Source organism: Pseudarthrobacter niigatensis, from assembly GCF_030812615.1.
GTDB classification, from domain to species: domain Bacteria; phylum Actinomycetota; class Actinomycetes; order Actinomycetales; family Micrococcaceae; genus Arthrobacter; species Arthrobacter niigatensis.
Genome location: NZ_JAUSTB010000011.1, coordinates 56,112 through 111,666, shown reverse-complemented (window position 1 = coordinate 111,666; position 55,555 = coordinate 56,112). Strand labels below are relative to the sequence as shown.

Below are 55,555 nucleotides of genomic sequence, written 5' to 3'. Positions count from 1 at the left end.
AGAACGCTCGGGGCTCTCCAACCGGAGGGCCCCGAGCCCGTTCACAGAAGAATGTTCGGCCTTAAGGGTGTCTCACTATTCGGGACGATTGGGACCGTCCAGTGGATGGACAGTACCGTTGATAGGTCTGTTTCCCTCACAAACCAGGATTGTGACCCCCTAATGAACCTTCTGCGGACAAAATCCATCGAGCAGTCGATCGCCGACGCCGATGAGCCCGGACGCAAGCTCAAGCGTTCCCTCAGCACCTGGGACCTCATGATCATGGGCGTCGCCGTTGCTGTCGGCGCCGGTATCTTCTCGGTCGGCGCCAAAGCCGCTGCCAACTTTGCAGGTCCCGCCGTGACGCTCTCCTTCGCGATCGCCGCGGTCACCTGCGCGCTGGCCATCATGTGCTACGCCGAGTTCGCCACCGCCATCCCCGTGGCCGGCTCCGCGTACGTCTTTACCTACGCCACCATGGGTGAACTCCTTGCCTGGATCATCGGCTGGAACCTGATCCTCGAGCTGTTCACGGCCGCCGCCGTGATCGCCAAATACTGGGGCATCTACCTCAGCAAGGTCTTCGCGCTCACTGGCCTGGACGTCCCGCCGGCCATCTCGCTGGGAGGCGTGGACCTCTACTGGGGCGCTTTCCTGATCGTGGCCATCTTCACGGTGCTGCTGGTGCTGGGCACCAAGCTTTCCGCCCGCGTGGGCAACATCTTCACCCTGATCAAGATCGCCGTGGTGCTGTTCGTGATCGTGGTGGGCTTCACCTACGTGAAGTTCGAGAACTACACGCCGTTCGTTCCTGCAGCTGAGCCCACGGCCGGCAATGGCGCCGCGGACGTCCTGAAGCAGTCCTTCTTCGGCTTCCTGACCGGTGCCGCTCCCGCCCAGTACGGCACCATGGGCATCTTCGCCGGTGCCGCCCTGGTGTTCTTCGCCTTCATCGGCTTCGACGTGGTGGCCACCTCCGCCGAGGAAGTGAAGAACCCGCAGAAGACCCTGCCCCGCGGCATCTTCGGCGGCCTGGCCCTGGTCACGCTGCTCTACATCCTCGTGTCCCTGGCCCTGACCGGCATGGTGTCCTACACCCAGCTGGCTGAAGCCAAGAGCCCCACCCTCACCACCGCCTTCGAAGCCGTGGGCGACACCTCGGCCGCCAAGGTCATCGCCTTCGGTTCCCTCGTGGGCCTGACCACCGTGATCATGGTGCTCCTCATGGGCCTGTCCCGCGTGGTGCTCGCCATGAGCCGCGACGGACTGCTGCCCCGGGCCCTCTCCAAGACCAGTGACAAGCGTTCCACGCCGGCCCGCCTCCAGATCATCTGCGGCGCGGCGGTTGCGCTGGTGGCGGGCCTGACCAACGTTGACCTGCTCGAGGAAATGATCAACATCGGCACCCTGTCGGCGTTCGTCGTGGTCAGCCTGGGCATCCTGGTGCTCCGCAAGAAGCGCCCGGACCTGAAGCCCGCGTTCCGCGTCCCGTTCGGCAAAGTGGTCCCCATCGTGTCTGCCGTGCTGTGCCTGTACCTGATGACCAACCTCGCCGTGGAGACCTGGATCTTCTTCGGTTTCTGGCTGGTGCTGGGCCTGGCCATCTACTTCGCGTACGGCCAGCGCCACTCACGGCTCAACGAGCGCTTCGCCGAGGCGAACGCGTCGGTCAACGGCACCCCGACGGCTACCGGAACGCCCGGTTCCTCGGTGCAGCCGGCGGACGAAGATGAGCTGAGCCGGACCTGACGGCCGGCCTCAACGGCTGATGCTGAACTGCCCGCCCGGCCTGCGCCGGGCGGGCAGTTGCGTTTCCGGCGCTTCCTGGTTTCCTGCCGGCCCCGCACCCCTGTTGCAGCGCTCCGGTCACGGCGCCGCGTACCGGCCTACCCATTCCACGAGCGGCCGCAGCTCCCGCCACCGTTCCGCGATCCGGTCCCTCGCGGCCGGTGTTGACACCCATTCCGGCTGGCCCACCTCGACGCCCGCGGACAGCGACTTGTGCTTGAGCAGTTCGGCGCGGGGATGGTCCTTGTCGAAACCGCGCGGGACGGTCTTAAGCTTCTCGCCTTCGATGGCAAAGCCGGCCCCTGCCACGGCATCCACAATTCCCTGCAGGGCGGCGCCGCTGGCGGAGGCGTCGGCGGCGGCGCGGAACCGTGCCAGTTGGGCGGGCGTGTGGGAGTGGTAGCCGCCGCCTATCAACAGTCCATCTGCGTTGATCTGGAGGTAGAAACCCACGCCTTCCTGGCGTGCGGCAAATGCTCCCTGGGCAGTCTTGTACGGCGACTTGTCCAACGAGAAACGGATGTCCCGGTTGGGTCGGAAGAGCTTGGCAGGTCCGAACTCGGGCTCCAGCTCGGAGAGCAGGAGGGTGAGCGGCTCCTTGACCGAGGCGTCATACGTTGCCTTGTGTTCCAGCCACCAGTCGCGGTTGTTGTTGTCCTCCAGCTGCGCGTAGAAGCGGAAGGCTTCCGGGGGAATACCTGCGAAAGTGTTCATTTACGGAGCCTACGGCTGCCGGCCGCCAGCGGCCAGATCCCCCGTTGCCGTATGTGCACAACCGGGACCGGACAGCAGAACACCCCGCCACGGATGACCGTGGCGGGGTGTTCTTCAGTTCAGCCGGCAGGCAGGTCAGCCGATCTTGTTGGCGGACTCTGCATCCGAGGTGGGCGCCGACGGGGCAGCCACGGTGCCGAGGTTGGCGCGCAGCTTGGCGCCGAGCTCTGCGTCAACGTTGGTCCAATACTGGATGGCGCGTTCCTTGATGCCGGGGCTCTGCACGCCGCCCACGGCTCCACTGATGGTCTCCAGGAAGCGGGCCTTGGCGGCCTCGTCGTAGACCTCGCGGTACAGCGCGCCGGCCTGGACAAAGTCGCCGTCCTCGGCGTGCAGGGTGTGCGCGGAGAGGGTGAGCTCGCCGTCGTTCTCCCAGCCGCCGGCCGGGTTCTGCGGCTCCACGGCAGCCGGGCCGCCCACGGAGTTCGGCGCGTAGACCGGAACCGAGGGGGCGTTGAACAGGAAGCGGCCCTGCCCGTCCTGGCTGTAGTTGTTGACCTGGTTCTTGGGCTGGTTCACCGGGATCTGGGCGTGGTTGGTGCCCACCCGGTAGCGGTGTGCGTCCGCGTAGGAGAAGATGCGGGCCTGCAGCATCTTGTCCGGGGAGGCGGCGATGCCGGGCACGAAGTTCGACGGCGCAAAGGTGGCCTGCTCGATCTGCGCGAAGTAGTTCTCCGGGTTCTTGTTCAGCTCCATGGTGCCCACCTTGATCAGCGGGTAGTCCGCGTGCGGCCACACCTTGGTGAGGTCGAACGGGTTGAAGCGGTAGGTCTTGGCGTCCTCGTACGGCATGACCTGCACGTGCAGGTCCCAGGACGGGAAGTTGCCCGCGGCGATGTTCTCGGACAGGTCACGGATGTAGAAGTCGGCGTCGGAGCCGGCGAGCTGTTCGGCCTGCTCGGAGCTCATGGAGTTCACGCCCTGGTTGGACTTGAAGTGGTACTTGACCCAGAAGCGCTCGCCCTCGGCGTTGATCCACTGGTACGTGTGCGAGCCGTAGCCCTGCATCTCGCGCCAGGAGGCGGGCAGGCCGCGGTCACCCATGAGCCAGGTGACCTGGTGGGCGGACTCGGGGGACAGGGTCCAGAAGTCCCACTGCATGTCGGCGTCGCGCAGGTGGGTGCCCGGCAGGCGCTTCTGGGAGTGGATGAAGTCCGGGAACTTGATGCCGTCGCGGATGAAGAAGACGGGGGTGTTGTTGCCCACGAGGTCGTAGTTGCCCTCGGTGGTGTAGAACTTTACGGCGAAACCGCGGGGGTCGCGCCAGGTGTCCGGGGAACCGTTCTCGCCCGCGACGGAGGAGAAGCGGATCAGCATCTCGGTCTCGACGCCGGGCTGCAGGAACGCGGCCTTGGTGTACTTGGAGATGTCCTCGGTGGTCTTGAACGTGCCGAATGCGCCGCCGCCCTTGGCGTGCACTACGCGCTCCGGAACCCGCTCGCGGTTGAACTGGGCGAGCTTTTCGACGAGGTAGTGGTCGGTCAGGATGATGGCACCATCGGCACCAACTGACTTCGAGTGAGCGTCGGACGTAACCGGCGCACCTGACTGGGTTGTGGAAACGGCAGTCATTGTTCTCCTATTTCTCTTTTTCTTGCGAGGGACTGTGGGGAGGAAGCTGTTGGGCCTGCTGGCATTCCTGGCAGATGCCCTGGTACATGACGTCCGCGATCTGGATGGTCATCGGCTTGGCGTCCGGGTTCCAGTGCGGCGTGAGGCAGGGGGCATGGCCGACGGCGCAGTCCACATCCTCCACGCGGCCGCAGCTGATGCAGATGGCGTGGTGGTGGTTGTCGCCCACGCGCGTCTCATACAGGGCGGGGGAGTGCGGCGGCTCGAACCGGCGCAGCATGTGCAGGTCCGTCAGGTCGCCGAGGACCACGTAGACGGACTGGGCCGTGAGTTCCGGCAGCTCGGCCCGGGCGGCGGCAAGGATGCTTTCGGCAGGGGAATGGGGGTGGCGTTCGACGGCGGCGAGTACAGCGAGCCGCTGCTTGGTCACCCTGCGGCCGTGGGCGCGCAGGGCTGCTGCCCATGCGTCCTGGCCGTCAAAGTGCTCCGTCATGGCTCCATTGAAACACTTATTATTAATAACTCACAATAAGGCTCGGCTTACCTTCCCGCGCTGACCGCTAGTGTTGCGGGGTGGGGAAAATACTTGCCGATGTCACGCCGCTCAAGGAAAGCCCCGCATTCCGCCGGCTGTGGCTGGGATCGGCGGTATCCGCCGTCGGCAGCCAGCTGACCCTGGTGGCGGTGAGCCTTGAGGTGTACCGGCTGACCCAGGACAGCTTCTATGTGGGCCTGCTGGGGATCTTCGCCCTGGTGCCCCTGGTGATTGGCGGCCTGATGGGCGGCTCGATCGCCGACGCGCACGACCGCCGCAGCATCGCCCTGCTGGCCTCCACTGTCCTCTGGCTGACCACGGGGCTGATAGCGCTGCAGGCCTGGACGCAACTGGGCAACGTCTGGGTGCTGTATCTCCTCGTGGCGCTGCAAAGCGGGGCCCAGGCCATTAATCAGCCCGCACGCAGCGCCATCATCCCCATGCTGATCCGGAAGGAGCTCCTGCCTGCGGCCAACGCCCTGAGCATGCTGTCGCTTGGCCTTGCCATGACCGCCGGGCCGCTGCTGGCCGGCGTCCTGGTGGCGTGGCTGGGGTTCGGCTGGACCTACACCATCGACTTCGCCAGCTTCGCGTTCGTCCTGTGGGCTGTCTACCGGCTGCCGCCGATGCCGCCGGCAGGTACCCGCAGCAAAGTAGGAATCCGTTCCGTGATTGAAGGATTCCGCTTCCTGGGAACGCGGCCCAACCTCCGGATGACCTTCATCATCGACCTCGTGGCCATGATCCTTGCCCAGCCGCGGGCCCTCCTGCCCGCCGTTGCCGCCCTTATGATCGGCGGCGGCGAGGCCACCGTGGGCATCCTGCTGGCCTGCACCGCCGTCGGGGCCTTCCTGGCGGGCCTGTTCTCCGGCCCGCTGGGCAGCGTGCGCCGCCAGGGGACCGCCGTCGTCATCTCCGTGATGGGGTGGGGCGCGTCCATCGGCGCGTTCGGGCTGGTGGTGCTCCTCGCGGGGCCGGCGCCGGACGGTGCGGTGACCCTGTGGCTGCTGCCCGCGGCCGCCTGCTGCGCCCTGGCCGGGATCGCCGACTCCATCAGCAGCGTCTTCCGCAACACCATCCTCCAGGCCGCGGCGCCCGACCACCTGCGCGGACGCCTTCAGGGCGTGTTCATTGTGGTGGTGGCCGGCGGGCCGCGGATCGGGGACCTGCTGGCCGGCGGCGCGACTAAGCTTTTGAATGAGGGCTGGGTCCTGCTGGTTGGCGGTGTGCTGTGCATCGCGGGGGCGTGGCTGGCGGCAAAACTGCAGCCCGGCATCCGGAAGTACGATGCCCGGAACCCGGTGCCCTAGCAAGCCGTTCCTTAAGCAAGGAGGAAACGTGCACAACCATCACAATGGCCTGAAGACCGCGGCACTGTTCGGCGTGCTGTGGGCGGTGCTGTTGGGCCTGGGCGGACTGATCGGTGTAGGGACCCGCAGTTCGGCGCCCATCTGGATCATGGCCCTGGTCGGCGTCGGCACCACGTTCTACGGGTACTGGAACAGCGACAAGATCGCCATCCGCTCCATGCAGGCCTTCCCGGTGACCGAAGCCCAGGCGCCGCAGCTGTACCAGATTGTCCGCGAGCTCTCCACGCGTGCCAACCAGCCCATGCCGCGGATCTACGTCTCGCCCACCATGAACCCCAACGCCTTCGCCACCGGACGCAACCCGCAGAATGCCGCCGTTTGCTGCACCGAGGGCATCCTTCAGCTCCTCAATGCCCGCGAACTCCGCGGCGTCCTGGGCCACGAGCTGATGCACGTGTATAACCGCGACATCCTCACCTCGTCCGTGGCCGCAGCCGTCGCCGGCGTCATCACGTCGGTGGGGCAGATGCTCCTGTTCTTCGGCGGCGGTGACCGGCGCAACGCCAACCCGCTGGCCATGATCGCCATGGCACTTCTGGCGCCCTTTGCTGCGTCGCTGATCCAGATGGCCATCTCGCGAACCAGGGAGTACGACGCCGATGAGGACGGTTCACAGCTCACGGGGGATCCGCTGGCGCTCGCCTCAGCCCTGGCCAAGATTGAGCGCGGCGTCGGCATTGCCCCGCTGCCGCAGGACCAGCGGCTGGTCAACGCCTCGCACCTGATGATCGCCAACCCCTTCCGTGGCGGCGCCATGAACAAGCTGTTCGCCACCCACCCGCCCATGCGGGACCGGATTGCCCGGCTGGAGCGGATGGCGGGCCGCCAGCTGTAGCCGGGAACCCGCCGTCGGACCCCGCGTGGCGACGCGCACCTGCTCTGCCGACGCGCCTGGTCACCTGTGACGCGCAAAAAGGCTGGCGCGCCCCGAATCCGGGGTGCGCCAGCCTTTTTGCGTGTCGTCCAACTGGTTGCGCGTCGGGAACGACGGCGGGAAGGGCTAGCTGCGGAAGTTCACAAACTGCAGGTCGGCTTCCTCGAAGTCCTTCAGCAGGGCCATGGTGGCCTGCAGGTCGTCGCGGGACTTGGAGGACACGCGCAGTTCGTCGCCCTGGATCTGCGACTTGACCGACTTGGGCCCTTCGTCGCGGATGAGCTTGTTGATCTTCTTGGCCAGGTCCTGGGCAATACCTTCCTTGATGGAGGCCTCCAGACGGTACTCCTTGCCCGAGGCGTAGGGTTCCCCCTCGTCCAGGGACTTCAGTGAGATGCCGCGCTTGATCAGCTTGGACTGGAAGACGTCCAGGACGGCCTTCACGCGCTCTTCCGAATTGGCCTTCATCAGGATCTTCTCGCCGCTGAAGTCGATCTCGGCGCCAACGCCCTTGAAGTCATAGCGCTGGGCGATTTCCTTCTGGGACTGGTTGAGCGCGTTGGCCACTTCCTGCTTGTCCACTTTGCTTACGACGTCGAACGTTGACTCGCCTGCCATGACTCTCCTTTGTTGATGGGAGCCCCGCGGATACAGGGCCTGGATCACTGGCATCCAGCCTAATACGGATGCCCGGGCCGGTGGGGGCGGCCCATTCACAGTTCCCTCTCAGCGGACGCACCGGGGGAACGAAGGCGGGCTGGCGAGAGTTGGAGCAGATGGACCGCAGTTGAAGGGAACACCATGCACCGCAAAGCCGCCCGATACGTTACCCGCACTACGACAGCAGCAGGGGCGGTGGCAGCGGCGGCGTCTTCGGTGGCGGCCGCTGCCGTGGCGGCTTCAATTGTCTTCAGCCCCGTGGCCGACGCCTCGTCCCGGATGGATGGCGTGCGGGCAGACCTGCAGCGGGCCGTGCAGCTGAACCAGATCACTGAGGAGCAGGCCCTGAGCTTCGAAGCCAAGCTGGCAGGACGGATCCTGGGGGAGGGCTGACGGCTGGAATTCCGCGCCGTTTTGCCGGTTTTGCGGCGGTGGCGCCCCCGATTCGATTCTTCGCCGGAAGTTCTGTAAAGTTGTCTTGCCCGCGGTTACTGAAGCGGAAAGGGCCGGAAACGTTCCTTCCGAACACTGCATCGGCGGGTACTTCTTTTGAAGTTCGGCAGATTACCCGAGCGGCCAAAGGGGGCTGACTGTAAATCAGCTGGCAACGCCTACGGGGGTTCGAATCCCTCATCTGCCACCCAAGGAAAAGCCTCCGGAACCATCAGGTTCCGGAGGCTTTTTCGTTGCCCTGGATCCACCGCGGAGCCTTCCGGCAGGGCGTCGCTGCGCCGTCGACACCATGGTGGTGCGGGCGTAATCTGGCAGCATCGGCGCATGTGCCCCCCCGATGCCCTGCGTCGATATTTCCCATCGATGAAGGAGGATTCAGTGAGTGCCGTACGTGAATTCATGACCACTGATGCGCGATGTATCAGGGAAAACGAGTCCCTTGTGGACGCGGCCCGCATGATGAAGGACCTCGACTGCGGGGCGCTTCCCATCTGCGGTGACGACGGCAAGTTGAAGGGCATGATCACCGACCGCGACATTGTGCTCAAATGCGTCGCCGCCGGCCGCGACCCCGGACAGATGATGGCCCGCGACCTGGCCTCCGGCAAGCCATACTGCGTGGATGCCGATGCCAACATCGATGAAGCCATCGGCATGATGGAGGAGCACCGGATCCGCAGGCTCCCGGTGATCTCGGACCACAAACTGGTGGGCATCATCAGCCAGGGCGATATTGCCCGCAACTACTCCGAACAGCGCGTGGGCGAACTGGTGGAGCACATCTCAGAACGCCACACCGTGTAGCGCATGATGCCCTTGTCCGCGGATCCGGGCCTTCAAGGTTCGGATCCGCGGACAAGCTCATGAATTCCGGGGTTTCAGTTCAGCGCGATCAGGAGCATCGTGCTGGTTCCCGGAATGCAGGTCTGCAGGATGGCCCTGGGGAAGCCGCCGAAGACCGCGATGACGTCGTTGGTGGTTCCGGGATTCGGGACCGTGCCTCGCCCGGTCACCGTGTACGTTCCATAACCCGGGATGCTTACCGCCTCACCCACGCCGATGCCCGAGAACCGGGCCCACCCGCCGCAGAAATCGTGCTCGGTGATGAAGAGCGAGAAGCCATCATTGGGGGTGTAGTGGATCGGCCCGATGCACGCGTCCACCATGGACTGGTCACCCGAACCCGCTACATAGATGGTCCGGACGGCAGGAGCAGCCGGCACGACGACGGGAGCCGGGGCGGGTGCCGGTGCAGCCGCCGGTGCTGCGGCGGCGGCGGGGGCCGCGGGAGCCGGAGCAGGTGCGGGCTCGGCGACGGCAACAGGCGGCCCCGTCAACAGAAGCGTCTGGCCCGGGAAGATGATGCTGAAGGCACCCAATCCGTTGGCGGCCAGCATGGCATTCATGTCCACGCCATGGGCGGCCGCGATCGCGCCCACGGTGTCTCCCGGGACCACCGTGTACAGGTTGGGGTCACCCGCAGGTTCGGGTGCGGGGGCCGGCTCAGGCGCCGGGACCGGAGCGGCAACAGGTTCCACTGGCGGGGCAGGGGGCGCCTCTGCCGCGGGTGCTTCCGGCTGTGCCGCGGCTGCGGGCACTGCTGCGGCACCGGGCCCGGCCGCGTCACTTGGTTCGGCGCTGGGCGGTGGTGGGGCGGCCTCCGCCACCTGGGCCGCCGCCGTCGTGCTCCCGTCAAGGGACACCGGTGGTGCTGCAAGTGCGCCGACGCCCACTGCGGCCACCACCGCCGCGGTGGCCATGCCGGCCCATAGCTTGTTGCTGATGGCCGGGCGGCCGGTGGTGAGGTCGGTCCGCGGTTCGTCGGTGGCGAAGCTTCTGCTCGCGTTGTCGGGGGAGGGGATTGTTGGCTGTTTCATGGGTTGCCCATCAGGTTTCGGTCCAAGCCGTGGCGATGCGGTGCGCGCCAGGACATTGGACGGATCGAGATGCCAGTGCACCGCCGGCTCCGGCGGCTGCCGGAGCCAATGGCGGCGCAGTATGGAGTCATCCGCACACCCAGAAGATGCGGAGCTCCGCGTGAAGGCAGGAACGGCCGGAAGCCACCCGGCGGACCTGCCAGTGCATGTTTGGTCCTAGGAATCCCGAGTCTAGGAAGCATGCCAACGGCCGGGCACCAGTAGGGATTACCCGACTTTCAAGGCCCGCTACTCGCCCGGACCGGGACTGCTACTCGACGCCAGGAGCCTGGATACTTGCTGGCGGGGGCCCTGCCGGAAAATGTTACCCGCGGGTAACATGGGAACATGCACCTGCTCCTGAGAACCCTCCTCCTGCTCTTCCGCTCCGGCCGCCGTCCGCAGTTAGCGGTGTGGGACCCGGCGTCCCTGCCCCTGCGCGTCCTGCCGACGGACATCGACATCGCCATGCACGTCAACAACGGCATGTACCTGTCCCTGATGGACCTGGGCCGGTTCGACCTCATGGTGCGCAGCGGCGTCTGGAAGCGGATGCGCCGCCACGGCTGGAGCCCGGTGGTGTCCGCGGAAACCATCTCCTTCCGCAAGTCGCTGCAGCTGTGGCAGGAGTACGCCATCGAGACCCGCATCATCGGGCTGGACACCAAGGCGATCTTCTTCGAGCAGAGGATGGTGGCCGACGGCGAGATTTACGCCCGTGCCTACATCGCCACCCGGCTGGTCACCAAGGGCGGTCCGGTCAGCCAGGACGACATCCTCGCGGAGTTCGGCACCCCGCCGGAGGACCTGGTCCTCCCCGAATGGATCCACGAATGGCGCGCCTCCAGCGCCCTCCCCGGCAGCCGCACCCCCGCCCCGCACCTGTGGGATGCCACCGCCTGACCCGGCCGGCCGGCGTCGTCCGCCCGGTATTCCCGATGACGCGGGGAGCGAACATCCGCGACACGGGCAGTCCCCGGCGCGTAGCGTAGACACATGGCTACCCTTGACATCACAGGTGAACAGTTCGCATCGACGATCGAAGGAAACGACATTGTCCTGGTCGATTTCTGGGCAGAATGGTGCGGTCCCTGCAAGCAGTTCGGGCCCACCTACTCCACCGTTTCCGAGAAGCACCCGGACGTCCTCTTCACCAAGGTGGACACCGAAGCGGAGCAGCAGCTCGCGGCGGAGGCAGGCATTACCTCCATCCCCACACTGATGGCCTTCCGCGAAAAAGTGCTGGTGTTCTCCCAGCCGGGTGCGCTGAACGCCCAGCAGCTGGAACAGGTGGTTGACGCCGTGAAGGCGCTGGACATGGAAGAAGTCCACGCCCATGTGGCCAAGCAGCGCGAGGAAGCGGCAGCCGCGGCGGGCAAGCCTGCCGGCCAGGGCGGACCGCAGGACGGCACCCAGATCCCCGACTTCTAAGACCCGCTTAAACGCAGAATGCGGGACCTCCCTCCGGAGGTCCCGCATTCTGCGTTTAAACGGTTGCGCTAGACGCGTTCCACCTTGACCGGTTCGGCCAGCAGGGCGCTCAGCGATTCGTTCAGGTCCTGCACCGCGATGCCCTTGGAGTGCCTGTCCAGGTCCTCCTGGGAGGCCCACTGCTCGGTCAGGACCAGCTTCTCCTCGGTGGCTTCGGTCAGTTCGTACCGGATGCAGCCTGGCTCCTTCACCACCTCGTCGATGGCGATTTCCAGGGCCAGCTTGACGCGGTGGAACTCGCCGTCGTTGGGGATGAACGTTGCTATCAGGTCAATGGGTGCACTCATGGATTTCACAATACCGGGCGCCCGGGAACGAACCGGCAGTGTTGCGGTGCCGGCCTGCTTCTCCTGCCGGGATCCTGTTGGTAGCGTGCCATCATGCGTGCTTACACAGCCGGGGACACTGACGTCCCGCTCCTGGAGGAAACCATTGGCGCGAACTTTGAGCGCGTCGCCGCGCAGTTTCCCCTCCACGACGCCCTGATCGAGGCCGCGCCGGTGCCGGGCGGCGATGCCCGCCGCTGGAGCTATACCAAGATGAACGACGACGTCGACCGGCTGGCCCGCGCGCTCCTCGCCCTGGGCGTCGCCAAGGGGGAGAGGGTGGGCATCTGGAGCCCCAACTGCGCCGAATGGACGCTGCTGCAGTACGCCACCGCCAAGATCGGCGCCATCCTGGTCAACGTCAACCCGGCCTACCGCAGCCATGAACTCGAATTCGTGGTCAAGCAGAACGGCATGCGCACGCTGGTCACGGCGCCGTCGGACACCAACAGCGATTACGTGGCCATGGGCCGCCAGGCCCTCCTCACCTGCCCGGACCTGCAGGAGCTCGTCTTCCTTCCGGACCACGGCCTGGATGCGCTGACGGCCGGCAGTCCGGACGGCGATGCGGAGCTGACCTACGGCGAGCTGCTCAAGCGTGCCGACGCCGTCGGGCACTCGCGCCTGGTGGCCCGCATGGCCGAACTCAGCCCGCACGATCCCATCAACCTGCAGTACACCTCCGGCACCACGGGCTTCCCCAAGGGCGCCACGCTGACCCACCACAACATCCTGAACAACGGCTTTGCGATCGGTGAACTGCTGGGCTACACGGAGCGTGACCGCGTGGTCATCCCGGTGCCCTTCTACCACTGCTTCGGGATGGTGATCGGCAACCTGAATGCGCTCAGCCACGGTGCCGCGACCATCATTCCGGGCCGTGGCTTCTCGCCCGCCGCCGCACTCGAGGCCGTCCAGGACTTCGAGGGGACCTCCCTGTACGGCGTGCCCACCATGTTCATCGCCGAGCTCGCGCTCCCCGATTTCGGTTCGTACGATCTCTCCACGCTCCGCACCGGGGTCATGGCGGGCTCACTGTGTCCCATCGAGGTAATGAACCGGGTTATCGCGGAGATGAACATGGTGGACGTGGCCATCTGCTACGGCATGACGGAGACCTCGCCGGTGTCCACCATGACGCGCAAGGGCGACACGCTGCAGCAGCGCACCGAGACCGTGGGCCGCACCATGCCGCAACTGGAGAGCAAGATCGTGGATCCTGCCACCGGGGAAGACCTGGAACGCGGGCAGATCGGCGAACTCTGCACCCGCGGCTACGCCGTCATGGCCGGATACTGGAACCAGCCGGACAAGACCGCCGAGGCCATCGACGCAGAGGGCTGGATGCACACCGGGGACCTGGCCCGCATGGACGACGACGGCTATGTGGTGGTGGAAGGCCGCATCAAGGACATGGTGATCCGGGGCGGTGAGAACATCTACCCCCGCGAAATCGAGGAATTCCTCTACACCCACCCGGACATCCAGGACGTCCAGGTCATCGGGGTCCCGGACACCCGGTACGGTGAGGAGCTGATGGCCTGCATCATCCTCAAACCGGGTGCCGGGCCCCTTGACGCCGCCTCCCTGGCAGAGTTTTGCCGCGGGCGCCTGGCGCACTACAAGATACCCCGGTACGTGGAGGTCCGGGAGAGCTTCCCCATGACGGTCTCCGGGAAGATCCGCAAAGTCCAGATGCGCGAGGAAGCGGTGGCCCGGCTGGGGCTCTAGGCATCCCTGCGGCGGCGGCCGGTGCCTGCCCGGATAGCCGCGACTGCCGCGACGGCCACCGCTGCCAGCGCCGCCACGGCCAGGACCGCCCTGCCCTCCCACCCCGCCGGGGAGAGCTTGCGGGTGCTGGCCGCGCCGGTGACCTCGTTGGCCGGGATATCCCACTCCTCCTGGGAGGGAAAGATTCCGGGTGGGAGCTGCACCTCGCGCAGTTCCCGCCGGGCGGCGAGCCGCTCGCGGACCTCCGGGTTCGGGGCCGGTTCCAGGTTGTCCGCGGCAATGGCCGTAGGGTAGTCGATGATGTAGGGCTCACCGTAAAACGCCGACGACGCCACGGACTCCACCCAGGTGCCGGGAGGCGGGGCCACGCCGCGGGCGGCAAAGGCTGAAAGCAGCATGTCCCGGATCTCTTCCAGGCTTCTGCCTTCGGCGTCCCGCGACACGTCGAAGATGGCCAGCTGCAGCCTGAGCTTCTCCTCGGCGCCCGGATCCTGGGCGTCCGGATCCAGGACGGCGGGATCCTGGGACGTTCCGGGCACAGCCTCGGAGTTGGGATAAGTGCTGCCTGGTTCGGAGCTCATGGGATCCTTTCGGTCGACGGTGCCTGCCAGCCTGGTGCCGTCCAACCGGACGGGGATGGCAGCCGGCGGGGCGCCCCATACCGGCTCCGTACCCTCTGGCGCGGAGATCAAGCGGTTTCAACCGGCCGGAAGCGCCGCGTTGTTCAGTGCCCCCGGTGGTCCTGGATGGTCATCCGCGGGCCAAAGGTGGGCTTGCGGAAGCCGGTGCTCTGGATCATCCGGACCACGCGCTGCCGGTGTCCCCGCCAAGGCTCCAGCAGCTTGAGCATCCCGGCGTCGTCGGTCCTGCGTCCGGTCAGTGCCGCCCCCACATACGCCGCCAGATGGTAGTCACCCACCGAAATGGAGTCCGGGCAGCCGTGGGTGCGCTGGACCACCTCGGCGGCCGTCCAGGCTCCGATGCCCGGAATGACCTGCATCTTTTCCCCCGCCACCAGGGCAGGCAGCGCGGCCAGGCGTTCAAGCGCGACGGCGGAGCGCAGCGCACGCATGACAGTGGCCGAACGCTGGGGACCCACCCCTGCCTTGTGCCACTCCCAGCTGGGAACCTGCAGCCACTGTGCCGCCGTCGGCGCCACCACCAGCCCGGCCGGCGTGGACGTCCCGGCCCGCGGCGCCGGAGTCCCGTAGCGGTGCACCAGGTAGCGGTAGCCGCGCCGCGCCTCGATGACCGTCACCTTTTGTTCGAGGATGATCGGCACCAGCTGGTCCACCATCCGCCCGCTTGCCGGCAGCCGGACCGCCAGGGCGCGGCGGCGGCCCTCCTGCACCATGCGTGGCAGTGTCGAATGGAAGGCCGGTTCGTCGAAACCCTGCCAGTCGTCGTCGGCACCCAGCAGCCGGGGTGCCGCCTTCACGGCTGCTGCGGCGCCGGGCCCCCACGCCTGGATGTCCACCAGCGGGGTGCCTGCGGCGCCGCCGCCCGCGGAGGCGAGCCGCATGGTCGCCGGGCCGTCCGGCGTCGTAAACGCATTCCAGATTACGTCACCTTGGACGCAGAAGGAGGGATCGCTGTTGCCGCGCAGGAGCGGCCCCAGGGTCCGGGAAAGACTGTAGGGACCATCCGGATACCACCGCAGGGACACGTCCGCCGCGGCTGCCAGCCGGGGAGGTGCCTCTGCGATCGTCATGTCTTCCATCGTCCCACGGACCGCCGACAGTGGCGGGACCATCGGCCCTTCTGCGCTCCCTGGCCCCGGATTAGGATCACCGCGGGTGGCACCCGGGCGTCGGGCGCACCAGGCACCCAATCGACAGAGAACCAGAAGGACACGGAGGGCAACCATGGGCGGAGTAGTGCATTTCGAGATTCCCGCGGACGACCAGATGCGGGCAAGGAAGTTCTACCAGGAAGCCTTGGGCTGGCGGATCGAACCGGTGCCGGGCATGGATTACAGCATGGTCATCACCACGGACATGGACGACGCAGGCCAGTCAACAACGCCAGGGGCCATCAACGGCGGGATGATGGCCCGCGAAGGACAGATCACCAGCCCGGTCATCACCATCGATGTGCCGGACATCGACTCAACACTGAAGTCCGTCGAGGAATCCGGCGGTTCGGTCCTGATACCCAAGAACGAAGTTCCCGGCATGGGCTTCACGGCCTACTTCAAGGATCCCGAGGGCAACGTGTTGGGTCTCTGGGAGAACCTCCCCGGAAACGAGGGCGGCGCATAGCATGCGCCCGCGCCGGGGCAGCAGGACGCGCCCTTGAGTACGGTCATCCAGGTGCTTGCAGTCATCACCGGGATAACCCTTATCACTGTGGGCCTGCTGGAAGCTTTCCGGTACACGGACCAGCGCCTCCATCCCATCTTCCTGATCAGGCCGGAAGATACTTCCGCTGTGCGCCTTTGGACCATCAACGTGGGGTTCTACAACATCGTCTGGGGTTTGTTCGGGATATCCGGGGTGGTCCTCGCCAATGCCGGTCAGGTCACGGTGGGCCGGACCATCGTGGCCATGATGTCCGTTGCCCACGCCATCCTCGGCGTCGTGCTGATCATCAGTGAACCCCGGCTGTGGATCAGCGGCATCGGCCAGGCGTTCCTCCCTGCCGTAATCCTCTGGCTGATGTTCGTGGGATAAGCCGTGCCGTTGCTCAGGGCATCCCGGACACGGCCCACAGTGCCAGCACCGCGAGCGGCACAGTCAGGACCACCGCCACCAGTCCCGCCGCTGCGAACCCGCCCCACCTGATGGGCACGTTCAATACCCGGAGCCGCTCATGCCACAGCAGGGTGGCCAGCGACGCCCACGGCGTCACCAGCGGTCCCAGGTTGACCCCGATCAGCAGTGCAGCGAGCCTGGCGGGCGACCCCGCCACCGGTTCCAGGGCCAGGTAGGCGGGAAGGTTGTTGGCCGCGTTCGCCGCGCCGGCGCCCAGGCCGGCCAGCTGCAGGAGGGCAGGCAGGCTGTCCCCGGTCCCGGCCACACCCGCCAGCAGGGTGGTGAGGCCGTGCGCGTGCAGGGCCTCCATCAGCATGAACAGCCCAACCGTCAGCATCAGCGGCCGCCAGGGCACCATGGACCACCGCAGGGCCGAGGGCCGGCGCCGGAGGAAGACCGCCACCAGGACGGCGGCGGCGGCCAGTGCCGGGTACTGGACCGGCAGTCCGGACACCAGCGCGGGCAGCAGGACCACCAGCGTGATCCCCGCGGCTTTCAGCAGGGTCCGGTCGCGGACAGGACGGGCAGGCTGGGGACCGTAGGTTCCGCGCAGGTCCCGCCGGAACGCCAGCCACAGCAGGGCAAGGGGGACCAGCAGGCCAACCAGTGCCGGAGCCCACACCAGCCCGGCGAAGCGCCAAGGGCTCAGGCCCAGCCGGTCCTGCGCCAGGAGGTTGGTCAGATTGGACACGGGCAGCAGCAGGGAGGCGGTATTGGCCAGCCAGATGCTGGTCAACGCGAACGGCAGCGGCGGGATCCGGGCATGGACGGCCAGCAGGACCACCACGGGTGTGACCAGCACCGCGGTGGTGTCCAGGGACAGGAACACGGTGGCCACCGTGGCCACTGCCACCACCAGCAGCCACAGGGTGAAAACGCGGCCCCTGCCCAGGGCGGCCAAGCGGTCCGTCACCACTCGGAAAAGTCCTGCCTCATCCACCAGTTCGGTCACCATGGACATGGCCAGCACGAAGGCCAGGATGGGAATGGTGCGTCCGGCCAGTTCGCCGAAGGCCGTGAGGGGGAGGGCACCGACGGCGAGGGTGGCCAGGCCTGCCGCCAGGGTTGCGCCGGGCAGCAGGTAGCTGCGGGTGGCTTTCAGCCATGCGAACTGCATCACCGGGCTATCCTCGCATCCCGAGCGGGGAACGGCCTGCAGGAAGCGGTAGCTTTGTATCTATGAAGTACGCCCAGTCCATCCTGGACCTCATCGGCAATACGCCGCTCATCAAACTGAACCACGTGACCGACGGGATCAAAGCCACCGTCCTGGTCAAACTGGAGTACCTGAACCCCGGCGGTTCCATCAAGGACCGCATCGCGGCGCAGATGATCGAGGACGCCGAACGCGAGGGCAAGCTGAAGCCGGGCGGCACGATCGTGGAGCCAACGTCCGGCAACACCGGCGTAGGCCTGGCCCTGGTGGCGCAGCAAAAAGGCTACAAGTGCGTCTTCGTGGTCCCGGACAAGGTAGGCGAGGACAAGCGTGCCGTGCTGCAGGCCTACGGCGCCGAAGTGGTGGTCACGCCCACCTCCGTTCCACCGGACAGCCCGCAAAGCTACTACGGCGTCTCGGACCGGATCACCCGCGAGACCCCGGGCGCCTTCAAACCGGACCAGTTCTCCAACCCCGCCGCGCCCGGCAGCCACTACAAGACCACCGGCCCGGAGATCTGGCGGGACACCGAGGGCAAGGTCACGCACTGCGTCATCGGCGCCGGCACCGGCGGCACCATCACCGGGACCGGCCGGTACCTCAAGGAGGTCTCGGCTGACAGGCCGGACTCCGACGGCGGGGTGGTCCGGATCATCGGCGCGGACCCGGAAGGTTCTGTCTACTCAGGCGGCACCGGGCGTCCGTACTTCGTGGAGGGCGTCGGGGAGGACATGTGGCCGGCGAATTACGACAAGACCATCCCTGACGACGTCATCGCGGTCTCCGATGCTGACTCGTTTGCCATGACCCGGCGCCTGGCGCGGGAGGAGGGCCTGCTGGTGGGCGGTTCCTCCGGCATGGCCGTGGTAGCCGCACTGCAGGCGGCCAAGGACCTGCCGGAGAGCGCCGTCGTCGTGGTCATCCTGCCCGACTCCGGACGCGGCTACCTGGCCAAGATCTTCAACGACCAGTGGATGCGCTCCTACGGTTTCCTCTCCGGCGGCGAGGAAACCTCCGTGGGGGAGGTCATCAAATCCAAGAACGGCGAACTGCCGGACCTGGTGCACATCCACCCCAACGAGTCGGTGCGCGACGTCATCAACATCATGAACGAGTTCGGCGTCAGCCACATCCCGGTCCTCTCGCAGGAACCGCCCGTGGTCATGGGTGAGGTCCTGGGCGCCGTGGATGAGCGCACCCTGACCGCCAAGCTGTTCCGCGGCGAAGCGAAGCTGACGGACAAGATCTCCGAACACATGGGACCCAAGCTTCCCGTGATCGGCTCACTGGAAACCATCTCCGCGGCACGGGAACTGCTCTCGGACGCGGACACCCTGATGGTCACGTTCGTGGGCGCCCCCGTGGGCATCCTCACCCGGCACGACCTGCTGGCCTACCTCAGCAACTGATCTGCGCTACCCAAAAGGAGCATCATGACTGCCTCTGGAAACCAAGGTTTCAACACCCGCGCCGTCCACGCCGGCCAGGCCTTCGAGCCCCGCACCGGCGCGGTGGTTCCGCCGCTGCACTTCAGTTCCACCTACGCCCAGGACGGCATCGGCGGCCTGCGCAGCGGCTACGAATACGGGCGCGGCGGCAACCCCACGCGGGACGCGCTGCAGGAACAGCTCGCGGCGCTGGAACTGGGCACCCACGCCTACAGCTTCAGTTCCGGGCTCGCCGCGGAGGACGCCCTCATCCGCGCGCTCACCCGCCCCGGCGACCACATTGTGCTGGGCAACGACGCCTACGGCGGCACCTACCGGCTCATCAGCCGGGTGCTGGGGGACTGGGGGATCGGCAACACTCCGGTGGACATGGCCAACCTTGACCGGGTCCGCCATGCGGTGGCCGCGCACAAGACCCGGTTCGTGTGGGTGGAAACGCCGTCCAACCCGCTGATGAAGATCACCGACATTGTGGCGCTCGCCGACATCGCGCACGACGCCGGGGCCCTCCTGGTGGTCGACAACACCTTCGCGTCCCCCTACCTCCAAAACCCGCTCGCCCTCGGTGCCGACGTTGTGGTCCACTCCACCACCAAGTACATCGGCGGCCACTCGGACGTCGTGGGTGGGGCCGTCGTGGTCAAGGACGCGGAACTGGCGGAGAAGATCGGCTTCGTGCAGTTCGCCGTCGGTGCGGTGTCCGGCCCCATGGATGCGTTCCTCACCACCCGCGGCCTGAAGACCCTGGGCGTGCGGATGGACCGGCACAGCGAGAACGGGCAGGCCGTGGCCGAGTGGCTGCTGGAGCGCCCCGAGGTGGAGGCTGTCCTGTACCCGGGCCTGCCGGACCACCCCGGCCACGAGCTCGCCAAAAAGCAGATGCGCAAGTTCGGCGGCATGGTCTCCGTCCAGTTCAAGGGCGGTGAGGCAGCCGCCCGCAAGGTGGCCGAGTCCACCTCCGTCTTCACCCTGGCGGAGTCCCTCGGCGGCATCGAGTCGCTCATGAACTACCCGTCCGAAATGACTCACGCTTCGGTCAAGGGCACGGAACTGGCCGTTCCCGTGAACCTGCTGCGCCTGTCCTGCGGCATTGAGGACAAGGAAGACCTGATCGCGGACCTGGACCAGGCTTTCTCGAACATCCCGTAATCCACCCCCGCGGGATCTCGCGACAGGTATGGCTTTCTTGAAGAAAGTCAGCTAGCGTTCAAGGTATGCCTCTTCGATCCGACTGGTCCCGACGCAACTGCAGCATGGCCCGCGGGCTGGACATCCTGGGTGACCCCTGGTCCATCCTGGTCCTCCGCGAGGTCTTCTTCGGCAACGGGCGCTTCGACGCCATGAAGGGCCGGCTGGAGGTGGCGGACTCGGTGCTCACCAAACGGCTGGCAGGCCTGGTGGAGTCGGGGCTGCTCGAGAAGAAGGCCTACGACGACGGCGGCCGCACCCGCCAGGAGTACGTCCTCACCCCCAAGGGTGAAGACGCGCTGCCGGTCCTGAACGCGGTCACTCTTTGGGCGGAAAAGCACCTGCCCGCACCCTCCGACCAGGCGCACCTGTATGTCATCCATTCAGGCTGCGGCAAAGCCACCAGCTCGGCGGATACCTGCAGCGAATGCGGAGAACGGCTCACCGCGGCGAACACCAGCTGGCACAGCCGCTCCCGGTCCGAACAGCCCATCCGGCTGTCCACCGCCGCAGGGAACGGAACGGCCGCATGAGCGCCCTGCCCGGGGAAACAGCGGACACGGCCTCGCTGCACACCCCGCGGGGACCGCGCCGCCGCCTGCATCCCGCCTGGATCGTCGCCGCCGTCGCATTCATGGCGCTGGTGGGCGCGGCAGGCTTCCGGGCTGCACCCGGCGTCCTCATGGTCCCGCTCCAGCAGGAGTTTGGCTGGTCCACCACGGTCCTGTCCTCTGCGGTCAGCATCAACCTGGTCCTCTTCGGCCTGACCGCCCCGTTCGCGGCCGCCCTGATGGAACGCTTCGGCATCCGGGCGGTGACGGCAACCGCCCTGGTCCTGATCGGCATGGGCAGCGCCCTGACCGTCCTGGTAAACCAGTCCTGGCAGATCCTGCTGACCTGGGGCCTGCTGATCGGGCTCGGTACGGGCTCCATGGCCCTGGTCTTCGCCGCCACCATCGCCAACACGTGGTTCACCAAAAGCCGCGGGCTGGTGATTGGCATCCTCACTGCCGGCAGCGCCGCCGGACAGCTGGTCTTCCTGCCCTTCATCGCCATGCTCGCCCAGGACCCCGGCTGGCGGCAGGCCTCGCTGCTGATCGCCGCCGGCGCCCTGGCCGTGGTCCCGCTGGTGCTGAAGTTCCTCAAGAACTCGCCGGCCGACGTCGGGGTGCTGCGGTATGGAGCTGCGCCGGTGGACGTCGAGGCGAAAGAGGCCGCACCAGTGCCGGACAGCGGCCCCCGCACCAACGCTGCCGTCCGTGCGCTGCAGGTCCTCCGGCGCGCCAGCAAGGTCAGGACCTTCTGGGCCCTCGCGGCGGGGTTCGCCATCTGCGGCGCAACCACCAACGGCCTGATCGGCACCCACTTCATCCCCTCCGCGCACGACCACGGCATGCCCGAAACCACTGCCGCGGGCCTGCTGGCCGTGGTCGGGATTTTCGACATCATCGGGACCATCGCCTCGGGCTGGCTGACGGACCGGTTCAACCCCCGCGTCCTGCTGGCTGTCTACTACCAGTTCCGCGGGATCGGCCTGCTGGTGCTTCCGCTGCTGCTGAATGCCGAGGTCCAGCCCAGCATGATCGTGTTCGTGGTGATCTACGGGCTGGACTGGGTGGCCACCGTCCCACCCACTGCAGCCATCTGCCGCGAAACGTTCGGAGCTGACGGCAGCGTGGTCTTCGGATGGGTCTTTGCAGCGCACCAGCTTGGCGCGGCAGCCGCCGCCGTTGCCGCCGGAGCCCTCCGTGACGCGACCGGGCACTACACCTACGCCTGGTTCGGCGCGGCCGCGATGTGCACCATCGCGGCGGTCATCAGCGCGACCATCCGCCGGCACCACAGCCCGCGGGAAGCGGCGCCCGCCGCGGCCTGAATCGCGGCGCCGCTAGGCTGGTCGGATGGAACCCCTCGCACCGGCCCCTGCCCGCCCCGTTGCCCTGGTCACCGGTGTGGGCCGGCTGGCCGGCATCGGCGCGGGAATTGCCCGCCGGCTTGCGGCGGACGGCTGGGACCTGGTCCTTTCCTACTGGGCCGAGTACGACGCCCGAATGCCGTGGGGGAGCGAACCCGAAGACGTGGTCCGGCTGACCGCGGAGCTGGAAGCCATTGGCGCCAAGGTCCACGTCCTGTCCGCCGACCTCCAGGATCCCGGCGTCCCGGACCGGCTCATGGCCGAGGCCGTTCAGCTGTCCGGACCGCTGCAGGGCCTGGTGCTCAGCCACGCGGAGTCGGTTGACTCCGGCGTGCTGGACACCACCGTGGAGTCCTTCGACCGGCATTTCGCGGTCAACACCCGCGCCAGCTGGCAGCTCATTGCCGCGTTCGCTCGGCAGGCAACGGAGGACGGCGGCGCGATCGTTGCGCTGACCAGCGACCACACAGCGTTCAACCTTCCCTACGGGGCCTCGAAGGGGGCGCTGGACAGGATCGTGATTGCTGCCGCCCGCGAGCTGGGTCCGCAGGGGATTTCGGCGAACGTCATCAACCCTGGCCCGGTGGATACCGGCTGGATGACCCCGGAAGTTCGGAAAGAGCTCACGGCGCAGCAGCCGGGCGGCCGTTTGGGCACCCCCGCGGATGTTGCCGGAACCGTGGCTTTCCTGCTTTCGCCCGCCGGCCGCTGGGTGTCCGGGCAGCTGGTCAAGGCCGACGGCGGTTTCTCCGCTTGACCACCCCAGTTGGGGCAGGCGATCAGTGGAAGGCGCCCAGGCCCGTGATGTGCCGGCCCAGGACCAGGGTGTGCACCTCGTCGGTACCCTCATAAGTCCGGACCGATTCCAGGTTCGCGGCGTGCCGCAGCGGCGAGTAGTCCGTGGTGATGCCGTTGCCGCCCAGGATGGAGCGGGCGTCGCGGGCGATCCTGATGGCCTCGCGGACGTTGTTCAGCTTGCCCAGCGAGATTTGCTCGGGCCGGATGGTCCCCGCGTCTTTGAGCCGGCCCAGGTGCAGCGCCAGCAGGGTGCCCTTCTGGATCTCCACCAGCATGTCCACCAGCTTTTGCTGCGTGAGCTGGTAGCCTGCCAGCGGCTTGCCGAACTGCAGCCGCCCCAGCGAATATTCCAGCGCCGCCTCGTAGGAATCGCGTGCGGCGCCCATTGCACCCCAGGCGATCCCGTACCGGGCCTCGTTCAGGCACGTGAACGGGCCGCGCAGCCCCCGTGCACCCGGCAGCAGGGCTTCCGGACCCAGCCGGACGCCGTCGAACACCACATCGCACTGGATGGAGGCGCGCATGGACAGTTTCTGTTGGATGGGCGTGGCTGTGACGCCAGGGGTTCCGGCCGGCACCAGGAAGCCGTGCACGCCGTCGTCCGTCATGGCCCACACCACCATCACGCCGGCCACGGAGGCCAGCCCGATCCAGCGCTTGGTGCCGTTGAGCACCCAGCCGGCGTCGTCCCCGCTGCCATCCTTTGTGGCGTAGGTGGCCATGGAGGCGGGGTCCGAGCCGGCCGTTGGCTCGGTCAGGGCGAAGCAGCCGATCACCTCGCCGGCGGCCATCCGGGGCAGCCACTCCTGCTTCTGCTCCTCGGAGCCCCAGGTGTGGATGGCGGTCATGGCCAGCGAACCCTGGACGGACACGAAGGTGCGGATGCCGGAGTCGCCGGCCTCCAGTTCCATCGCCGCGAGGCCGTACTCGACGGCGGACCGGCCCGGGCAGCCATAGCCCTCCAGGTGCATGCCCAGGACGCCGAGCTCGCCCAGTTCCGTCGCCAGCTCCAGGGGAAAGACGCCTTCCTCATACCAGCGGGCTATATCCGGCTTGATCCGCTGCCGGGTGAAGTCACGGACCTTCTGCCGGAGTTCCAGTTCCTCCGCCGACAGCAGGGAATCGAGGTCCAGGATGTCCGATGATGCGGCGGTCATAACTTCTCCTCAAAGTAAGCGCGGGTGCCGGGCAGGAACCGGCAGGCGGCGGCCAGGACGACGCCGAGGGCCAGCAGGACCACACCGCTGACGAAAGCGCCGCCGACGCCGAAGATCCGGGTGTCGCCGTAGGCCGGGTCCCACATCTGGACTGCCGAGATGAAGAACGCGGCGGTCAGCAGCAGCGCCCCGGCCAGGGGAAGGATGCCGCGGAACCAGAGGTTCCGGGCCGAGTCCCGGAGCGTTCCGCGGAAGTACCAGAAGCAGGCGTACCCGGTGAGGGCGTAGTAGAACGCGATGAACAGGCTGATGGCGCTGATGGAGTCTGCCAGCAGGTTCTCGCTCAGGAAGCTCATGGCCACGTAGTAGGCAGCCGCCGCCCCGCCCATCACCTTGGTGGAAAAACCCGGGGTCTGGTTGCGCGGGTGCACCTCGGCGAATTTGGCCGGCAGCGCGCCGTGCACACCCATGGACAGGGTGCCGCGGGCGGTGGGCAGGATGGTGGTCTGCGTGGAGGACAGCACCGATGCCAGCACGGCAACGACGATCAGCCATCCCCACGGCCCCAGCACCACATCCTTCATGGCCAGGAACACGTCGTCCTGGTTGGCCTCGTTGCCCAGACCGATGCCCTCGGACCCCACGGTGGCGTACATCATCACCAGCAGCGCCACCGAAACGTAGATGGCCACCAGCACGAAAGCGGAGATGACCGCGCCACGGCCCGGCGTGGTGGACGGGTCCTCGGTTTCCTCGTTGACCGCCAGGCAGGTGTCCCAGCCCCAATAGATGAACAGGGCAAGGAGGGCGCCGTGCACCACGGCGCCGGGCTCGGCAAAAGCGCCCACCGGGTTGAACCATTCGAAGTCGAAGGCCTGGCCCTCCGGCGCCCCGCCCACGATCCGCATGACGATTGCCAGGGCAAAGATGCCCAGCGCAATGTACTGGACGTACGTCAGGACCCGCTGGACGTGCTCACCCAGCCGGATCCCGCGGTAGTTCACCAGGGTCATCAGCACGATGAAGAGCAGGCCGGTCCCGGTGACCAGCAGTTTGTTTTGTGCCAGGGATCCGTCACCCACCAACAGCCACAGGTACTGGCCTGCCACCTGCGCCAGGTTGGCCAGGACCACGACCCCGGCCAGCGCCACGCCCCAGCCGCCCAGCCAGCCGGCCCAGGGGCCGAAGGCCTGACGGGACCAGGTGAACGTGGTGCCACAGTCCGGGATGGCACTGTTCAGCTCCCTGAAGGCGTAGGCAATGAACAGGACCGGAACGAAGCCCAGCAGGAGGATCAGCGGTGTGTAGTTGCCGTTGACGGCAACGATCAGGCCCAGGGTGGCGGCCAGCGAGTACACCGGGGCGGTGGAGGCCAGCCCCAGCATCACGGAGTCGCCCAGGTCCAGGATCCCTGCCCGCAGCCCCTTGCCCGGGACGGGGGTGCCACCCCCGCCGCCGTGGCTTCCCGCCGTCGTCATGTCCGTGCTCATAGGATGATTCCTGCCTTGGTGGAGCCGGCCACCGCGGAAAGCGGAGCCGGCGCGTCAATGGTGTTGGGGACAAAGCGGCAGAAATAGTCCGTCACCGGCCCGTCCGATTCCCGGATGCCGCAGCCCACGGATTCACCGTCCACCACCCACAGGCCCAGGACGGGGCGGTTGCCGTCGAAGTCAGGGAGCGGGTGGTACTGCTGGTAGCACCAGCCCTCCCGGCCGTACCCGCCAGGCTGCTCCAGCGTGAGGCCCTCAGCGTGGATGCGGATGTTGTCGCCTTCCCGGCCGTGAAGGGGCTTGGCCACCCACTCCTTCAGCGGCCCCGGGTCAGTGAGGTAGGCCGGCAGCAGGTTGGGGTGGTTGGGGTAGAGGTGCCACAGAGCCGCGAGCAGGGCCTTGTTGGAGAGCAGCATCTTCCAGGCCGGTTCCACCCACCGCGGGTTGTGGGCGCGCTCCAGCAGCCGGGGGCCGAACTCCTCCTTCATCATCAGCTCCCAGGGGTACAGCTTGAAGATGGTGCTGATCATGAAGTTGTCCAGGTCCACGAACCGGTTCAGGTTGGGGTCCCATCCAATATCGGACATATTGATGCCGATGGTGGTCCACCCGGCCTGGCTGGCAACGTCGCGCATGTAGGCGGCGGTCATCCAGTCCTCGCCGGACTCCTCCACCTCGGAATGGGCAACGTGCAGGGTGCTCATCCCGGTGCGGTACTGGAATTTCTTCCACTGCCGGATCAGGGCTTCATGGATGCCGTTCCATTGATCCTTCTCCGGATGGACATCCTGCAGCCAGAACCATTGGGCCACGGCGGCTTCGATCAGGCCTGTGGGCGTGTCCGCGTTGTATTCGAGCATCTTGGCCGGGCCGCCCTGGCCGTCGTAGATAAAGTCGAACCGGCCGTAGACGTCCACGTCGCCGGCCTGCAGGGATTCGGCGGCCAGTTCCAGGGCCTGCGGGCCGATGCCTATGCTGCCCATGGCCCCGGTGGCAAGGAACTTGGCGGCCTCCAGGCACATCCGGTGCATTTCCTCGGCGGCGAGCTCCAGGGTTTCCACCTCGTCCATGGTGAACTCGTAGTAGGCCGACTCGTTCCAGTATTCAATCCGGCGCCCGTCATCCATGGTGGTGGAGGAAAAGACCAGGCCCTGCTCTTCGATCTTCTGCTTCCAGCCCTGCCGGGGCTCGCTTGCCAGCCTCTTCACATCAGCCCCCCGAGACCTTTCCACCGCCGCTTGTGCCGCTCTTCGCGCTTGAACCGAACCCGCCGCGGCTGACCGTGCCGCCCTTGCTGCTGTAGCCCGTGGACGCCTTGGCGCCGCTGGGGATGGTACGGGAGTAGCCGGGTGAGGTGGACCTGTTCTGGCCGATTGCCGGAACGCTGGCCCCACGGGAGTAGAAGTACCAGGCGTAAAGGCCGCCACCGCGGCCCGCGGAACTGTCACAGCTGTTGTCCGCCACGCGCTCGCCGGTTTCTTCGTTGAAGCAGACCTGGGCGTAGTCGGGGTCATCCTCGTTGCTGGCAACCACCGCCGTGATGGTGCCGGCCAGCAGAGCGGTCACGCCCAGGCCCACCACCACGGTGCGCCGCTGGGAGCGCTTCTTGCGCGCTGCCGCCTGGTTGAGCTGCTTTTCCCGCTCGCGCGCGAACGGATCCACGGGGGTGACGGGTTCGTTGAGGAGTTCGGGACGCAGGTCCGGCTTGGGTACCTGCCAGGGCGGTGGCTTGGCGGTGCTGCCGGTGTCACTGCTGCCGTTGCCCGCCGGCCCGTTTTCCGGTTCCTCTTTTGGGCCTTTCTGGTCCGAGTCCACGGCGTCCCCCCTCAATTGGTCGCACGGTTTGGGCGCAGCACTGCACCCCCAAATGCAAGTCTCGAATCAGCGTAGTCCCTGCAGGAACCGCCTGCGAGCGGAATTACCTGCGGCTGCGGGGGAGACCTGCCCATTGCCGGCGCGTGGGGCCCTGTGCTGGAAAACCCTAGACTGATCCCATGGAATCCGGTTCTGTCCTTGCCGTCTGCCGCGTCCACCAGCTCCTGCGGGATGGGGGCAGCGTGGGCGTCACGGCCATCGACAAGCGCCCGGTGAATGGTCCGGTCAAGGTACACAAGCTGGGGCTGCGCGGCGATATCCAGGCCAACAGGGCCCACCACGGCGGGGAGGACCAGGCCGTATACGCCTACTCACAGGCCGACGCCGACTACTGGGCCGACGCCCTGGGGCGGGAGCTGCCCGCGGGCTTCTTCGGCGAGAACCTGCGGATCTCCGGCATCGAGGCCACCCACGCGGTCATCGGGGAGCGCTGGACGGTGGGCGCCGGCGTCGAACTTGAGGTGACGTCTCCACGCACGCCCTGCGCCACTTTCCAGCGGCGGATGAAGGAACCCCAGTGGGTGAAGCGCTTCACCGACGAAGGACGGGTGGGAACATACCTGCGTGTCCTCCGCACCGGCAGCATCCAGGCCGGCGACACCATCGAGCGCACGTTCGTCCCGCGCCATGGGGTCACCATTGGCAAGTGGTTCAGTGAGCCGGACGCGGACCTCATTGCGGTCCTTCGCGGGGCAGAGGCCGACGGCGAGATCCGGCTCCAGGACGAATACCACACCAAGTTCGAGGTGCTGTTGCGGCGGCTGGGACGGTGACACCCGCCCGCCGTCGCGGCAGTGCGGCGGGCTGTGTGCGCAAGCTCACCCGCCGTCGTCGGCCGTTCGATTTCCGGTCCGCGGCGTCCGTGCCCTACACTTGAAACATCCCCCACTCCGGAAATCCCTTTTTCCTGCCCAATTCTTGAGGCAGGACTGGCAAGTGTTGGGGCCCGCGCAAGCGATGCGGGCATTTTCATAGGGAGAGCCGGCTAAAGAAAACGCTGTACAGACTGCTGGGATAGCAGCCAAGAGATGCAGCGCGAAGTCCTGCCATGGGATTGCGAAAGCGCCGGACTTCTGTGACCGGCCGGTCAACGTTTGCCCGGCACCATCGGCACGTGTACTGCGGCTCCGCTCACCTCGGGTAGTGCCGCCTGGCCCCCTATGGATGAGGAATAAATCCCTATGCCCGAAAACCAGAACGAAACCACCGCTGTTATCGAGGACGCCCCCGTGGCTGCCGCCGAGGCTCCCGTAACCGCTCCCGCCGCTGAGGCGCCTGCCGCGGCCGCCCCTGCCGCGGACGAAGACGAAAACACCGTCAAGTTCGCCGACCTCGGCATCGACGGCCGAGTCCTGGCCGCCCTGCAGGACGTCGGGTACGAGAAGCCGTCCCCCATCCAGGCAGCCACCATCCCGCTGCTGCTTGAAGGCCGCGACGTGGTGGGCCTGGCCCAGACCGGCACCGGTAAGACTGCAGCATTCGCAGTACCGGCGCTGTCCCGCCTGGCCGAACTCCACGACCTCAACGGCCCCTCCCGGAAGACGCAGGCCTTGGTCCTGGCCCCCACCCGCGAGCTGGCGCTGCAGGTTGCCGAGGCCTTCACCTCCTACGCCAAGCACATTGACGACTTCACCGTCCTGCCGGTCTACGGCGGCTCCGCTTACGGGCCCCAGCTGGCGGGCCTTCGCCGCGGCGCCCAGGTCGTTGTGGGTACCCCCGGCCGCGTGATCGACCACATCTCCAAGGGGTCCCTGGACCTGTCCGAACTCCAGTACCTGGTGCTGGACGAGGCTGACGAGATGCTGCGGATGGGCTTCGCCGAAGACGTGGAGCAGATCTTCCAGCAGACCCCGGAGGACCGCCAGGTGGCGCTGTTCTCGGCCACCATGCCGGGCCAGATCCGCCGGATGTCCAAGCAGTACCTCAACAATCCGGCTGAGGTCCAGGTCAAGTCCAAGACCACCACCGGCGCCAACACCCGGCAGCGGTACCTCCAGATCATGGGCCCGCAGAAGCTGGACGCGCTGACCCGCATCCTTGAGGTGGAAGACTTCGACGGCGTCATCGCTTTCGTGCGGACCAAGATGGCCACCGAGGACCTGGCTGACAAGCTGAAGTCCCGGGGATTCCAGGCTGCCGCCATCAACGGCGACATCCCGCAGCAGCAGCGCGAGCGCACCGTTGACGCGCTGAAGGAAGGCCGGATCGACATCCTGGTGGCCACCGACGTCGCCGCCCGTGGCCTTGACGTCGAGCGGATCAGCCACGTGATCAACTACGACATCCCGCATGACACCGAGTCCTATGTGCACCGCATCGGCCGCACGGGCCGTGCCGGCCGTTCCGGCGAGGCGATCCTGTTCATGACGCCACGGGAGAAGTACCTGCTGCGTTCCATCGAAAAGGCCACCCGCCAGCCGGTGGAACAGATGCACCTGCCCACGGCCGAGACCGTGAATACGCTGCGCCTGGGCAAGTTCGCCGAGCGCATCACCGAGACCCTCGCCTCCGAGGACGTCGCGGCGTTCCGCGACCTCATCGCCTCCTACGAGGAAGAGCACAACGTCCCGGCAGCGGAGATCGCTGCGGCCCTTGCCGTCATGGCGCAGGGCGGCCAGCCGCTGCTGGTCAAGGAACTGCCCGCCGCTCCCGAATTCCAGAAGCGCGAACGCTCCAAGGACGGCTTCGGCTCACGTGGGCCGACCCGTGCGCTGACCGAGGGCAACGCCACCTACCGCATCGCAGTGGGCCGCCGCCAGCGCGTCATGCCCGGCTCGATCGTGGGCGCCATCGCCAACGAGGGTGGCATCTCCTCCGCACAGATCGGCGGCATCGACATCCGCTCGGACCACTCCCTGGTGGAGCTGCCCGCGGACCTGAGCCAGGAACAGCTGCGCGCGCTGTCCCGCACCCGGATCGGCGGCGAGCTGATCCACCTCGAGCTGGACAACGGCCGCAAGCCCTCCGGCGACCGCGGCGCCTACCAGGGCAACCGCGGCGGCAATTTCAAGGGCAACGGCGGCTTCAAGAAGGAGTTCCGCAAAAACGACGGCGAGCGGTCCTCGGCTGACCGTGGCGGCCGTTCCTACAGCGAGCGTTCCTTCAGCGACCGCGGCCAGGCCGGGGACTCCCGCTTCGGCGGCCACGGCGACGGTTCCCGCAAGCCCCGCAGCGGCGGCGACAGCGGACACCGTGACTTCAACCGCAAGGGCAAGTGGTAAACACTTCCGCGCGTTGAGCAAATGACGACGACGATGGGCCGGCTTTCGAGCCGGCCCATCGGCATTTAACCCGAAGCCAGGATGTGGGGCTGGACACATTCCGGTCCCGGCATAGAGGGAAGGGGCCTCTCAAAGGTCCATCCCGGCGTCGGCAGCTGTGCTCTCACGGCCCCGCCAGCCCCGGAATTCCGCGGAAAGTGCCGCTTTGGAGGTCCCCGCAACGGGTGCCATTCCAGGCGCGCGGAGGGCCTGGATGCCGATTTGTTGGTGCGGAAATCTTCGGGTAGAGTATTTACTCGTTGCCCCCCTAGCTCAGTGGTAGAGCGCGTTCTTGGTAAGAACGAGGTCACCGGATCGATTCCGGTGGGGGGCTCTGAATGAGGGCCTGCGTCAAGGCGGTTTTGACCGGCTTGACGCAGGTTTTTCTCATTCGTGGCGGTGTAGCTCAGTTGGTTAGAGCGCACGACTCATAATCGTGAGGTCGGGAGATCGAGCCTCCCCACCGCTACAGGCTAAGCCCCCGGAATCCCCGAGATTCCGGGGGCTTTCCTGTTTCCCGCATCCGCAGTAGCTTGGCAGCAACTGCGGATGGGGGATTCGGTGGACGTTTTTGCGGCGGTCATGGAGCCGTTCCGATGGATCGTTTCGGTCGTCATGGCGGGGTTCCACGACTGGCTGGGTGCGGCGGGGATGCCGCCGGGGGACGGCTGGACCTGGACGTTGTCCATCGTCGGGCTGGTGCTGGTGATCCGTGCGGTGTTGATTCCCGTGTTCCTGGCGCAGGTCCGGGCCCAGCGCCGGATGCGGCTCCTGCAGCCGGAGCTGCAGGAGCTCCAGGAGCGGTTCAAGGGCCGGACGGACCCGGTGTCGCGGCAGGCCATGGCGCAGGAACAGATGGCCCTGTACAAGAAGCACGGCACCAACCCGTTCTCTGCCTGCCTACCGCTGCTGATCCAGGCGCCGTTCTTCCTGGCCCTCTTCCAGGTGCTGTCCGGACTCTCCGGCGCCTCGCCGCGGGGCGAAGGCATCGGAGCCCTGGACCACGGGCAGGTGGTCCAGTTCGCGTCCGCCGGCATTTTCGGGGCGCCCCTCTCGGCGTCCCTCCTGCATGGGGGCGGTGACCCCGCCGCCGTGGCCGTCCTCGCCGTCGCCATGATCCTGGTGATGATCACCTGCCAGTTCCTCACGCAGAAACTCGTGGCGTCACGGACCTTGGCGGGGCAGGACACGGACAGCCCGTTGATGCGCCAGCAGCGGATTCTCCTGTACCTGCTCCCGCTGATTTTCGGGGTGGGCGGGATCTTCTTCCCTATCGGCGTCCTGGTCTACTGGACGGTCTCCAACCTCTGGACGCTGGCCCAGCAGTTCCTGGTGTCACGCCGGCCGTGATTGGCGCGTCAGTGGCCGGCCAGCGCCTGCGACTGCTCCTTCAGGAATTCGGTGACCGACTTCGGGTTGATCCCGCGCTGGCGCAGGGGTTTATCATCCCAGGTGGCCTCCTCAATATCCGAGGCCAACCCGACGCCCAGTGCAGAAGCCATGGCGTCGTTCCTGCGTTTCAACATAAGCGTGGCCATCCGCGCCACAGGACGGGGCATGCGCTGCACCTTCAGGGGATGGTGCGCCAGTTCCCCCGCGATGCCGATGATCTCCTTCTTGGTCAGCGGCTCGGGTCCGCCCACGTCGATCTGCGCCGGCGGATCGGGCTCCAGTGCCACGGCGGCGAGGAGAGCGGCAATGTCCCCGGTGGCCACCAGCCGACGGCGGTTGTCGCCCTTTCCGATGACGGCTGCCTTTCCCGCCGCGAGGTCGAACCGTGCGGCGGGGCTGAGCTGGACTTCCTGCAGTCCGTCGGAACGTACCACTACGGTCCGCATGGGTGAGTTCGCCAGGCGGCGCTCAATGGTGAGCTTGGCCTGTTCCAGCGGGGTCCGGAGGCTGGCGCTGCCGATCGGGAAGGACAGGTAGACAAAGCGCTGCACGCCGGCGGCTTCCGCTGCGTCGACAAGGTGGCCCATTCCCACTTCGTCGACGTCCCGGATGGTAGCGGAACTGGTCCCCGCGAACCGGCGGCTTATCGCCGTTGCCGTGGCAATCACTGTGTCGGCGCCCTCGCACGGGGGCGGCAGCGTGGCAGGTTCGGTGAGGTCTCCGCGCACAACTTCCGCGCCGATCGCCCGGAGTGGCGAATCGTCCGTTTGGCGCCGGACCAGGCAGCGGACCTCTTGTCCGGAAGCGCGCAGCCGTTTTGCCGCCCGGCCGCCCAGGTCACCCGTTGCCCCGACCAGGAGGATCATGGCCGTGCTCCTTCCGTGCCTGCTCCGGTGACGGCCTGGACCGCGGCATTCACGTCCGCCGTGTCCTTTTCGACAGGCTCCAGGTAGAACCTGACCGCCGCAATCCGGTCGCTGCGGACGCTGAAGATTGCCACGCCGGCCTGCTCGACGGCGCTGCCGTCCAGGCGGGTGCCGCGCGATCCCCATTCGACCCAGACCTTGCCGCCGGTGCCGGTTGCCGAGTCCAGCACTGTCACGGTCATGTCGGGAATCCCTGCGAACAGTGCGGACCAGTTCTTCCGCACCTGTGCGCTTCCGGTGAAGCTGCGGGCCGGGTGGTTGGGGGTGATATTGACGTAATCGTCTGCGAACTCGGCCAGCATGGCATCGAGGTCGCGCCGCTGTGTTGCGGAAAACATTCGGCGCACAGGGCCGTCTGGGAGGCGGTCCACGCCGTCTGGCGTGTCCATGGAAATGCTCCTTGGTGCCTCGCCGGGCGAGGCTGTGACCTGTTAGATTGATTTCAATACAGTTAGCTGTATTGATTGGAGTTTAAGACCGCATGCAGAGCCCAGTCAATGCCTCCGGGAAACGCCCCGCAAGGCGAAGTTATGACGCACGGCGGCGCCGGCAGCTCGCTGCGGAGTCGCTGCACAGCGTCCGGACGCATGCCAGGGAGCTGTTCCTCACCCAGGGTTTCGGGGCGACCACGATTGCGCAGATTGCCCGCGCTGCCGGCGTATCCGCCGAGTCGGTCTACAAGAACTTTGGCAGCAAAGCGGGGCTGGTCCGCGCCATCTACGAGGAGAGCCTCCTCGGCGCCGGCGGACCGCCGGCCGAGCAGAGGTCCGATCTCGCCCAGAAAACCGAGTCGGATCCCGTACGCCTGATGGAGCGGTTCGGCCGGTTCACCACGGAGATCAGTCCCATTGGAGCCCCGGTCTACCTTCTGATCAGGGACGCGGCGGCCAGCGGGGACGCCTCCATGGCGGCACTGCTGCGGGACGTGGACGAGGCCCGTTACCGCCGGATGCTGCACAATGCCCGGCAGTTGGTGGGCAGGGGGCTTCTCAGGCCCGGCCTCACCGAAGCCGAGGCTGCCGACGTCATGTTCACCTCCACTGCCGCCGAACTCTACGAAACGTTGGTGATCAAGCGGGAATGGTCCGCCGAACGCTACGGCACCTTCATCGCCCGGACCCTGGCGGCGAACTTGCTGTAATCCCTACCGGCCGGCCAACCTGAGCGGGCCCCTGTTCCCCGCGTCATTCCCCCGGCAGAATGGGCCCATGGCGAAGCTGATCTACTCCGCAATCATGTCCCTTGACGGCTACACCGCAGACACGGACGGCAACTTCAACTGGTCCATGCCGGACGAGGAAATCCACGCCTTCGTCAACGACCTGGAGCGGGATGTGGGCACCTACCTGCTGGGCCGCCGGATGTATGAGGTGATGTCCGTCTGGGAAACCATGGACACACGGGATGAGCCGCCCGTCATCCAGGACTACGCCCGCATCTGGCAGGGGGCGGACAAGGTGGTCTACTCAACCACGCTGGACACCCCCAGCACCCCGAAAACCCGCCTGGAGCGGCAATTCCTCCCGGAAACCGTGCGGGACCTGAAATCGGGCAGCGACCAGGACATCAGCATCGGCGGCCCCACCCTCGCGGCGCACGCCCTCAATGCCGGGCTGGTGGATGAGTGCCGGCTGTTCATCAATCCGGTGGCCGTCGGCGGCGGCCTGCGCTTCCTGCCTGACGGACTCAAGGCGCAGCTGGAGTTGGTGGACCAGCGCCGGTTCGGCAACGGGGTGGTGTACCTGCGCTACCGCGCCCGCTGAACCGCTGCCGTCCCGGCCCTGCGCTGGACCGCGAACAGGGTGAACACCAGGGCCACCAGGGCCGTGCCGACCAGCAGGAGCAGCCCGATCGAATAGCTGCGCGTCGCGGCGTCGTAGGTCGCGCCCATCACCAGCGGCGGAAAGTACCCGCCCAGGCCACCCGCGGCACTGACAATGCCGCTGATGCTTCCCACCTTTCCGGCCGGTGACAGGACCCCAACCCAGGCAAACACTCCGCCCGTCCCCAACCCCAGCGCCGCAGCCATGGCAACGAAGGTGGCACCCGCGGGCACCTCGCCGTCGGGCCTGAGGTTGACCACCCAGCCCAGGACGGCGACGGCGGCCAGCGCCACGAGCACCACGGGCCTGGGGCCGAGCTTGTCCGCCAGCACCCCGCCGACGGGCCGGGCCAGGACCGCGGCCAGGGCAAAACCGGCCGTCCGGGCACCGGCGCCGGCGGGATCAAAGCTGTACACGTCCCTGAGGTAGGTGGGCAGGTAGGTGGCGAACGAAACGAAACCGCCGAAGACCACTGCGTACAGGAAGCACATCTTCCAGGTGACCGCCGTCCTGGCCGCGTCCATGAGCTTGGGCAGCACCGGCGCATGGTTGGGGGCCCACCCTGGCGCTTCCTTCATGAGGAACCAGACCAGCCCTGCCATCACCGCCAGGACACCGGCGATCAGCAGGTGCGTGGGAAAGTACCCGATCCCGGCAACCAGCCGGGGATTCAGGAAGGCCGCCAGGGCTGTGCCGCCCATCCCCGCCCCGAACACACCGGTGGCGAAACCCCTGCGGGCCGGCTCATACCAGGCGCTGACGAACGGTATCCCGACGGCGAACACGGTCCCGGCCACGCCGAGCAGTAGCCCGGCGCCCAGCACCAGGGCGAAGGAACTGATGAGGCCGCCCACGGACACCAGGAGGATGGGAGGGATGGCGGCCAGCAGGACAAAGGTGAACATGGCCCGTCCGCCATACTTATCCGTCAGGGTGCCCACGACGATCCGTCCCAGCGAACCGACGAACACCGGCATGGCCACCAGGACGCCCGTGGTGGCAGGCTTCAGCTCCAAATTCTGCGTGTAGAAGGCACCGAGCGTGGCAACCGAGTTCCACGCCCAGAAACCCGCCACGGAGGCCGCGGTCGCCAACGCCAGGTTCAGCGCCCTGCCGGTGGCTGGCTTAGAGGTTGTTCCGGCCACTGCTAGCTCCTCACCACATCATCCAAACGCACCGCCGGTCAGCGGTTGCGGGTGTCCCTGTCCGGCGTGCCCACGGCGGACCAGCCGCGGCCCTTGGTCTCCCTGTCCCGTGACCGGTAGACGATGTACGGGCGGAACAGATAGTGCAGGGGCGCGGTAAAAGCGTGCACCAGCCTCGTGAACGGCCAGATGACGAACAGCGCCATTCCCACCAGCGTGTGAAGGTGGAACGAGAACGGGGCGGCCGCCATCGCCGCGATGTCAGGCTGGAAGATGAACAGCGACCGGAACCAGGGCGCCACGGTTTCCCGGTAGTTGTGCCCGTGTTCGCCCTCGAAGACGCTGGCCAGCGTGGTCCAGAGGCCGAAGACGATGGCGGCGGTCAGCACCACGTACATGGTCTTGTCATTCTTGGTGGTGGCCATGAACACCGGCCCCGTGGTGCGCCGCCGGTAGATCAGCAGCGCGATTCCGCCCAGGGTTCCCACCCCGGCAATGCCGCCCACAGCCAAGGCATTGAAGTGGTAGAACTCCTGGCTCATGCCCACGGCTGCCGTCCAGGCCATGGGAATGACCAGCCCGAAGAAGTGGCCGGCGATGACGGCCAGAAGCCCGAAGTGGAACAGGGGGGAAGCGATCCGCAGGAGCCTGGATTCGTACAGCTGGGAGGACCTGGTGGTCCAGCCGAACTGGTCGTACCGGTAGCGCCACACCAGGCCGCCCACCAGCACCACCGCCATGACGTACGGCAGCACGCCCCACAGGACGGTGTCCCAGGTGCTAAGCACGACGACGGCTCCTGGCTCCGCCTCCAGCGCCGCCCCGAGTGCCGGCATGGTCAGGACCTCCTGACGGGGAGCAGCCGCGGGTCGTAGGGATCCAGTCCCACGCTTTCGGTCGGCGGACCGTATCCGGCCATGCGCATCACTTCCTGCTCGTCCTGGGGTGACTTTCCCGGCAGCGTGGCACAGATGGCCGCCAGGATCCGGGCGTGAGGCAGGTTGTCCCGCAGCAGCCCGAGCCGGAGCATCTCAAGGCTGGCCCGGTAGCGCTGCAGCAGGTCGCGGCCGGCGGCTCCATCCACCCTGGCGGCGAACTCGAGCACCATCGGCAGGTAGTCCGGGAGCTCCCCGTCCAGGTCCACCAGGACACCGCTGTGCCGGTAGGCCTCCTTGAAGTAGCCCAGTACTTCGCCGCGGCGCCGGGTGTCCCCGTCCGTCCAGTAGCTCAGGTGCAGGGCGTGCCGCCTGCCGAGATCGAATTCGCGGACGTACTGGGCCTGCAGGTCCATGGGCGGGGTCGCTTCCAGGAGGTCCAGCACGGGCGCGAACCCGGGCAGTGCGCCGGGGAATTCGGACAGCGCCGCCCGGACCAGGGGGACCCGCTCCACCAGTTCCCCATCCGGATAGGACAGGCACCAGGCTGCGGCAAGGTATACCACCTGGTCGCGGCGGTTCCCGGTCGACCGGTCCATGTTTGCCCGCTTCATGACCCGTCCTCGGCGCCGGCCAGGGTGTCCGGCGCCGGGCCCCTGTCCGGGGCGGGCTTGTCCGGGAAGAGTCCGGACGGGGCGCCCCGGCCGTCCCAGTTCAGCAGGTTCACCCGCCCGCGCAGGCCCGTCCCCTCGGCGATGGTGTCCGAGCTCTGCCGGTCCCGCAAGGCGTTGAACGTGTCCACTGCCACCGGGACGGGCCGCCCGCTCGCCTCGCCAAACGGGGCCGAGTCCTGCATGCCCGGCCCGCCGTCGAAATCCAGCGAGCAGCCCAACTCCTCCAGGTCGTGCGCCTGCTCAAGGTGCGCCGTGGGAATGACATAGCGTTCGCTGTACTTGGCGATGGCCATCAGCCGGTACATGTCATACATGCTTTGCCCGTCCATGCCCACGGACTCCGGGATGGCCTCGTCCGGGTCCCCACCCATGCTGATGCCGCGCATGAAGGACCGCATGGCCGCGAGCTTCCGCAGCACGGCCGTAACCCGCTCCGTATCCCCGGCAGTGAAGAGCTCGGCGAGGTACTCCACCGGGATCCGCAGGGCGTCGATGGCGCCGAACAGGTTGCCGGGATCCTCGCCGTCGTGCCCCTGGTCGCGGAGGAGGTCCACCACGGGGGAGAGTGGCGGGACGTACCAGACCATGGGCATGGTGCGGTACTCCGGATGCAGGGGCAAGGCCACCTTGTACACCTTGGCCAGGGCGTAGACGGGGGACCGGCGGGCGGCGTCCAGCCAGTCCTCGGGGATGCCCTGTGCGCGGGCCCCCGCCTGGACGCGGGGATCGTGGGGGTCCAGCAACACGTCCATCTGGGCGTCGTAGAGGTCCCTCGGATCGGTGACCGACGCTGCCGCGGTGACAGCATCGGCGTCGTACAAAAACAGTCCCAGGTAGCGCAGCCGGCCCACGCACGTCTCGGAGCACACGGTGGGCAGGCCGACCTCCACCCGGGGGTAGCAGAACGTGCATTTCTCGGCCTTGCCGGTCTTGTGGTTGAAATAGATCTTCTTGTATGGGCAGCCCGTGACGCACTGGCGCCAGCCGCGGCACCGGTCCTGGTCCACCAGCACAATCCCGTCCTCCACCCGCTTGTAGATAGCACCCGAGGGGCAAGACGCCATGCAGGAGGGGTTGAGGCAGTGCTCGCAGATCCGGGGGAGATAGAACATGAAGGTCTGCTCGTAGGCGAACTTGATCTTGTCCTCGGACTCACGCCGGATCTTCGCCACGATCGGGTCCAGGTTCCCGTGCTCGGTGGCGCCGCCCAGATCATCATCCCAGTTGGCGGACCAGGTGATCTTGGTGTCTTTGCCGGTGATCAGGGACTTCGGCCGGGCCACGGGGAAGTCGTCGCCCAGCGGAGCGTCCACCAGGGTCTTGTAGTCGTAGGTCCACGGCTCGTAGTAGTCCCTCAGCTCGGGCTGGACGGGGCTGGCGAAGATGCCGATGAGCTTCTTCACCCTGCCGCCGGCCTTCAGCGTCAGCTTGCCGCGCCGGTTCAGGGTCCAGCCGCCGTACCAGCGCTCCTGGTCCTCATACCGGCGCGGATAGCCCTGCCCGGGCCGGGTCTCCACATTGTTGAACCACACGTATTCCATGCCGGCACGGTTGGTCCACGCCTGCTTGCAGGTCACCGAGCACGTGTGGCAGCCGATGCATTTGTCCAGGTTCATCACCATGCCCATCTGGGCCATCACCCTCATCAGTACTGCACCTCCTGCGAGCGGCGGCGCACCGTGGCCACCATGTCGCGCTGGTTCCCGGTGGGGCCAAGATAGTTGAACGCGTAGGCCAGCTGCGCGTAGCCGCCGGCCAGGTGCGAGGGTTTCACCAGCAGCCGGGTCACCGAATTGTGGATTCCGCCGCGGCGCCCGGTCGCTTCCGATTTCGGGACGTCGATGGTGCGCTCCTGGGCGTGGTGGACATAGACCACGCCGGCCGGCATTCGGTGGCTGACGATCGCGCGGGCCACCAGCACGCCGTTGACGTTGGTGCACTCCACCCAGTCGTTGTCCCGGACCTTGATGGCGTCGGCGTCGGCGGGGCTCATCCAGACCGTTGGGCCGCCGCGGGACAGGGAGAGCATCAGCAGGTTGTCCTGGTATTCGGAGTGGATGGACCACTTGGAATGCGGCGTCAGGTACCGGACCGTCACCTCCATGGCCCCGTCGGAGCCGAGCCGGGGTTCGCCGAACAGCCGGTGCATGTCCAGCGGAGGCCGGTAGATGGGAAGGGCTTCACCGATGTCGATCATCCAGTCGTGGTCCAGGAAGAAATGCATCCTGCCGGTGAGGGTGTGGAAGGGTTTGAGCCGTTCGATGTTGATGGTAAACGGGGCGTACCGCCGGCCTCCGGTCTCCGAGCCCGACCACTCGGGGGACGTGATCACCGGGACCGGTCCAGCCTGGGTCTGGGCGAAGGTGATGAACTTTTCCTCGGAACCCTCCGCGAGGTCCGCCAGTTTCTGTCCGGTGCGGACCTCGAGGTCCTTGAAGCCCTGGACGGACAGGGCGCCGTTGGTGGTGCCGGAGAATGCCAGGATTGCCTCTGCCATCTTCGCATCGGTGTCCATGGCCGGCTGGCCGTCCGCAGCCCCGCCGAGCATCACTCCGTTGGCGTGGCTGAGCCGGGCCAGCGGTCCGGCCATTTTGTACGTGACGTTCTTGACGGTGAAGCCCAGCTTGCCGGCCAGCGGTCCGACGGCGGCGAGCTTGTCCGCGATGGCCGTGTAGTCCCGCTCCACCACGGAGAAGACGGGCATGTTTTGCCCAGGCTCGGCAGGGATGTCCGGGTCCCGCCAGTCACGGACCCGGCCGCCGGGCTGGGCGAGCTGGCCCGGGGTGTCGTGCTGCAGCGGGATGCTCACGAGGTCGCGGCGGATGCCCAGGTGGGTCTTGGCCTGCCGGGAGAATTCCCGGGCCAGCAGGTGGAAGGTGTCGAAGTCCGTTTTGGTTTCCCAAGGGGGATCGATCGCGGGGCTGAAGGCGTGCACGAAGGGGTGCATGTCCGTGGAGGAAAGGTCATGCTTTTCGTACCAGGTGGCGGCCGGGAACACGACGTCGGACAGCAGCGTGGTGGACGTCATCCGGAAGTCGGCGGAGACCAGGAGGTCCAGCTTTCCCTCCGGGGCTTGCCTGTGCCAGGCCACGTCCCGGGGTTTGAGTTCCTCCGCGCTGTCCCCGCCCAGGACGTTGTTGTGGGTTCCCAGCAGGTTGCGGAGGAAATACTCGTTGCCCTTGGCCGAGGAGCCGAACAGGTTGGACCGCCACAGCACCAGGGTCCGCGGCCAGTTGGCCGGGGCATCCACATCCTCGATGGCAGGGTTGAGGGAGCGGTTCTTCAACGATTCGGCGATGTAGGCGGGTGTGTCCGCGGCTGTCCCGGCGGCGACGGCGGCCTCCGCCTCGTCCGCCACGTCCAGGGGATTGCGGTCGAACTGCGGGTAGAACGGCATCCAGCCCAACCGGGCGGACTGGGCGATGGCGTCCGCCGTGTGCATGCCGTCCAGCTTGCCGGTGGACAGGGGTGACTTGAGGGCGTCGGCGGAATATCCGTCCTGCCGCCACTGGTCCGTGTGCATGTACCAGTAGCTGGTGCCCGTCATGGTCCGCGGCGGCCGTGACCAGTCCAGGGCGTTGGCCAGTGACACCCAGCCGGTGATGGGCCGGGTCTTTTCCTGGCCCACGTAATGCGCCCAGCCGCCGCCGTTGCGGCCCATGCAGCCGGTGAGCATCACCAGTGCCAGCACCGCCCGGTAGGTGGTGTCGCCGTGGAACCATTGGCAGATGCCTGCCCCCATGATGATCATGGAGCGGCCCCTGGACTGCTCGGCGTTGCGGGCGAACTCGCGTGCCACCCGGATGCAGGCCTGTGCGGGGACGCTGGTGATCTCCTCCTGCCAGGCCGGCGTGTACGGGGTGGCGGCGTCGTCGTAGCCGGCCGCCCACTCGCCGGGCAGGCCGTCCCGGCCCACGCCGTATTGGGCCAGCATCAGGTCGAACACGGTGGTTACCAGATGGCCGCCCACCTCCATTACCGGGACGCCCCTGCGCAGGATGCTGCCTTCGCCACCGGCGTCCTCGAAGCAGGGGAGCAGGATTTCGGCGTTTTCCCCGGATACTTCACGGAGGGACAACGCAGGTTCGATGCCCTCGAGGTCCAGGTTCCACTTGCCTTCCCCGCTGCCGGAATAGCGGAACCCCATCGACCCGTTGGGGACGGCGGGGCGGCCGGCGGTCCGGTCGAACAGGACGGTGCGGAACGCCGCATCCTCAGCCCCGGACTCGCCGGGGACGTCAAGGGCGGTGAGGAATTTCGACGGCGTCAGGGCGCCGCCGTCGTTCCTTTCCAGCCTTACCAGGAAGGGCAGGTCCGTGTACTGCTTCACGTAGTCGGTGAAGAACGGCACGTCCCTGTCCACGAAGAATTCCTTGAGCAGCACGTGCCCCATGGCCATGGCCAGGGCGGCGTCCGTTCCTGCCTGCGCCGGCAGCCATTCGTCGGCGAACTTCGTGTTGTCCGCATAGTCGGGGCTGACGGTGACCACCTTGGTGCCGCGGTACCGGACCTCTGTCATCCAGTGCGCGTCAGGCGTCCGGGTCACCGGAACGTTGGAGCCCCACATCACGAGGTACCGGGCATCCCACCAGTCCCCGGATTCGGGAACGTCGGTCTGGTCACCGAACACCTGCGGGCTGGCGACGGGCAGATCGGCGTACCAGTCGTAGAAGGAGGTCATCACCCCGCCGATGAGCTGGATGAAGCGTGTCCCCACCGCGTGGGACACCATGGACATGGCCGGGATGGGCGAAAAACCGGCGCACCGGTCAGGGCCATACGTCTTGATGGTGTTGACGTGCCCTGCGGCGGCGATCTCGATGGCTTCCTGCCACGACACCCGCACCAGTCCGCCCTTGCCGCGGGCCTGCTGGTAGCGGCGGCGTTTCTCCGGGTCCGCTGCGATCTCCGCGAACGCGAGGACCGGGTCGCCCAGGCGCGCCTTGGCCTCCCGGTACATCTCCACCAGGACGCCCCGGGCGTACGGAAACCGCACCCGGGTGGGGGAGTAGGTATACCAGGAAAAGGCCGCCCCGCGGGGGCAGCCTCTTGGTTCGTATTCGGGACTGTCGGGGCCCACCGACGGGTAATCGGTCTGCTGGGATTCCCAGGTGATGATGCCGTCCTTGACGTACACCTTCCAGGAACAGGAGCCGGTGCAGTTCACCCCGTGGGTGGAGCGGACCACCTTGTCGTGGCTCCAGCGGTCCCGGTAGAAGATGTCACCTTTGCGGCCGCCCTCCCTGAACACCGCCCTGCCGTCGTCCGTCTGGTCCCACCTCGTGAAGAAACGGCCCAGCTTCAACATTGCTTCTGATGCGGGTCCATCTAACCCCGCATGGGGTCCGGCAGCCATGCCCCCAAGCTAGGTGGGGGCCGGAAAGCCCGAACAGGGCCCAAAGGCCCTGTTCAGGGGCAAATGGCTTCTGCAGTTATCCACGATGCGGGCAGAATGGGTGCATGACACGCATCGCCATCATCGGCGGCCACGGAAAAGTGGCCCTCCTCCTGTCCGCACTCCTCACCGGCGAGGGCCACTCCGTCACCTCGTTCATCCGCAACCCGGACCACGCAGCCGACGTCACCGGCACCGGCGCCACGCCGCTGGTCCTCGACGTGGAGAATTCGACGACGGCGGCCATCGCCGACGCCTTGGCCGGGCACGACGCCGTGGTCTGGTCCGCCGGCGCCGGCGGGGGCAACCCGGAGCGCACCTACGCGGTGGACCGGGATGCTGCCATCCGTTCGATGGACGCAGCGGCCCAGGCCGGCGTGGACCGGTACGTCATGGTTTCCTACTTTGGTGCCGGCAAGGACCACGGGGTGCCCGAGGACAACAGCTTCTTCGCGTATGCCGAGGCCAAGGCGGCCGCGGACGAGTACCTGCGCGGCACCAGCCTAGACTGGACCATCCTGGGCCCGGGCGCCCTGACGGACAAGCCCGGAACGGGACTGATCGACGTCGACCCCTCACCCGTTGGGGGCCGGGATACCTCCCGCGCCAACACGGCCATCGTGGCGGCCGCCGTCCTGGACCTGCCCCAAACCGCCGGCCGGACCATCGAATTCCGTGATGGCACCCTGCCCGTCGCGGCTGCACTGGAACCGCGCGCGTAGCCGGCTGCGGGGACCGGGCTTATGGACCAGCTCGCACTCATTGTCGGACTGCTGCTGGCCACCGTGGTGGCCGTTGGCCTGGGGGACAGGCTCCGGTTGCCATACCCGGTCCTGATGCTGCTCCTGGCGGCTGCGCTGACGTTCATTCCGGGCTTCCCCGACCTGGAAATCGAACCCGGGCTGATCCTGCCCATCTTCCTGCCGCCGCTGCTGTTCGCCACCGCCCAGCGGAGTTCCTGGGCGGTGTTCCGCGTCCGGTGGCGGACCCTGATCATGCTGGCCGTGGCGCTGGTGGTGATCAGTACCGCCGTGGTGGCCGGCGCAGCGTGGCTGATGGTTCCCGGCATCGGAGTACCCGCCGCCATCGCGCTCGGCGCCATGGTGGCGCCCCCGGATCCGGTGGCGGTGGACTCGGTGGCGGGCCGCGTGCACATGCCCCGCCGCCTCATCTCCGTCCTCCAAAGCGAGGGGCTCTTCAACGACGCTGCCGCCATCGTCATCTTCCAGGCGGCCGTGGCCGCCGCCGTGGGAGGCACCAAGGTAGGGCCCGACGTCGTCCTCCAGTTCCTGCTGGGCGCCGCGCTCGCCGTCCTGGTGGGCGTGGCCATGGGCTGGCTGATCGCGTTGGTCACCCGGCTGGTCACTTCCATGGTGGCCCGCAGCGCGGTGACGTTGGTGGTCCCCTTCGCCGCCTACATCCTGGCCGAGGAGGTGCACGCCTCCGGGGTTATCGCCGTGGTGGTCACCGCCCTCGAAATGCAGCGCCACGCCCGCCCCCAGGACGCGGCGGAGCGCGTCACCCGCAATGCCTTCTGGGATGTGGTGGAGCTGCTGGTGACCGGTCTCGCATTCGGCCTGGTGGGCCTGGAGATCCGCCGTGTCATCCGCGATGAAGGAAGCGGGATCTTCGGCATGATCGGGGTGTCCGCGCTGGTCTGCGTGCTGGTTTTCGCGGTCCGGTTCCTGTGGATGGGCGTCCTGGCGCTGGGCGCCCGGAAGCGGAAGAACCTCCTCCAGCCAACGTCCCTGAAGGAGGTCCTGATCCTCACCTGGTGCGGCATGCGGGGCCTGGCCACCCTGGCGCTGGCCCTGGCACTGCCGCTGACCCTGGCGGACGGCACGCCGTTCCCGGGCCGGGACTACCTCCTGGTCATTGCCTGCGCGGTGCTGCTTGCCACGCTGGTCCTTCCGGGCTTGACCCTGCCCTGGCTGATGCGTGTCCTGAAGGCCTCCGAGGATGGAACAGCGGAACGCGACGCTGTCCGGCTGCTTGCCGCCCGCGCCCAGGCGGCCGCCGTTGCCGCCCTGAAGCAGCATGACCTGATGACGGACCTGCCGCCGGAAAAGGTGACGCTGGTCAAGGAACGGATGCAGCGCCTGCGCGCAGAACTGACGGACGGCAGCCTGCGGAACGAACCATTGGCGGAAAAGCGCCGGCGCGGACGGGAGCTTGCCATCGCGGTTCAGACCATCGCGCTCGACGCCGCCCGGCAGGAAGTGGTGGCAGCCCGCAACGAGCCGGACATGGACCCCGAGGTGGCCGACCGGGTGCTCAGGCAGCTGGACCTGCGCACCATGGTCATGCCGGAGTAGGAACCCCTTAGGCCGGAGCGGCGCGCCCTGCGAGCACCAGGTCCAGTGAGTTCTTCTCCACGTAGTCCAGGGCGCAGCGCACCGCGCCCACGGTGACAATGGCATCGCCCAGCGGGGATGCCGCCACCCGTGCGGGGGTGGCTGTGTACCCGGCAAGGCGCTCACTGATCGGGGCCAGGAGCACGTGGGCGGAATCCGCAACGCCGCCGCCAAGCACCACCAGTTCCGGATTGAGCATGGTGGCCACGGTGCCCACCACCCGTGCCATCCTGTCCGCGAGCCGGTCAAGGATGTCCAGCGCCACGGCGTCGCCCTGGCCGGCGGCGGCGAAGACCTGTTCGGCCTCCACCCGTCCGGGCTGGAATGCCCGGAGGGCGGTGGGGGCGGCGGTGTCCAGGGTTTCCGCGGCCCAGGTTCGCGCCAGGTGGGCGATGCCGTAGGTGTCGCCCACGCCTTCCACCAGGTTCAGGTAGGCGAGTTCGCCGGCACTCCCACGGGTGCCGTGGACCAGCCGTCCACCCTCCACGATGCCCGAACCCAGCCGCTCACTGGCCAGGATCACCACGACGTCGTCGACGCCGGCAGCCGCTCCCTGCCACCGGTCGCCGAGGGCGGCGAGGTTCGCGTCGTTCTCCAGCAGGACGGTCCACCCGCGGGCTGCCTTGAGCGCGGGCCGCAGCCCCAGGTCGAACAGTCCCCAGAACTCCTGCGTGGCCACCACCTCGCCGTGCCGGTCCACGGGCGCGGCAACCCCGGCACAGGCGGCCAGCACCCGTTCCGGTTCCGTTCCGGCCGAGCGCAGGGCGGCCATGGCAACGCCGTCAATGAAGGCGATCCGTTCCTGCGAACCCACCTCCCCGGCCTGGAAGGGGCGGCTGGACCGTCCCAGGGTGGTGCCGCGCAGGTCGGACACCACCACGGTGACCTTGGAATACCCGATGTCCATGCCCAGAACCACGCCGGCCCGCTCGTTGAGTTCGAAACGCCGGGCGGGGCGGCCCTTCAGGTATCCGCCGAATTCACGCTGGTTCTCCAGCTCCAGGATCCAGCCCCGCCGGACCAGGTCTTCGCAGACGGCGATGGTGGTTGCCCGTGTCAGCCCGGTGGCGGCCATGACGTCGGTGACCGTCACGGCCTCCGAGGCGCGCATGAACTCCAGGACCGCGCCGGCACTGACGCGGCGCAGCAGCTGGGGGGTGGCCGGAACCGGTTCAGGCATGCTGTTGACCTTCCTGTCCAAAGCATCCGATAATACTTGAGGAAGTAAATTTAGATTCAATATAAATATAGCCGCACTGAAGAAAAGGGTCAGTCCTTGTCCACCACTGCCACTCTGGCAACCCTGTCCGACTCTGACCGTCTGGCCGATCCCAACTGGTGGCGCCAGGCCTCCGTCTACCAGATCTACCCCCGCAGCTTCGCCGATTCGAACGGCGACGGCATCGGCGACCTGAAGGGCATCACCGCCAAGGTCCCCTACCTGAAGACGCTGGGGATCGATGCCGTATGGCTCAGCCCGTTCTACCCCTCGGCGCTCGCCGACGGCGGCTACGATGTTGATGACTACCGCGACGTGGACCCCAAGCTGGGCACCCTGGCCGACTTCGATGAAATGGCCAAGGCGCTGCACGAAGCCGGCATCAAGCTGATAGCGGATATCGTCCCCAACCACTCCTCCAACCGCCACAAGTGGTTCCAGGAGGCCCTCGCTGCGCCCAAGGGTTCCCCGGCCCGCGACCGCTACATCTTCCGTGACGGCAAGGGCCCCAACGGCGAGTTTCCGCCGTCGGACTGGGACTCCGTGTTCGGCGGACCGGCCTGGGAGCGCATCACCGAACCGGACGGCACCCTGGGCCAGTGGTACATGCACATCTTTGCCAAGGAGCAGCCGGACCTGAACTGGTCCAACCGCGAAATCCGTGACGACTTCCTCAAGACCCTGCGCTTCTGGTCCGACCGTGGCGTGGACGGCTTCCGCGTCGACGTGGCTCACGCCCTCACCAAGGACCTCACCGAGCCGCTCCTGTCCAAACTGGAACTCAGCGCCGCCAATACCGGCGTGGACGGATTCGACGACGGCTCGCACCCGTTCTGGGACCGGGACGAAGTGCACGAGATCTACGCCGAATGGCGCGAAGTGTTCAACGAGTACAACCCGCCGCGCACCGCCGTCGCCGAAGCCTGGGTGCACGCCACCCGCCGCGCCCGCTACGCCAGCCCCCAGGGCCTGGGCCAGGCGTTCAACTTCGACCTCCTGCAGGCCGACTTCGACGCCGCCGAATACAAGGAAATCATCACCCGCAACCTCGCCGAGGCCGCTGCCACCGGTGCCTCCTCCACCTGGGTGTTCTCCAACCACGACGTCGTCCGGCATGCCACCCGCTACGGCCTGCCCCAGGTTGCCAAGGAAAAAGCCGGTGCCAAGGGCCAGGACGGCAAGGACTGGCTGCTCGCCGGCGGCCCCAAGGACCAGCTGGACGTCGAACTGGGTGAACGCCGTGCACGCGCCGCCACCTTGCTGATGCTGGCTGTCCCCGGATCCGCGTACCTGTACCAGGGTGAGGAACTGGGCCTGCAGGAAGTGGCCGAGATTCCCGAATCGGAGCGCCAGGACCCGTCCTTCTTCCGCAACAAGGGCGTGGAAATCGGCCGTGACGGGTGCCGTGTCCCGCTGCCGTGGAAGGTTGAGGGCACGTCCTTCGGCTTCGGCGACGGCGGGTCCCACCTGCCGCAGCCGGACTGGTTCAGCAAGTATGCCGTCGAGGCCCAGGACGGGACGGAGGGCTCCACGCTGGAGCTCTACCGCAAGGCACTGAAGCTGCGCCGCGAACTGCTGACCGACGAGGACCTCGAGTGGGTGGAAAACGCCAACCCGGACGTCCTGCACTTCAAGCGCCCCAACGGGTGGCAGTCCGTGACCAACTTCGGGAACACCGCCGTCGACCTTCCCGCCGGCACGGTCCTGGTCAGCAGCGGCCCGCTGGAGGACGGCAGGCTGCCGGGCAACACCACCGCATGGCTGCGGGCCTGATGCAGGAAATCATTTACGGATGCATGGGGCTGGGCGGCAGCTGGTCTGACGAGCCACATGGAGTTGACCATGTGGAGCAAGCCGACGCTGCCGTCCAGGCCGCCGTGGACGCGGGCATCACCCTGTTCGACCATGCTGACATCTACCGGAACGGCAAGTCAGAGTCCGTGTTCGGTGAGGTCCTGGCCGCCACTCCGGGCCTCCGCGACCGGATCCGGCTGCAGACCAAGTGCGGCATCCGGCTGAGCGAGCGGGGCTTGCAAACCCACTACGACCTGAGCCGGGAGGCGATCCTGGAGCGGGTCAACGGCAGCCTTGAACGGCTCCGGAGCGACTACGTGGACGTCCTCCTGCTGCACCGCCCGGACCCGCTGGCAGACCCGGCGGAGGTGGCGGCCGCCGTCGGCCAGCTCATGTCCGAGGGCAAGGTCCGGCAGCTGGGTGTGTCCAACATGTCCGCTGCGCAGATCGAGGTGCTGCAGGACCGGCTGGAAACTCCCGTGGTGGCCAACCAGCTGGAGATGAGCCTGCTGAAGCGGGCGTGGCTGGAAAGCCAGGTCCTGGTCAACCATCCGGAACACCTGGACTACAGCTTTCCGCACGGCACGCTGGAATACTGCACCCGCAACAACGTCACCCTGCAGGCGTACGGATCGCTGGCGCGCGGCATCTACACCGGCGCTGAACCGGAAAGCCCCACGTCGGCCGAGGCCGCCACCGCGGAACTCGTCGCAGAATTGGCGGGGACCTACGGCACATCCGGCGAGGCCATCCTCCTGGGCTGGCTGATGAAGCATCCGGCCGGCATCGCGCCGGTCATCGGCACGGTTAATCCGGACCGGATCCGGGCCTCCGCGGACGCCGCCCGCGTGGCCCATGCCCTCACCCGCGCAGACTGGTACCGGCTCTGGGTCACCGCACGGGGCAGCAACATCCCCTGACCGTTCCGCAGCCGGTGGCGGCGGGCGCCGTGATGCATGGTCATCAGGGCGCCCGCCGCTTCTGTATCCGGTCACAACGCGTTTAGTTCGTATTGATCCTCACAAGCGGGCCGTTTTCTTCGCCGTGCCGCTTGCAGGCCGGATACTGTAGAAAGCATGACGTCTACCATCGCCGCCGAAACCGTTAGGCCGGAACGGAATATCCCCGCCGAGATCGCACGCTCCTGGCTGCTGGTCAATGCCATGAAGCCCGAGCTCTTCGACCAGTCGGCCGTGTCGCGGGCTGATTCGATCATCCTGGATATTGAAGATGCCGTAGACCCGTCGCAGAAGGACCAGGCCCGGAACAACGTCATCGACTGGCTGACCGGAGGCGGCAAGGCCTGGGTCCGGATCAACGACGCCACCAGCCCGTTCTGGGCCGACGACCTCGCCGGCCTGCGCGGTACCCCGGGGCTGCTCGGCGTCATGCTCGCCAAGACCGAATCCGCGGACCAGGTCACCGAGAGCTACCACCGCATGGACGGCAAGACCCCCGTCATCCCGCTGGTGGAATCCGCGCTCGGCATCGAGGAAGCCAACCACATCGCCAAGGCCCAGGGCGCGTTCCGCCTGGCGTTCGGCTCCGGTGACTTCCGCCGCGACACGGGCATGGCCGCCACCCCCGAGGCCATGGCGTACCCGCGGGCCAAGCTCGTCGTCGCCAGCCGCGTGGGCAACCTGCCCGGCCCCATCGACGGTCCCACCGTGGGCACCAACCACCCCATCCTGCGCGAGCAGACCGGCATCACGGTGATGATGGGCATGACCGGCAAGCTGTGCCTGGCCATCGACCAAACCCCCGTGATCAACGAGGTCATCAGCCCCACGCCGTCGGACGTTGCCTGGGCCACCGACTTCATGAACGACTTCGAAGCCAACGGCCGCGTCATCCGTGACGGTTCCGACCTGCCCCGCCTGGGCCGCGCCGAGAAGATCATGAAGCTCGCGGTAGCCTTTGGGGTGCAGCCCGCGCTGTAGCGCCACCACTACTTCAGGAGACCCCGTGACCGATACCCGCTATCTGGTCCACGGGGTCTTTTGGGATGGTCCGCCTGTGGCAAGCCCGGCGGCCGACGGCGGAGCCCCTGTCCGCCGGGGGCGTCCCGGGGACTCGGTAGACTTGGACGGTGCTGAACGAATTTTGGGCCACCGCGCCCACCCGCTACAAAGTCCTGGTTTTCAGCGCGATGGGACTGATCGCCGTCGGGATCATCCTTAACCTCGTGGGCAACATCAACGGCAACCAGGCCCTGGCCATGGCATCCCTGCCCCTCATCGGGCTGGGCCTGGTCCTCCACGTCGTGGGCATCGTGGTCCGCGGCCAGGCGATCCGCAAGAACCTCAGGCGCTAGCTGCCGCCGCGTTCCGCAGGACGTGGCTGCGGGCGTGTTCCACGGCATCCGGCAGCTCCTCGAACAGGTGCTTGTGGTGCCGCAGGGAACGGATCACGCCCACGTTTGTCACCAGGTCAAGGTGGTCCGGCCGGACACCCTTGAGCAGGACGGTGATGCCGCGCAGCTCCAGTGCGGAAATGACCTCCACCAGGGCGTGGGCGCCGGTGGCGTCCAGCATCCGCAACTGGGACAGCCTGATGATGGCCACCTGCACATCCTTGACCTGGCTGATCTCCTGGAGGATGCGTTCGGCGGCGCCAAAGAACATCGCCCCATCAAGCCGGAAGAGCGCGATGTGGCCGTCCCCTTCCGCCGGTGGGCCCGGAATCTCCTCACGCTGGACACCGCTCAGGGAGGCAAAGGTCCGCAGGGCGAAGAGGGCCGCCGCGGCCAGTCCAATCTGGATGGCAACGATGAGGTCGAAGGCCACGGTGATGACGGCCGTGAGTACGAAAACGGCGGCATCTGCCCGGGTGGACCGGAGGATGGCGGTGACGGTGCGCCGCGAGACCATTCGCACGGCTGTGACCATCAGGACCCCGCCCAGTGCCGCCAGCGGGATGCGGCTGACGATTCCTGACGCCAGGTACGTGATGCCCAGCAGCACCACCGCGTGCACGGTAGCGGCCAGCCGGGTCCTGGCTCCGGACCGCACGTTCACCGCCGTCCGTGCAATCGCGCCGGTGGCTGGCATTCCGCCGAACAGGCCGGCCGCGATGGACGCCAGGCCTTGTCCCATCAGCTCGCGGTCGGGGCTGTAGGCGCCGGTAGGCCTGCCGTCCGGCCCTGCCATCCCGGCGGCCACCCGTGCCGAGAGCAGGGATTCAATGGCGGCCAGGACGGCGACGGCGACGGCGGGCATCGCCAGGCTGCCCAGGGCGGCCGGGTCCAGGGCCGGGAGGGCCGGCGCCGGCAGGGAATGCGGCAGCGGACCGATCCGCGGGACGTCCAGCTGCAGGAATTCGGCGGCGGCGGTTGCCAGGAGGACTGCGAGCAGGCTGGCCGGGATGGTGCGGAACAGCTTCTGCACCAGGACCATCACGACGGCGACTCCGGCCACCAGCGCGAGCGTGAACAGGACCGTCGGGGAGGCTGCGCCCGCTGCCGCCTCCACCGCGGCCAAAAGGGTATTGTGCCCCGGAGTTCCGGACGTGCCGGTGGCCAGCGGAACCTGCTGGAGGAAGATGATGGCGGCAATGCCCAGCGTAAAGCCCTCGACCACCGGCCACGGAATGAAGGCCACGGCCCGGCCCAGGCCACTGAATCCCAGGGCGCAGACCAGCAGCCCTGCCATCAGGGACAAGAGTGCGACGCTGCCGATGCCGTGGACCGCCACCACGGGGGCGAGTACCACCACCATGGCACCCGTGGGCCCGGATACCTGTACCGGGGACCCGCCCATGACGGCGGCCACCAGTCCGGCCACGATCGCCGTAATGAGCCCCGCCTCGGCGCCCACCCCGGAGCTGACACCGAACGCGAGGGCCAGCGGCAACGCCACAATGCCTACGGTGATCCCTGCCAGCAGGTCGGTGCGCCACGTGCCGGCAACTCCGGCATAGTCCTTCCGCGACGGGAGGAACCGGGTGATGCTCCTTGCGGCAGCGGCCGGGGTCGCGCTCACGAGGCTTGGCCGCCGGCCAGGTGGTCCGCCGGCAGCTGCCGTGCCAACCGGAGCTGTTCGTTGGAATCGGCCAGGCTGTCCAGGAGGAACGTCCGGGCGATGGCCAGCAGCTGCGATACGCCCGGGTGGGCGAGTTGGTACGTGACCGCGTTGGCGCTGCGTACGGAGGTCACGACTTTGTGTTTCCGCAGGGTGGCCAGGTGCTGGGAGAGGTGGGAGGCCTCCAGCCCGGTCTCTGCGAGGAGATAGCTCACGGGAGCAGACTCCTGCGGTGCTGCGGCCAGCAGCTCAAGGATCCGAATCCTCGCCGGGTGGGCCAGGCCCTTGAAGAGGTTCGCTTTGATCTCATAGAGAGGTGCTTGGGCGGAAGACAGCATCCGGGGTGGCGCTCCTGTGCGCGATGGCCGCCGGGTGGGCCCCGGACAGCGAATTGATGAAATGATGAATTCATCATACCAGTGCGGTAGGGCCTTTTTGAAGGGCGTGGCAACGATAGGCTGGAATCCATGACTATCAATCCGGACCTGCAGGGCCGCAGCTACCCTGCCGCAGAGGTGTACGACGTCGGCCGCGAGAAGATCCGCGAGTTCGCCCGCGCCGTGAAGGCGACCCACCCTGCCCATTTTGACGTGGACGCAGCCAAGGCCCTGGGCCACCCCGATCTGGTGGCGCCACCCACCTTCGCCATCATCATCGCCCAGCGCGCCGACGCCCAGCTCATCGAGGACCCGGAGGCAGGCATCGACTTCTCCCGCGTGGTCCACGCCGACCAGCGCTTCACCCACCACCGGCCCATCGTTGCCGGTGACCGGCTGGTTGCCGAACTGCACGTGGACGGTGTCCGGGCCATGGGCGGCGGTGCCATGATCACCACCCGCTCCGAGATCTTCGCCCTCGGTTCCAACGACTCGCGCGAAGCCGTCACCACTACCATGTCATCCATCCTGGTCCGCGGAGAGGGACAGTAACCATGAGCCCCAGCTTCAACGAACTCAGCGCCGGCCAGGAAATCGGCAGCCGCACCATCGAGGTCACGCGCACCGACCTGGTCAAGTACGCAGGCGCCTCCGGCGACTTCAACCCCATCCACTGGAACGAGGCCTTCGCCACCGGCGTGGAACTGCCCGGGGTCATCGCCCACGGCATGTTCACCATGGGCTCGGCCGTCCAGCTGGTGACCGACTGGGCGGGTGACCCCGCCGCCGTCGTTGATTTCCAGACCCGCTTCACCAAGCCGGTCCTGGTCACCGACACCACCGGCACCGACCAGCCCGGGGCCACCATCGAGGTCAGCGGCGCCATCGGCAAGCTCGACGCCGATGCCGGCACCGCGCGCGTTGACCTCACGGTGGTCTCCGCGGGGCAGAAGGTCCTGATGAAGGCCCAGGCCCTCGTCAAGTTGTCTTGAGCTGCAACTTTTGACCACGTCCGCAGGAACCACCGCGACTGGCGCCCAGGTCTCGTCCTGGCGTAACGCCGTCGTGGTGGCGTATGGCGCCAGCGGCCTTGCCTTTGCCTCCTGGGTGTCCCGGCTGCCGGCCATCAGGGACGCACTGGACCTCACCCCGGGCAACGTCGGCGTCATTCTGCTGTGCATGACCCTGGGGTCCTTTGCCTCCGTCTCCGCCTCCGGGCTGATCGTGCTGCGGCTGGGCTCCAAGAGGACCATCCGGACCGGCAGCATCATGGTGGGTGCAGGCCTGCTGACGGCGGGTTTTGGCACAACCGTGCTGGCAAGCCCCGTGGCGACCGCCGTTGGCCTGGCCATCATCGGGCTGGGCACCGGCAGCTGGAACACGGCATCCAACGTTGAAGGTGCCGCGGTGGAGCGCGCGGTGGGCAGGCACATCATGCCGCGGCTCCACGGGGCCTTCAGCCTGGGGACTGTAGCAGGCGCCGGGCTGGGTGCCGTCGCCGCCGCGGTGTCCCTTCCCGTGTTTTGGCACCTCGCGGCGGCCGGGGCCGTGGTGGCAGTTTCAGTTGCGACCGCGGCGTCCTGGTTCCGGGCAGACATCACCCCGGTGGCAGGGGAGCGCAGTTATTCCCCGGACACCTTCGGGGACCCCACCACCGGTCCCATCCCCGTGATCACCGCCGAGGACACGGCGGATGCGCCGCTGGACAACAAGCGGAAGATCGCCCAGGCGTGGCGGGACCGGCGGACCCTGCTCCTGGGCGTCCTGGTCCTCGGCCTGGCCCTGGCCGAAGGCGCGGCAGGGGACTGGGTGGCGCTGGCACTCGCCGACGGCCACGGGCAAAGCGACGCTGCCGGGGCCGCCGGTTACGGCCTCTTTGTCACGTTCATGACCATCGGGCGCTTTGCCGGGACGGTGCTGCTGGACAAATTTGGCAGGGTCCCCGTGATGCGGTGGTGCGCTGCCATGGCTGTGCTGGGACTGGGCGTCTTCGTCTTCGCACCGGTGCCCTGGCTTGCGTATGGAGGACTCGCGCTGTGGGGCCTGGGCGCCTCGCTGGGCTTCCCGGTAGGCATGTCAGCCGCTGCCGACGACCCCGCAAAGGCTGCCGCCCGGGTGTCCGTGGTGTCCACCATCGGCTATGCCGCGTTCTTGTGCGGCCCTCCGCTGCTGGGGCTGCTGGCTGAGCATGTGGGCATCCTGCATTCGCTGCTGGCCGTGATGGTGATGCTTGGGGTGAGCTTCGTGCTGTCCCCGGTGGCCCGGAAGGCTGACTAGCTTTCCCTTGTATTGTTGACAGGTGACTTCCACCCTCCTTTCCGCCCTGACCACCTCCGCCGTCGGAGGCCCTGCCGGCAAGTACGTCGAGGCCCGCACCGAGGCTGAAATCATCAACGCGGTCAGCTCGGCGGATGCCGCCGGCGAACAGGTCCTCATCGTCAGCGGCGGGTCCAACCTCCTGGTGTCCGACGACGGGTTCCCCGGGACCGTCATCAGGATCGCCTCCGAGGGGTTCACGGTCAACGCAGAGGACTCCTGCGGGGGAGTGGCAGTGGTGGTGCAGGCAGGGCACAACTGGGACAAGCTGGTGGAGCACGCGGTGCTGCACGCCTGGTCCGGTATCGAGGCGTTGTCCGGCATCCCCGGCTCGACCGGTGCCACGCCGGTCCAGAACGTGGGTGCCTATGGTGCCGACGTTTCCCAGACCATCGCCGCCGTGCGTACCTGGGACCGCGAGCGGAACGCCGTGCAGACCTTCACCAACTCGGAGTTGAAGTTCGGCTACCGGGACTCCATCCTGAAGCAGGCCACCGTCAACGGCTCGCCCCGGTACGTGGTCCTCACCGTCGAATTCCAGTTGCCGCTGGGCCGGATGAGCGCGCCCATCCGGTATGCCGAGCTGGCCCGGGCCCTGGGTGTGGAAGTGGGCCAGCGCGCCTACGCCAACGATGTCCGCCGCGAAGTCCTGCGCCTGCGTGCCTCCAAGGGAATGGTGTGGGACGCCGCGGACCGGGACACTTACTCCACCGGGTCGTTCTTCACCAACCCCA

General features: G+C 67.3%; 53 protein-coding genes and 3 tRNA genes (1 of these 56 running past the window's edge). 33 read left to right on the top strand and 23 right to left on the bottom strand.

The genetic code is table 11. From position 1 onward, the window contains the following. Positions 1 to 162: 162 nt before the first annotated feature. Positions 163 to 1,731 (top strand): APC family permease, encoded by a 1,569-nt coding sequence (locus J2T23_RS15665; RefSeq protein ID WP_307361423.1) that lies wholly within the window; start codon positions 163 to 165, stop codon positions 1,729 to 1,731. A 117-nt stretch (positions 1,732 to 1,848) separates the two neighbouring features. Here the strand turns inward: J2T23_RS15665 and J2T23_RS15660 are convergent, their stop codons facing one another. From J2T23_RS15660 to J2T23_RS15650, 3 genes are all read right to left on the bottom strand, one after another. Continuing rightward, the gene (locus tag J2T23_RS15660; protein ID WP_141159681.1) at positions 1,849 to 2,484 is read right to left on the bottom strand and encodes a DUF2461 domain-containing protein; all 636 of its coding nucleotides are present in this window, start codon (positions 2,482 to 2,484) and stop codon (positions 1,849 to 1,851) included. A 135-nt stretch (positions 2,485 to 2,619) separates the two neighbouring features. Then, positions 2,620 to 4,116 (bottom strand): catalase, encoded by a 1,497-nt coding sequence (locus J2T23_RS15655; RefSeq protein ID WP_307361418.1) that lies wholly within the window; start codon positions 4,114 to 4,116, stop codon positions 2,620 to 2,622. Positions 4,117 to 4,123: 7 nt separating this feature from the next. Next, positions 4,124 to 4,609, bottom strand: a complete 486-nt coding sequence (locus tag J2T23_RS15650; protein WP_141159683.1) for a Fur family transcriptional regulator — start codon at positions 4,607 to 4,609, stop codon at positions 4,124 to 4,126. 80 nt (positions 4,610 to 4,689) lie between these two features. Here J2T23_RS15650 and J2T23_RS15645 point away from each other — a divergent pair, with 80 nt between their 5' ends. Then, on the top strand, positions 4,690 to 5,961 hold the full coding sequence (locus J2T23_RS15645; RefSeq protein WP_307361416.1) for an MFS transporter: 1,272 nt from the start codon (positions 4,690 to 4,692) through the stop codon (positions 5,959 to 5,961). A 28-nt stretch (positions 5,962 to 5,989) separates the two neighbouring features. Next, positions 5,990 to 6,856, top strand: coding sequence for a zinc metalloprotease HtpX (gene htpX, locus J2T23_RS15640; protein WP_141159685.1), 867 nt, complete (start codon positions 5,990 to 5,992; stop codon positions 6,854 to 6,856). A 165-nt stretch (positions 6,857 to 7,021) separates the two neighbouring features. Here htpX and J2T23_RS15635 read toward each other — a convergent pair whose 3' ends face one another. Beyond that, the gene (locus J2T23_RS15635; protein ID WP_141159686.1) at positions 7,022 to 7,513 is read right to left on the bottom strand and encodes a YajQ family cyclic di-GMP-binding protein; all 492 of its coding nucleotides are present in this window, start codon (positions 7,511 to 7,513) and stop codon (positions 7,022 to 7,024) included. 183 nt (positions 7,514 to 7,696) lie between these two features. Here J2T23_RS15635 and J2T23_RS15630 point away from each other — a divergent pair, with 183 nt between their 5' ends. The 3 genes from J2T23_RS15630 (at position 7,697) to J2T23_RS15620 (ending at position 8,812) form a co-directional block, all read left to right on the top strand. Further along, a complete protein-coding gene (locus tag J2T23_RS15630; RefSeq protein ID WP_141159687.1) occupies positions 7,697 to 7,948 on the top strand; it encodes a hypothetical protein in 252 nt (83 codons plus the stop codon). Positions 7,949 to 8,113: 165 nt separating this feature from the next. Continuing rightward, positions 8,114 to 8,195 (top strand) — tRNA-Tyr (locus J2T23_RS15625). A gap of 191 nt (positions 8,196 to 8,386) precedes the next feature. After that, a complete protein-coding gene (locus J2T23_RS15620) occupies positions 8,387 to 8,812 on the top strand; it encodes a CBS domain-containing protein (RefSeq protein WP_141159688.1) in 426 nt (141 codons plus the stop codon). A 74-nt stretch (positions 8,813 to 8,886) separates the two neighbouring features. Here the strand turns inward: J2T23_RS15620 and J2T23_RS15615 are convergent, their stop codons facing one another. After that, positions 8,887 to 9,885, bottom strand: a complete 999-nt coding sequence (locus J2T23_RS15615) for a LysM peptidoglycan-binding domain-containing protein (protein ID WP_307361413.1) — start codon at positions 9,883 to 9,885, stop codon at positions 8,887 to 8,889. 387 nt (positions 9,886 to 10,272) lie between these two features. On the opposite strand from J2T23_RS15615, the gene J2T23_RS15610 reads away from it, so the two are divergent. Further along, positions 10,273 to 10,827: an acyl-CoA thioesterase gene (locus J2T23_RS15610; protein WP_307361412.1), complete on the top strand. Its 555-nt coding sequence runs from the start codon at positions 10,273 to 10,275 to the stop codon at positions 10,825 to 10,827. A gap of 93 nt (positions 10,828 to 10,920) precedes the next feature. Next, positions 10,921 to 11,355: a thioredoxin family protein gene (locus J2T23_RS15605; RefSeq protein ID WP_141159691.1), complete on the top strand. Its 435-nt coding sequence runs from the start codon at positions 10,921 to 10,923 to the stop codon at positions 11,353 to 11,355. 68 nt (positions 11,356 to 11,423) lie between these two features. Here J2T23_RS15605 and J2T23_RS15600 read toward each other — a convergent pair whose 3' ends face one another. Then, entirely contained in the window at positions 11,424 to 11,702 is a 279-nt protein-coding gene (locus J2T23_RS15600) for a putative quinol monooxygenase (protein ID WP_141159692.1), read from the bottom strand. Positions 11,703 to 11,795: 93 nt separating this feature from the next. On the opposite strand from J2T23_RS15600, the gene J2T23_RS15595 reads away from it, so the two are divergent. Then, positions 11,796 to 13,472 (top strand): AMP-binding protein, encoded by a 1,677-nt coding sequence (locus J2T23_RS15595; RefSeq protein WP_307361409.1) that lies wholly within the window; start codon positions 11,796 to 11,798, stop codon positions 13,470 to 13,472. On the opposite strand, the gene J2T23_RS15590 is transcribed toward J2T23_RS15595, so the two are convergent. Both J2T23_RS15590 and J2T23_RS15585 read right to left on the bottom strand, forming a co-directional pair. Further along, entirely contained in the window at positions 13,469 to 14,053 is a 585-nt protein-coding gene (locus J2T23_RS15590) for a hypothetical protein (protein ID WP_307361407.1), read from the bottom strand. The genes J2T23_RS15595 and J2T23_RS15590 overlap by 4 nt on opposite strands. Before the next feature lie 143 nt (positions 14,054 to 14,196). Further along, positions 14,197 to 15,183: a DNA-3-methyladenine glycosylase family protein gene (locus tag J2T23_RS15585; protein ID WP_307361404.1), complete on the bottom strand. Its 987-nt coding sequence runs from the start codon at positions 15,181 to 15,183 to the stop codon at positions 14,197 to 14,199. 154 nt (positions 15,184 to 15,337) lie between these two features. On the opposite strand from J2T23_RS15585, the gene J2T23_RS15580 reads away from it, so the two are divergent. Together J2T23_RS15580 and J2T23_RS15575 are read left to right on the top strand one after the other, a co-directional pair. After that, positions 15,338 to 15,733 (top strand): VOC family protein, encoded by a 396-nt coding sequence (locus J2T23_RS15580; protein WP_141159696.1) that lies wholly within the window; start codon positions 15,338 to 15,340, stop codon positions 15,731 to 15,733. 33 nt (positions 15,734 to 15,766) lie between these two features. Continuing rightward, entirely contained in the window at positions 15,767 to 16,144 is a 378-nt protein-coding gene (locus J2T23_RS15575; protein WP_141182161.1) for a DUF1304 family protein, read from the top strand. A 13-nt stretch (positions 16,145 to 16,157) separates the two neighbouring features. Here the strand turns inward: J2T23_RS15575 and J2T23_RS15570 are convergent, their stop codons facing one another. Next, a complete protein-coding gene (locus tag J2T23_RS15570; protein WP_141183417.1) occupies positions 16,158 to 17,342 on the bottom strand; it encodes an ArsB/NhaD family transporter in 1,185 nt (394 codons plus the stop codon). Positions 17,343 to 17,404: 62 nt separating this feature from the next. Here J2T23_RS15570 and J2T23_RS15565 point away from each other — a divergent pair, with 62 nt between their 5' ends. From J2T23_RS15565 to J2T23_RS15545, 5 genes are all read left to right on the top strand, one after another. Then, positions 17,405 to 18,790, top strand: coding sequence for a cystathionine beta-synthase (locus J2T23_RS15565; protein WP_307361401.1), 1,386 nt, complete (start codon positions 17,405 to 17,407; stop codon positions 18,788 to 18,790). 24 nt (positions 18,791 to 18,814) lie between these two features. Continuing rightward, positions 18,815 to 19,978: a cystathionine gamma-synthase gene (locus tag J2T23_RS15560; protein WP_141159699.1), complete on the top strand. Its 1,164-nt coding sequence runs from the start codon at positions 18,815 to 18,817 to the stop codon at positions 19,976 to 19,978. A 65-nt stretch (positions 19,979 to 20,043) separates the two neighbouring features. After that, positions 20,044 to 20,550: a winged helix-turn-helix transcriptional regulator gene (locus J2T23_RS15555; protein ID WP_141182160.1), complete on the top strand. Its 507-nt coding sequence runs from the start codon at positions 20,044 to 20,046 to the stop codon at positions 20,548 to 20,550. After that, complete coding sequence (locus J2T23_RS15550) at positions 20,547 to 21,893, top strand: MFS transporter (protein WP_307361398.1); 1,347 nt, start codon at positions 20,547 to 20,549, stop codon at positions 21,891 to 21,893. The genes J2T23_RS15555 and J2T23_RS15550 overlap by 4 nt, the downstream gene beginning before the upstream one ends. A 25-nt stretch (positions 21,894 to 21,918) precedes the next feature. Further along, positions 21,919 to 22,689, top strand: a complete 771-nt coding sequence (locus J2T23_RS15545) for an SDR family oxidoreductase (protein WP_307361396.1) — start codon at positions 21,919 to 21,921, stop codon at positions 22,687 to 22,689. 22 nt (positions 22,690 to 22,711) lie between these two features. Here J2T23_RS15545 and J2T23_RS15540 read toward each other — a convergent pair whose 3' ends face one another. The 4 genes from J2T23_RS15540 to J2T23_RS15525 are packed head-to-tail and all read right to left on the bottom strand — an operon-like array spanning position 22,712 to position 27,192. Further along, the gene (locus J2T23_RS15540) at positions 22,712 to 23,887 is read right to left on the bottom strand and encodes an acyl-CoA dehydrogenase family protein (RefSeq protein WP_307361394.1); all 1,176 of its coding nucleotides are present in this window, start codon (positions 23,885 to 23,887) and stop codon (positions 22,712 to 22,714) included. After that, complete coding sequence (locus tag J2T23_RS15535) at positions 23,884 to 25,377, bottom strand: APC family permease (protein ID WP_307361392.1); 1,494 nt, start codon at positions 25,375 to 25,377, stop codon at positions 23,884 to 23,886. The genes J2T23_RS15540 and J2T23_RS15535 overlap by 4 nt, the downstream gene beginning before the upstream one ends. Further along, positions 25,374 to 26,585, bottom strand: a complete 1,212-nt coding sequence (locus J2T23_RS15530) for a glutathionylspermidine synthase family protein (protein WP_141159705.1) — start codon at positions 26,583 to 26,585, stop codon at positions 25,374 to 25,376. The genes J2T23_RS15535 and J2T23_RS15530 overlap by 4 nt, the downstream gene beginning before the upstream one ends. A gap of 1 nt (position 26,586) precedes the next feature. Continuing rightward, the gene (locus J2T23_RS15525) at positions 26,587 to 27,192 is read right to left on the bottom strand and encodes a Tat pathway signal protein (RefSeq protein ID WP_307361389.1); all 606 of its coding nucleotides are present in this window, start codon (positions 27,190 to 27,192) and stop codon (positions 26,587 to 26,589) included. 179 nt (positions 27,193 to 27,371) lie between these two features. Here J2T23_RS15525 and J2T23_RS15520 point away from each other — a divergent pair, with 179 nt between their 5' ends. The 5 genes from J2T23_RS15520 (at position 27,372) to yidC (ending at position 31,862) form a co-directional block, all read left to right on the top strand. Further along, positions 27,372 to 28,025, top strand: coding sequence for an MOSC domain-containing protein (locus J2T23_RS15520; protein WP_141182156.1), 654 nt, complete (start codon positions 27,372 to 27,374; stop codon positions 28,023 to 28,025). A gap of 408 nt (positions 28,026 to 28,433) precedes the next feature. Continuing rightward, a complete protein-coding gene (locus J2T23_RS15515; protein ID WP_307361386.1) occupies positions 28,434 to 30,473 on the top strand; it encodes a DEAD/DEAH box helicase in 2,040 nt (679 codons plus the stop codon). Positions 30,474 to 30,774: 301 nt separating this feature from the next. Next, a tRNA-Thr gene (locus tag J2T23_RS15510) sits at positions 30,775 to 30,846 on the top strand. Positions 30,847 to 30,907: 61 nt separating this feature from the next. Next, positions 30,908 to 30,981 (top strand) — tRNA-Met (locus tag J2T23_RS15505). An 80-nt stretch (positions 30,982 to 31,061) separates the two neighbouring features. After that, positions 31,062 to 31,862, top strand: a complete 801-nt coding sequence (gene yidC, locus J2T23_RS15500) for a membrane protein insertase YidC (protein ID WP_307361384.1) — start codon at positions 31,062 to 31,064, stop codon at positions 31,860 to 31,862. Between the two features lie 8 nt (positions 31,863 to 31,870). Here yidC and J2T23_RS15495 read toward each other — a convergent pair whose 3' ends face one another. Together J2T23_RS15495 and J2T23_RS15490 are read right to left on the bottom strand one after the other, a co-directional pair. Further along, complete coding sequence (locus J2T23_RS15495; RefSeq protein ID WP_307361381.1) at positions 31,871 to 32,770, bottom strand: SDR family oxidoreductase; 900 nt, start codon at positions 32,768 to 32,770, stop codon at positions 31,871 to 31,873. Next, positions 32,767 to 33,219 (bottom strand): nuclear transport factor 2 family protein, encoded by a 453-nt coding sequence (locus J2T23_RS15490; RefSeq protein ID WP_307361379.1) that lies wholly within the window; start codon positions 33,217 to 33,219, stop codon positions 32,767 to 32,769. Before J2T23_RS15490 ends, J2T23_RS15495 begins: the two co-directional genes overlap by 4 nt. A gap of 92 nt (positions 33,220 to 33,311) precedes the next feature. Here J2T23_RS15490 and J2T23_RS15485 point away from each other — a divergent pair, with 92 nt between their 5' ends. Beyond that, complete coding sequence (locus J2T23_RS15485; protein WP_141182155.1) at positions 33,312 to 33,971, top strand: TetR/AcrR family transcriptional regulator; 660 nt, start codon at positions 33,312 to 33,314, stop codon at positions 33,969 to 33,971. Between the two features lie 67 nt (positions 33,972 to 34,038). Beyond that, positions 34,039 to 34,593, top strand: a complete 555-nt coding sequence (locus tag J2T23_RS15480; protein ID WP_307361374.1) for a dihydrofolate reductase family protein — start codon at positions 34,039 to 34,041, stop codon at positions 34,591 to 34,593. On the opposite strand, the gene J2T23_RS15475 is transcribed toward J2T23_RS15480, so the two are convergent. From J2T23_RS15475 to J2T23_RS15455, 5 genes are read right to left on the bottom strand one after another with little or no spacing between them, the layout of a single operon-like run. Further along, entirely contained in the window at positions 34,578 to 35,798 is a 1,221-nt protein-coding gene (locus tag J2T23_RS15475) for an MFS transporter (protein WP_307361372.1), read from the bottom strand. The two genes, J2T23_RS15480 and J2T23_RS15475, sit on opposite strands and share 16 nt — an antisense overlap. Positions 35,799 to 35,836: 38 nt before the next feature. Continuing rightward, the gene (gene narI, locus J2T23_RS15470) at positions 35,837 to 36,634 is read right to left on the bottom strand and encodes a respiratory nitrate reductase subunit gamma (protein WP_307361370.1); all 798 of its coding nucleotides are present in this window, start codon (positions 36,632 to 36,634) and stop codon (positions 35,837 to 35,839) included. A gap of 2 nt (positions 36,635 to 36,636) precedes the next feature. Next, the gene (gene narJ / locus J2T23_RS15465) at positions 36,637 to 37,287 is read right to left on the bottom strand and encodes a nitrate reductase molybdenum cofactor assembly chaperone (protein ID WP_246839640.1); all 651 of its coding nucleotides are present in this window, start codon (positions 37,285 to 37,287) and stop codon (positions 36,637 to 36,639) included. After that, positions 37,284 to 38,993 (bottom strand): nitrate reductase subunit beta, encoded by a 1,710-nt coding sequence (gene narH, locus J2T23_RS15460; protein ID WP_307361367.1) that lies wholly within the window; start codon positions 38,991 to 38,993, stop codon positions 37,284 to 37,286. Before narH ends, narJ begins: the two co-directional genes overlap by 4 nt. Then, positions 38,993 to 42,703, bottom strand: coding sequence for a nitrate reductase subunit alpha (locus tag J2T23_RS15455; RefSeq protein ID WP_307361364.1), 3,711 nt, complete (start codon positions 42,701 to 42,703; stop codon positions 38,993 to 38,995). The genes narH and J2T23_RS15455 overlap by 1 nt, the downstream gene beginning before the upstream one ends. A 104-nt stretch (positions 42,704 to 42,807) precedes the next feature. Here J2T23_RS15455 and J2T23_RS15450 point away from each other — a divergent pair, with 104 nt between their 5' ends. Both J2T23_RS15450 and J2T23_RS15445 read left to right on the top strand, forming a co-directional pair. Continuing rightward, positions 42,808 to 43,464 (top strand): NAD(P)-dependent oxidoreductase, encoded by a 657-nt coding sequence (locus tag J2T23_RS15450; protein ID WP_307361361.1) that lies wholly within the window; start codon positions 42,808 to 42,810, stop codon positions 43,462 to 43,464. Positions 43,465 to 43,485: 21 nt separating this feature from the next. Further along, the gene (locus J2T23_RS15445) at positions 43,486 to 45,057 is read left to right on the top strand and encodes a Na+/H+ antiporter (protein ID WP_307361358.1); all 1,572 of its coding nucleotides are present in this window, start codon (positions 43,486 to 43,488) and stop codon (positions 45,055 to 45,057) included. Positions 45,058 to 45,064: 7 nt separating this feature from the next. On the opposite strand, the gene J2T23_RS15440 is transcribed toward J2T23_RS15445, so the two are convergent. Continuing rightward, a complete protein-coding gene (locus tag J2T23_RS15440) occupies positions 45,065 to 46,276 on the bottom strand; it encodes an ROK family protein (protein WP_307361355.1) in 1,212 nt (403 codons plus the stop codon). 96 nt (positions 46,277 to 46,372) lie between these two features. Between J2T23_RS15440 and J2T23_RS15435 the strand changes: the two genes are divergently transcribed. The 4 genes from J2T23_RS15435 to J2T23_RS15420 all read left to right on the top strand — a co-directional run bounded on the left by J2T23_RS15435 (position 46,373) and on the right by J2T23_RS15420 (position 50,423). Continuing rightward, a complete protein-coding gene (locus J2T23_RS15435; RefSeq protein WP_307361352.1) occupies positions 46,373 to 48,088 on the top strand; it encodes a glycoside hydrolase family 13 protein in 1,716 nt (571 codons plus the stop codon). Next, entirely contained in the window at positions 48,088 to 49,029 is a 942-nt protein-coding gene (locus tag J2T23_RS15430) for an aldo/keto reductase (protein WP_307361486.1), read from the top strand. The genes J2T23_RS15435 and J2T23_RS15430 overlap by 1 nt, the downstream gene beginning before the upstream one ends. Before the next feature lie 156 nt (positions 49,030 to 49,185). Next, positions 49,186 to 50,049 (top strand): HpcH/HpaI aldolase/citrate lyase family protein, encoded by an 864-nt coding sequence (locus J2T23_RS15425; RefSeq protein WP_141159722.1) that lies wholly within the window; start codon positions 49,186 to 49,188, stop codon positions 50,047 to 50,049. Between the two features lie 149 nt (positions 50,050 to 50,198). Continuing rightward, positions 50,199 to 50,423, top strand: coding sequence for a DUF3188 domain-containing protein (locus J2T23_RS15420; protein WP_141159723.1), 225 nt, complete (start codon positions 50,199 to 50,201; stop codon positions 50,421 to 50,423). On the opposite strand, the gene J2T23_RS15415 is transcribed toward J2T23_RS15420, so the two are convergent. Both J2T23_RS15415 and J2T23_RS15410 read right to left on the bottom strand, forming a co-directional pair. Then, complete coding sequence (locus tag J2T23_RS15415) at positions 50,413 to 52,089, bottom strand: SulP family inorganic anion transporter (RefSeq protein ID WP_307361349.1); 1,677 nt, start codon at positions 52,087 to 52,089, stop codon at positions 50,413 to 50,415. The two genes, J2T23_RS15420 and J2T23_RS15415, sit on opposite strands and share 11 nt — an antisense overlap. Beyond that, on the bottom strand, positions 52,086 to 52,466 hold the full coding sequence (locus J2T23_RS15410) for an ArsR/SmtB family transcription factor (RefSeq protein WP_141159725.1): 381 nt from the start codon (positions 52,464 to 52,466) through the stop codon (positions 52,086 to 52,088). The genes J2T23_RS15415 and J2T23_RS15410 overlap by 4 nt, the downstream gene beginning before the upstream one ends. A gap of 129 nt (positions 52,467 to 52,595) precedes the next feature. Between J2T23_RS15410 and J2T23_RS15405 the strand changes: the two genes are divergently transcribed. The 4 genes in view from J2T23_RS15405 to J2T23_RS15390 are tightly spaced (at most 22 nt apart) and all read left to right on the top strand, a layout consistent with a single transcriptional unit that may run on beyond the window. Then, positions 52,596 to 53,057: an FAS1-like dehydratase domain-containing protein gene (locus J2T23_RS15405; protein ID WP_307361346.1), complete on the top strand. Its 462-nt coding sequence runs from the start codon at positions 52,596 to 52,598 to the stop codon at positions 53,055 to 53,057. Between the two features lie 2 nt (positions 53,058 to 53,059). Continuing rightward, on the top strand, positions 53,060 to 53,497 hold the full coding sequence (locus J2T23_RS15400) for a MaoC family dehydratase (RefSeq protein WP_141182147.1): 438 nt from the start codon (positions 53,060 to 53,062) through the stop codon (positions 53,495 to 53,497). A gap of 10 nt (positions 53,498 to 53,507) precedes the next feature. Beyond that, complete coding sequence (locus tag J2T23_RS15395; RefSeq protein ID WP_307361341.1) at positions 53,508 to 54,782, top strand: MFS transporter; 1,275 nt, start codon at positions 53,508 to 53,510, stop codon at positions 54,780 to 54,782. Positions 54,783 to 54,804: 22 nt separating this feature from the next. Beyond that, a protein-coding gene (locus J2T23_RS15390) for a UDP-N-acetylmuramate dehydrogenase (RefSeq protein WP_141159729.1) crosses the window boundary here: on the top strand, positions 54,805 to 55,555 show its 5' portion. The gene runs 317 nt beyond the window's last position; 751 of the gene's 1,068 nt are visible here — the first part of the coding sequence; its start codon is at positions 54,805 to 54,807; the stop codon falls past the right edge of the window.

Excerpts from the sequence above, each read along its gene's own strand:
- J2T23_RS15665 (WP_307361423.1), top strand. The coding sequence starts at position 163 with ATGAACCTTCTGCGGACAAAATCCATCGAGCAGTCGATCGCCGACGCC.
- J2T23_RS15660 (WP_141159681.1), bottom strand. The coding sequence starts at position 2,484 with ATGAACACTTTCGCAGGTATTCCCCCGGAAGCCTTCCGCTTCTACGCG.
- J2T23_RS15655 (WP_307361418.1), bottom strand. The coding sequence starts at position 4,116 with ATGACTGCCGTTTCCACAACCCAGTCAGGTGCGCCGGTTACGTCCGAC.
- J2T23_RS15650 (WP_141159683.1), bottom strand. The coding sequence starts at position 4,609 with ATGACGGAGCACTTTGACGGCCAGGACGCATGGGCAGCAGCCCTGCGC.
- J2T23_RS15635 (WP_141159686.1), bottom strand. The coding sequence starts at position 7,513 with ATGGCAGGCGAGTCAACGTTCGACGTCGTAAGCAAAGTGGACAAGCAG.
- J2T23_RS15630 (WP_141159687.1), top strand. The coding sequence starts at position 7,697 with ATGCACCGCAAAGCCGCCCGATACGTTACCCGCACTACGACAGCAGCA.
- J2T23_RS15615 (WP_307361413.1), bottom strand. The coding sequence starts at position 9,885 with ATGAAACAGCCAACAATCCCCTCCCCCGACAACGCGAGCAGAAGCTTC.
- J2T23_RS15610 (WP_307361412.1), top strand. The coding sequence starts at position 10,273 with ATGCACCTGCTCCTGAGAACCCTCCTCCTGCTCTTCCGCTCCGGCCGC.
- J2T23_RS15605 (WP_141159691.1), top strand. The coding sequence starts at position 10,921 with ATGGCTACCCTTGACATCACAGGTGAACAGTTCGCATCGACGATCGAA.
- J2T23_RS15600 (WP_141159692.1), bottom strand. The coding sequence starts at position 11,702 with ATGAGTGCACCCATTGACCTGATAGCAACGTTCATCCCCAACGACGGC.
- J2T23_RS15595 (WP_307361409.1), top strand. The coding sequence starts at position 11,796 with ATGCGTGCTTACACAGCCGGGGACACTGACGTCCCGCTCCTGGAGGAA.
- J2T23_RS15590 (WP_307361407.1), bottom strand. The coding sequence starts at position 14,053 with ATGAGCTCCGAACCAGGCAGCACTTATCCCAACTCCGAGGCTGTGCCC.
- J2T23_RS15585 (WP_307361404.1), bottom strand. The coding sequence starts at position 15,183 with ATGACGATCGCAGAGGCACCTCCCCGGCTGGCAGCCGCGGCGGACGTG.
- J2T23_RS15580 (WP_141159696.1), top strand. The coding sequence starts at position 15,338 with ATGGGCGGAGTAGTGCATTTCGAGATTCCCGCGGACGACCAGATGCGG.
- J2T23_RS15570 (WP_141183417.1), bottom strand. The coding sequence starts at position 17,342 with ATGCAGTTCGCATGGCTGAAAGCCACCCGCAGCTACCTGCTGCCCGGC.
- J2T23_RS15565 (WP_307361401.1), top strand. The coding sequence starts at position 17,405 with ATGAAGTACGCCCAGTCCATCCTGGACCTCATCGGCAATACGCCGCTC.
- J2T23_RS15560 (WP_141159699.1), top strand. The coding sequence starts at position 18,815 with ATGACTGCCTCTGGAAACCAAGGTTTCAACACCCGCGCCGTCCACGCC.
- J2T23_RS15555 (WP_141182160.1), top strand. The coding sequence starts at position 20,044 with ATGCCTCTTCGATCCGACTGGTCCCGACGCAACTGCAGCATGGCCCGC.
- J2T23_RS15550 (WP_307361398.1), top strand. The coding sequence starts at position 20,547 with ATGAGCGCCCTGCCCGGGGAAACAGCGGACACGGCCTCGCTGCACACC.
- J2T23_RS15545 (WP_307361396.1), top strand. The coding sequence starts at position 21,919 with ATGGAACCCCTCGCACCGGCCCCTGCCCGCCCCGTTGCCCTGGTCACC.
- J2T23_RS15540 (WP_307361394.1), bottom strand. The coding sequence starts at position 23,887 with ATGACCGCCGCATCATCGGACATCCTGGACCTCGATTCCCTGCTGTCG.
- J2T23_RS15535 (WP_307361392.1), bottom strand. The coding sequence starts at position 25,377 with ATGAGCACGGACATGACGACGGCGGGAAGCCACGGCGGCGGGGGTGGC.
- J2T23_RS15520 (WP_141182156.1), top strand. The coding sequence starts at position 27,372 with ATGGAATCCGGTTCTGTCCTTGCCGTCTGCCGCGTCCACCAGCTCCTG.
- J2T23_RS15515 (WP_307361386.1), top strand. The coding sequence starts at position 28,434 with ATGCCCGAAAACCAGAACGAAACCACCGCTGTTATCGAGGACGCCCCC.
- yidC (WP_307361384.1), top strand. The coding sequence starts at position 31,062 with ATGGGGGATTCGGTGGACGTTTTTGCGGCGGTCATGGAGCCGTTCCGA.
- J2T23_RS15495 (WP_307361381.1), bottom strand. The coding sequence starts at position 32,770 with ATGATCCTCCTGGTCGGGGCAACGGGTGACCTGGGCGGCCGGGCGGCA.
- J2T23_RS15490 (WP_307361379.1), bottom strand. The coding sequence starts at position 33,219 with ATGGACACGCCAGACGGCGTGGACCGCCTCCCAGACGGCCCTGTGCGC.
- J2T23_RS15485 (WP_141182155.1), top strand. The coding sequence starts at position 33,312 with ATGCAGAGCCCAGTCAATGCCTCCGGGAAACGCCCCGCAAGGCGAAGT.
- J2T23_RS15480 (WP_307361374.1), top strand. The coding sequence starts at position 34,039 with ATGGCGAAGCTGATCTACTCCGCAATCATGTCCCTTGACGGCTACACC.
- narI (WP_307361370.1), bottom strand. The coding sequence starts at position 36,634 with ATGCCGGCACTCGGGGCGGCGCTGGAGGCGGAGCCAGGAGCCGTCGTC.
- narJ (WP_246839640.1), bottom strand. The coding sequence starts at position 37,287 with ATGAAGCGGGCAAACATGGACCGGTCGACCGGGAACCGCCGCGACCAG.
- narH (WP_307361367.1), bottom strand. The coding sequence starts at position 38,993 with ATGAGGGTGATGGCCCAGATGGGCATGGTGATGAACCTGGACAAATGC.
- J2T23_RS15455 (WP_307361364.1), bottom strand. The coding sequence starts at position 42,703 with ATGGCTGCCGGACCCCATGCGGGGTTAGATGGACCCGCATCAGAAGCA.
- J2T23_RS15450 (WP_307361361.1), top strand. The coding sequence starts at position 42,808 with ATGACACGCATCGCCATCATCGGCGGCCACGGAAAAGTGGCCCTCCTC.
- J2T23_RS15445 (WP_307361358.1), top strand. The coding sequence starts at position 43,486 with ATGGACCAGCTCGCACTCATTGTCGGACTGCTGCTGGCCACCGTGGTG.
- J2T23_RS15440 (WP_307361355.1), bottom strand. The coding sequence starts at position 46,276 with ATGCCTGAACCGGTTCCGGCCACCCCCCAGCTGCTGCGCCGCGTCAGT.
- J2T23_RS15430 (WP_307361486.1), top strand. The coding sequence starts at position 48,088 with ATGCAGGAAATCATTTACGGATGCATGGGGCTGGGCGGCAGCTGGTCT.
- J2T23_RS15425 (WP_141159722.1), top strand. The coding sequence starts at position 49,186 with ATGACGTCTACCATCGCCGCCGAAACCGTTAGGCCGGAACGGAATATC.
- J2T23_RS15410 (WP_141159725.1), bottom strand. The coding sequence starts at position 52,466 with ATGCTGTCTTCCGCCCAAGCACCTCTCTATGAGATCAAAGCGAACCTC.
- J2T23_RS15405 (WP_307361346.1), top strand. The coding sequence starts at position 52,596 with ATGACTATCAATCCGGACCTGCAGGGCCGCAGCTACCCTGCCGCAGAG.
- J2T23_RS15400 (WP_141182147.1), top strand. The coding sequence starts at position 53,060 with ATGAGCCCCAGCTTCAACGAACTCAGCGCCGGCCAGGAAATCGGCAGC.